This is a genomic window from Fructobacillus parabroussonetiae, from assembly GCF_018437265.1.
Taxonomy (GTDB): Bacteria; Bacillota; Bacilli; order Lactobacillales; family Lactobacillaceae; genus Fructobacillus; species Fructobacillus parabroussonetiae.
In genome coordinates this window covers 57,672-98,528 of sequence record NZ_JAAMFL010000010.1, presented here as the reverse complement: position 1 = coordinate 98,528, position 40,857 = coordinate 57,672, and the positions used below count along the sequence as shown (strand labels likewise).

The 40,857-nt window shown below is 47.0% G+C and carries 40 protein-coding genes, 6 tRNA genes and 1 pseudogene (1 of these 47 cut by a window edge); 38 read left to right on the top strand and 9 right to left on the bottom strand.

The window, feature by feature from the left end; translation table 11 throughout:
- Nucleotides 1–79 precede the first annotated feature (79 nt).
- From G6R30_RS05960 to G6R30_RS05890, 15 genes are all read left to right on the top strand, one after another.
- Nucleotides 80–170 (top strand) — tRNA-Ser (locus G6R30_RS05960).
- A 7-nt stretch (nt 171–177) separates the two neighbouring features.
- Nucleotides 178–250 (top strand) — tRNA-Val (locus G6R30_RS05955).
- A 102-nt stretch (nt 251–352) separates the two neighbouring features.
- Nucleotides 353–426 (top strand) — tRNA-Trp (locus G6R30_RS05950).
- Nucleotides 427–428: 2 nt separating this feature from the next.
- A tRNA-His gene (locus G6R30_RS05945) sits at nt 429–501 on the top strand.
- Nucleotides 502–527: 26 nt separating this feature from the next.
- Nucleotides 528–611: transfer RNA gene (locus G6R30_RS05940), tRNA-Leu, on the top strand.
- Between the two features lie 137 nt (nt 612–748).
- Nucleotides 749–1,465, top strand: a complete 717-nt coding sequence (gene rsmG / locus G6R30_RS05935) for a 16S rRNA (guanine(527)-N(7))-methyltransferase RsmG (protein ID WP_213822554.1) — start codon at nt 749–751, stop codon at nt 1,463–1,465.
- A 21-nt stretch (nt 1,466–1,486) separates the two neighbouring features.
- Nucleotides 1,487–2,251, top strand: coding sequence for a ParA family protein (locus tag G6R30_RS05930; protein ID WP_213822551.1), 765 nt, complete (start codon nt 1,487–1,489; stop codon nt 2,249–2,251).
- The gene (locus G6R30_RS05925) at nt 2,244–3,146 is read left to right on the top strand and encodes a ParB/RepB/Spo0J family partition protein (protein WP_213822548.1); all 903 of its coding nucleotides are present in this window, start codon (nt 2,244–2,246) and stop codon (nt 3,144–3,146) included. The genes G6R30_RS05930 and G6R30_RS05925 overlap by 8 nt, the downstream gene beginning before the upstream one ends.
- Nucleotides 3,146–3,355 (top strand): DUF951 domain-containing protein, encoded by a 210-nt coding sequence (locus G6R30_RS05920; RefSeq protein ID WP_213822546.1) that lies wholly within the window; start codon nt 3,146–3,148, stop codon nt 3,353–3,355. Before G6R30_RS05925 ends, G6R30_RS05920 begins: the two co-directional genes overlap by 1 nt.
- A 20-nt stretch (nt 3,356–3,375) precedes the next feature.
- Nucleotides 3,376–4,476, top strand: coding sequence for a redox-regulated ATPase YchF (gene ychF, locus G6R30_RS05915; protein ID WP_213822544.1), 1,101 nt, complete (start codon nt 3,376–3,378; stop codon nt 4,474–4,476).
- Between the two features lie 22 nt (nt 4,477–4,498).
- On the top strand, nt 4,499–5,212 hold the full coding sequence (locus G6R30_RS05910) for a DUF1129 domain-containing protein (protein WP_213822531.1): 714 nt from the start codon (nt 4,499–4,501) through the stop codon (nt 5,210–5,212).
- Nucleotide 5,213: 1 nt separating this feature from the next.
- Nucleotides 5,214–5,903 carry a response regulator transcription factor gene (locus G6R30_RS05905; protein ID WP_213822528.1) on the top strand — a complete coding sequence of 230 codons (690 nt, stop codon included), beginning with the start codon at nt 5,214–5,216 and terminating at the stop codon, nt 5,901–5,903.
- A 1-nt stretch (nt 5,904) separates the two neighbouring features.
- Nucleotides 5,905–6,999 (top strand): sensor histidine kinase, encoded by a 1,095-nt coding sequence (locus G6R30_RS05900; RefSeq protein ID WP_213822525.1) that lies wholly within the window; start codon nt 5,905–5,907, stop codon nt 6,997–6,999.
- Entirely contained in the window at nt 6,992–8,317 is a 1,326-nt protein-coding gene (locus tag G6R30_RS05895) for a D-alanyl-D-alanine carboxypeptidase family protein (protein ID WP_213822523.1), read from the top strand. The genes G6R30_RS05900 and G6R30_RS05895 overlap by 8 nt, the downstream gene beginning before the upstream one ends.
- Nucleotides 8,318–8,409: 92 nt before the next feature.
- On the top strand, nt 8,410–9,756 hold the full coding sequence (locus tag G6R30_RS05890) for a glucose-6-phosphate isomerase (RefSeq protein WP_213822519.1): 1,347 nt from the start codon (nt 8,410–8,412) through the stop codon (nt 9,754–9,756).
- 28 nt (nt 9,757–9,784) lie between these two features.
- Here the strand turns inward: G6R30_RS05890 and G6R30_RS05885 are convergent, their stop codons facing one another.
- A complete protein-coding gene (locus G6R30_RS05885; protein ID WP_213822516.1) occupies nt 9,785–10,414 on the bottom strand; it encodes a GntR family transcriptional regulator in 630 nt (209 codons plus the stop codon).
- A 168-nt stretch (nt 10,415–10,582) separates the two neighbouring features.
- On the opposite strand from G6R30_RS05885, the gene G6R30_RS05880 reads away from it, so the two are divergent.
- Together G6R30_RS05880 and G6R30_RS05875 are read left to right on the top strand one after the other, a co-directional pair.
- Nucleotides 10,583–11,779, top strand: coding sequence for a quaternary amine ABC transporter ATP-binding protein (locus tag G6R30_RS05880; protein WP_213822513.1), 1,197 nt, complete (start codon nt 10,583–10,585; stop codon nt 11,777–11,779).
- Nucleotides 11,772–13,487: pseudogene (locus G6R30_RS05875) on the top strand (ABC transporter permease/substrate binding protein). Before G6R30_RS05880 ends, G6R30_RS05875 begins: the two are co-directional and overlap by 8 nt.
- Before the next feature lie 68 nt (nt 13,488–13,555).
- Here G6R30_RS05875 and G6R30_RS05870 read toward each other — a convergent pair.
- The gene (locus G6R30_RS05870) at nt 13,556–14,797 is read right to left on the bottom strand and encodes an ABC transporter permease (RefSeq protein WP_213822510.1); all 1,242 of its coding nucleotides are present in this window, start codon (nt 14,795–14,797) and stop codon (nt 13,556–13,558) included.
- Complete coding sequence (locus tag G6R30_RS05865; RefSeq protein ID WP_213822507.1) at nt 14,790–15,686, bottom strand: ABC transporter ATP-binding protein; 897 nt, start codon at nt 15,684–15,686, stop codon at nt 14,790–14,792. The genes G6R30_RS05870 and G6R30_RS05865 overlap by 8 nt, the downstream gene beginning before the upstream one ends.
- 233 nt (nt 15,687–15,919) lie before the next feature.
- On the opposite strand from G6R30_RS05865, the gene G6R30_RS05860 reads away from it, so the two are divergent.
- The 3 genes from G6R30_RS05860 to G6R30_RS05850 all read left to right on the top strand — a co-directional run bounded on the left by G6R30_RS05860 (nt 15,920) and on the right by G6R30_RS05850 (nt 19,255).
- Nucleotides 15,920–15,991, top strand: a tRNA-Glu gene (locus G6R30_RS05860).
- A gap of 520 nt (nt 15,992–16,511) precedes the next feature.
- A complete protein-coding gene (locus tag G6R30_RS05855; RefSeq protein WP_213822504.1) occupies nt 16,512–17,339 on the top strand; it encodes a helix-turn-helix transcriptional regulator in 828 nt (275 codons plus the stop codon).
- Between the two features lie 428 nt (nt 17,340–17,767).
- Nucleotides 17,768–19,255: a mucin-binding protein gene (locus tag G6R30_RS05850; protein ID WP_213822501.1), complete on the top strand. Its 1,488-nt coding sequence runs from the start codon at nt 17,768–17,770 to the stop codon at nt 19,253–19,255.
- 74 nt (nt 19,256–19,329) lie between these two features.
- Here the strand turns inward: G6R30_RS05850 and G6R30_RS05845 are convergent, their stop codons facing one another.
- Nucleotides 19,330–20,292, bottom strand: a complete 963-nt coding sequence (locus G6R30_RS05845) for a thymidylate synthase (protein ID WP_213822499.1) — start codon at nt 20,290–20,292, stop codon at nt 19,330–19,332.
- Nucleotides 20,293–20,423: 131 nt separating this feature from the next.
- On the bottom strand, nt 20,424–20,900 hold the full coding sequence (locus G6R30_RS05840; protein ID WP_213822488.1) for a deoxycytidylate deaminase: 477 nt from the start codon (nt 20,898–20,900) through the stop codon (nt 20,424–20,426).
- Between the two features lie 105 nt (nt 20,901–21,005).
- On the opposite strand from G6R30_RS05840, the gene G6R30_RS05835 reads away from it, so the two are divergent.
- The 12 genes from G6R30_RS05835 (at nt 21,006) to G6R30_RS05780 (ending at nt 30,326) form a co-directional block, all read left to right on the top strand.
- A complete protein-coding gene (locus G6R30_RS05835; RefSeq protein ID WP_213822486.1) occupies nt 21,006–21,860 on the top strand; it encodes a bifunctional 5,10-methylenetetrahydrofolate dehydrogenase/5,10-methenyltetrahydrofolate cyclohydrolase in 855 nt (284 codons plus the stop codon).
- A gap of 96 nt (nt 21,861–21,956) precedes the next feature.
- Nucleotides 21,957–22,850: an ATPase, T2SS/T4P/T4SS family gene (locus tag G6R30_RS05830; RefSeq protein ID WP_213822484.1), complete on the top strand. Its 894-nt coding sequence runs from the start codon at nt 21,957–21,959 to the stop codon at nt 22,848–22,850.
- Between the two features lie 22 nt (nt 22,851–22,872).
- Nucleotides 22,873–23,904 carry a type II secretion system F family protein gene (locus G6R30_RS05825; RefSeq protein WP_213822482.1) on the top strand — a complete coding sequence of 344 codons (1,032 nt, stop codon included), beginning with the start codon at nt 22,873–22,875 and terminating at the stop codon, nt 23,902–23,904.
- Between the two features lie 26 nt (nt 23,905–23,930).
- Nucleotides 23,931–24,242, top strand: coding sequence for a prepilin-type N-terminal cleavage/methylation domain-containing protein (locus G6R30_RS05820; RefSeq protein ID WP_213822569.1), 312 nt, complete (start codon nt 23,931–23,933; stop codon nt 24,240–24,242).
- Nucleotides 24,226–24,633: a hypothetical protein gene (locus tag G6R30_RS05815; RefSeq protein WP_213822480.1), complete on the top strand. Its 408-nt coding sequence runs from the start codon at nt 24,226–24,228 to the stop codon at nt 24,631–24,633. Before G6R30_RS05820 ends, G6R30_RS05815 begins: the two co-directional genes overlap by 17 nt.
- Nucleotides 24,611–24,865, top strand: coding sequence for a hypothetical protein (locus tag G6R30_RS05810; protein ID WP_213822478.1), 255 nt, complete (start codon nt 24,611–24,613; stop codon nt 24,863–24,865). Before G6R30_RS05815 ends, G6R30_RS05810 begins: the two co-directional genes overlap by 23 nt.
- Nucleotides 24,858–25,313, top strand: coding sequence for a prepilin-type N-terminal cleavage/methylation domain-containing protein (locus tag G6R30_RS05805; RefSeq protein WP_213822476.1), 456 nt, complete (start codon nt 24,858–24,860; stop codon nt 25,311–25,313). Before G6R30_RS05810 ends, G6R30_RS05805 begins: the two co-directional genes overlap by 8 nt.
- Nucleotides 25,306–25,611, top strand: a complete 306-nt coding sequence (locus G6R30_RS05800) for a hypothetical protein (protein ID WP_213822473.1) — start codon at nt 25,306–25,308, stop codon at nt 25,609–25,611. Before G6R30_RS05805 ends, G6R30_RS05800 begins: the two co-directional genes overlap by 8 nt.
- A gap of 27 nt (nt 25,612–25,638) precedes the next feature.
- On the top strand, nt 25,639–26,667 hold the full coding sequence (locus G6R30_RS05795; protein WP_213822470.1) for a class I SAM-dependent methyltransferase: 1,029 nt from the start codon (nt 25,639–25,641) through the stop codon (nt 26,665–26,667).
- A 22-nt stretch (nt 26,668–26,689) separates the two neighbouring features.
- Nucleotides 26,690–27,922, top strand: a complete 1,233-nt coding sequence (locus G6R30_RS05790) for an acetate/propionate family kinase (RefSeq protein ID WP_213822468.1) — start codon at nt 26,690–26,692, stop codon at nt 27,920–27,922.
- A gap of 80 nt (nt 27,923–28,002) precedes the next feature.
- The gene (locus tag G6R30_RS05785) at nt 28,003–29,217 is read left to right on the top strand and encodes an endolytic transglycosylase MltG (RefSeq protein ID WP_213822465.1); all 1,215 of its coding nucleotides are present in this window, start codon (nt 28,003–28,005) and stop codon (nt 29,215–29,217) included.
- Nucleotides 29,218–29,381: 164 nt separating this feature from the next.
- Entirely contained in the window at nt 29,382–30,326 is a 945-nt protein-coding gene (locus G6R30_RS05780; RefSeq protein WP_213822462.1) for a GRP family sugar transporter, read from the top strand.
- A 97-nt stretch (nt 30,327–30,423) separates the two neighbouring features.
- On the opposite strand, the gene greA is transcribed toward G6R30_RS05780, so the two are convergent.
- Together greA and G6R30_RS05770 are read right to left on the bottom strand one after the other, a co-directional pair.
- Nucleotides 30,424–30,912, bottom strand: coding sequence for a transcription elongation factor GreA (gene greA, locus G6R30_RS05775; RefSeq protein WP_213822459.1), 489 nt, complete (start codon nt 30,910–30,912; stop codon nt 30,424–30,426).
- Nucleotides 30,913–30,964: 52 nt separating this feature from the next.
- Nucleotides 30,965–33,610, bottom strand: a complete 2,646-nt coding sequence (locus tag G6R30_RS05770) for a YfhO family protein (protein WP_213822456.1) — start codon at nt 33,608–33,610, stop codon at nt 30,965–30,967.
- A 119-nt stretch (nt 33,611–33,729) separates the two neighbouring features.
- Here G6R30_RS05770 and G6R30_RS05765 point away from each other — a divergent pair, with 119 nt between their 5' ends.
- Nucleotides 33,730–35,772, top strand: a complete 2,043-nt coding sequence (locus tag G6R30_RS05765; RefSeq protein WP_213822453.1) for a penicillin-binding transpeptidase domain-containing protein — start codon at nt 33,730–33,732, stop codon at nt 35,770–35,772.
- Nucleotides 35,773–35,836: 64 nt separating this feature from the next.
- Here G6R30_RS05765 and G6R30_RS05760 read toward each other — a convergent pair whose 3' ends face one another.
- Nucleotides 35,837–36,238, bottom strand: a complete 402-nt coding sequence (locus tag G6R30_RS05760; RefSeq protein ID WP_213822450.1) for a Fur family transcriptional regulator — start codon at nt 36,236–36,238, stop codon at nt 35,837–35,839.
- Between the two features lie 132 nt (nt 36,239–36,370).
- On the opposite strand from G6R30_RS05760, the gene G6R30_RS05755 reads away from it, so the two are divergent.
- The 5 genes from G6R30_RS05755 to G6R30_RS05735 all read left to right on the top strand — a co-directional run bounded on the left by G6R30_RS05755 (nt 36,371) and on the right by G6R30_RS05735 (nt 40,759).
- Nucleotides 36,371–37,045, top strand: coding sequence for a VIT1/CCC1 transporter family protein (locus tag G6R30_RS05755; RefSeq protein ID WP_213822446.1), 675 nt, complete (start codon nt 36,371–36,373; stop codon nt 37,043–37,045).
- Between the two features lie 11 nt (nt 37,046–37,056).
- Nucleotides 37,057–37,773: a VIT1/CCC1 transporter family protein gene (locus tag G6R30_RS05750; protein WP_213822443.1), complete on the top strand. Its 717-nt coding sequence runs from the start codon at nt 37,057–37,059 to the stop codon at nt 37,771–37,773.
- 107 nt (nt 37,774–37,880) lie between these two features.
- Nucleotides 37,881–39,242, top strand: a complete 1,362-nt coding sequence (locus tag G6R30_RS05745) for an FAD-dependent oxidoreductase (RefSeq protein ID WP_213822440.1) — start codon at nt 37,881–37,883, stop codon at nt 39,240–39,242.
- A 61-nt stretch (nt 39,243–39,303) separates the two neighbouring features.
- Entirely contained in the window at nt 39,304–40,161 is an 858-nt protein-coding gene (locus G6R30_RS05740) for a YihY/virulence factor BrkB family protein (protein ID WP_213822437.1), read from the top strand.
- Nucleotides 40,145–40,759, top strand: coding sequence for a DUF1054 family protein (locus tag G6R30_RS05735; protein WP_213822435.1), 615 nt, complete (start codon nt 40,145–40,147; stop codon nt 40,757–40,759). The genes G6R30_RS05740 and G6R30_RS05735 overlap by 17 nt, the downstream gene beginning before the upstream one ends.
- A 41-nt stretch (nt 40,760–40,800) precedes the next feature.
- On the opposite strand, the gene G6R30_RS05730 is transcribed toward G6R30_RS05735, so the two are convergent.
- A protein-coding gene (locus G6R30_RS05730) for a cation:proton antiporter (protein ID WP_213822432.1) crosses the window boundary here: on the bottom strand, nt 40,801–40,857 show its final stretch. It continues 2,016 nt past the right edge of the window; only the last 57 of its 2,073 coding nucleotides appear in the window; the start codon falls outside the window, past its right edge — the gene reads right to left on this strand; the stop codon is at nt 40,801–40,803.

Below are 40,857 nucleotides of genomic sequence, written 5' to 3'. Positions count from 1 at the left end.
CCAAAAGTAGTTGCCGGAACGCTGGCTGCGAGGATAGGACGACGCGATGCCTGTACATATAAAGATAAAAAAGAGTTTTGGAGAGGTGTCCGAGTCAGGCTTAAGGAGCACGGTTGGAAACCGTGTAAGCGGTTAACGCCGCTTCGAGGGTTCGAATCCCTTCTTCTCCATTTCTTCGGACGCTTAGCTCAGCTGGGAGAGCACCTGCCTTACAAGCAGGGGGTCACAGGTTCGATCCCTGTAGCGTCCATTTCTTTTCTCTTTTTTATTTTTACAGCATGGACAAGAGTGTCTTGTAGGGTGCGAGTCCCTAGCATGTTGTTCAGTTTCTGACTGATTATTATACTATCTTAGGGATATAGTTTAATGGTAGAATAGCGGTCTCCAAAACCGTTGATGGGGGTTCGATTCCCTCTATCCCTGCCATGGCGGTAGTGGTGAAGTGGTTAACACACTGGTTTGTGGATCCAGCATGCGAGGGTTCGATCCCCTTCTACCGCCCTAATAAAGTATTTATACTTTATATTGCCCTTGTGGCGGAATTGGCAGACGCGCTGGACTCAAAATCCAGTGGTGGCAACACCGTGTGGGTTCGACTCCCACCGAGGGCATACATAAGAAACCTGGACTTTTGTCCGGGTTTTTTTGTAAGCAAAATGAAAGCGGAAGAACCTTGATTATCAAGGCTTTTTTAGGTATTCTTGATATTAGTAGACTAGGCGTTTTAGGCCTGGTTTGGAGGATCGTTTTGGACCAAAAAACATTTGAAAAGACGTTGGTAGAAGCGGGGTTGCCCCTTTCAAAAACGCAATTAGCCCAGTTCGAGACTTATTTTAACGAATTGGTTCTTGCTAACCAATCGTTTAATTTAACTGCAATTACGGAAAAAGAAGAAGTTTATTTAAAGCATTTCTTTGATTCGTTGACTTTGGCAATGGAAGTACCGGCGCTTCGAGAAGGGGAACCAACGCTAATTGATGTCGGATCAGGTGCTGGCTTTCCAGCCCTTCCATTAAAGATCGCTCTGCCAAATTTGCAAGTGACCATGGTTGATTCATTGAATAAACGAGTTAACTTCTTAAAGAAGATGGTCGAACGATTGGGCCTAGAGGGCGTCACTGTTCGACACGGTCGTGCAGAAGACCTTGGCAAGGAGAGTGCTTTACGTGAGTCCTTTGACTTTGCAACGGCCCGTGCCGTTGCTCGTACGCAGGTTTTGGCTGAGTATACGCTACCCTTTGTTCGAATTGGCGGTCAGTTTCTCGTGATGAAGGGATCGGCTGGACAAGAAGAAATGGCGGCTGGACAGAAAGCTCTGGCGACTTTGGGCGGCAAGATGGTTGCCGAGCGTTCATTTACCTTACCAAATGGTGATCCGCGTGTGATTCAAATCGTTGATAAAGTGGCAAAAACGCCTAAAAAATATCCTAGACAAGCGGGAACACCTACGAAGAAACCGCTTTAGACAAGCATAAAGGAGCCTAACGTGGCAAAAATTATTGCATTGGCGAATCAAAAAGGTGGCGTCGGAAAGACGACAACGAGTATTAACCTTTCGGCGGCTTTAGCAAAGGCCGGTAAGAAGGTCCTTTTAGTGGACGCCGATCCACAGGGGAACGCTTCTTCCGGTGTTGGTGTGGACAAGTCAACGCTTGAGCATGATATTTACGATGTGTTGGTGCAGGACTTTCCAGTCGAGCAGGCCATCATGGCTTCATCAACAGAAGGCCTCGATATTTTGCCAACGACGATTCAGCTTTCGGAAGCAGAAGTCCAATTGGTCGATATGGCAGAACGTGAGTACCGTTTGTCACATGCTTTAAGCAAGGTCCAGGGGCAATATGATCATGTCATCATTGACAATCCGCCATCGCTTGGGCTTTTGACCATTAATTCTTTCACTGCAGCCGATGCCGTTTTGATTCCGGTACAAACGGAATTTTACGCCCTTGAAGGGCTGGGTCAATTAATCAACACGATTGAATTGGTTCGTCAGGGCTTGAACCCTGAACTTGAAATGGCGGGCATCCTGTTGACCATGTATGACAGCCGGACCAACCTGGCAAAGCAAGTATCCGAACAGGTTCGCTCATACTTCGAAGATCGCGTTTACCAAACGGTTATTCCACGTTCTGTCCGTTTGTCAGAAGCCCCATCATACGGCCAGGCGATCATCGACTTTGATCCGAAATCACCGGGTGCCCGTTTATACACCGACTTTGCAAAGGAGGTCATCGAACAATATGGTTAAGCAAAAAAGTGGCTTAGGAAAGAACATGGACTCGCTCTTTGGATCCAATGGCATTTCCAAGCAAGCGCTCGAACATTCGAAGGCAATTACACGAACGGCTGATGCCAGTGAAAAAGTCGTCGACCTCCCCTTGGCTAAGATTGTGGCCAACCCTTTCCAACCTCGTTTGCACTTCGATGAAGACTCAATCAAGGAATTGGCCCAGTCCATTAAGGAAAATGGTCTATTAACGCCAATTATCGTCCGTAAGGCCGGTGCTAAGTACCAAATTATTGCTGGGGAACGTCGTTTTCGTGCCACCAAAACACTTGGCGTGAACAACATCACGGCCATTGTGCGGGAGACCAACGATGAAACCATGGCGACTTTGGCATTGATTGAAAACCTGCAACGAGACAACCTGGATCCGATTGAAGAAGCGCGTGCTTACGCCAACTTAATGGCGCAGCTCGACCTCACGCAGTCGAAACTGGCTGATCGGGTCGGCAAGGAACGGACAACGGTTGCCAATGCCCTGCGACTCTTGAAATTGCCGGATAAGGTACAAGAATTGGTTCAAGCCGGCAAGCTCTCCATGGGCCAGGCCCGTGCCTTGCTCGGACTGGAAAAAGAAGGACAGTTGAACAGTGTACTGTCCACCGTTTTGAAGGAAGGCTTGAATGTTCGTCAGGTTGAGGCCCTTGTTAAAAAGGCCAACCAAGGCGACCAGCCGAAGAAAGCGGAGAAGAAGTCTTCGCCATTTGCTGATGACTTGGCCCTGCGCTTGGAAGAAAAGTTCGGTACCAAAGTCAAGGTGAACGCTGGTAAAAAGGGCTCTGGAAAGATTGAAATTAATTACGTTTCACCGCGTGATTTGGAACGAATCATGGAAATTCTCGCAATCGAGGTCGACTAATGGTTTTGAAAAAAGAGTACGATTTGGGTGATCTTGTGGAGATGAAAAAGCCCCACGCCTGTGGGACAAACGCCTGGATTATTAATCGAATGGGGGCCGACATCAAATTAACTTGCTCGGCTTGTCAACGAACCATCATGTTGACCCGCTTTAATTTCGATAAACGGTTAAAAAAGGTCTTGAAGAAGGCCGATGAGAATCAAGATTAGTCAAAAGAGGAGACAATCACATGGCTTTAACAGCTGGTATCGTAGGTTTGCCAAACGTTGGGAAATCAACATTATTTAACGCAATCACAAAGGCCGGGGCGGAAATGGCCAACTATCCTTTCGCCACCATCGAGCCAAACGTCGGCATTGTTGAAGTGCCGGATGATCGTTTGGCACGAATTCAAGAGCTGATTCCGGCTGACAAAGTCGTTCCAACGACTTTTGAATTTACGGACATCGCCGGTATCGTGAAGGGTGCCTCGAAGGGTGAAGGGCTTGGAAACAAGTTCTTGGAAAACATCCGTCAGGTAAACGCGATTGTTCAGGTTGTCCGTGCCTTCGACGACGATGAAATCATTCACGTTAACGGAAAGGTCGATCCACTCGATGATATCGATACCATTAACACGGAATTGATTTTGGCCGATTTGGAATCCGTTGAGAAACGCTATGCCAAAGTCGCTCGACAAGCCAAGGGAAACGACAAAGCAGCCAAGGCGGAAGCCGCTGTTTTGGAGAAAATTCAGCCTGTCTTGGAGGCTGGAAAAGCCGTTCGTTCGATTGACTTTTCAGATGAAGAAAAGGCGATTGTGAAGGGGCTCTTCTTGTTGACTTCAAAGCCAACGCTCTACGTGGCCAACATTGCAGAAGACGATATGGCGGATCCTGAAAATTCCCCATATTATCAGCAAATTAAGGACTTTGCGGATAGCGAAAACGCCGAAGTGATTGCTTTGTCAGCGAACGCAGAAGAAGAAATCGCACAGCTCGACGATGATGAAAAGGCTGATTACCTTGAATTGGCAGGTGTCAGCGAACCTGGTTTGAACAAGTTGATTCGCTCGGCTTACCACTTGTTGGACTTGCGGACCTTCTTTACGGCGGGTGAAAAAGAAACCCGCGCCTGGACCTTTAAGGCTGGTGCCAAGGCACCCCAGGCAGCCGGTGTGATTCACTCCGACTTTGAACGTGGTTTCATTCGTGCCGAAACCTTTGCTTTTGCTGATTTGGATCAGTACGGTTCCGAAAAAGCTGTCAAGGAAGCGGGTAAATTGCGTTCAGAAGGTAAGGAATACGTCGTTCAAGACGGCGACATCATTGAATTCCGCTTCAACGTTTAATAAATAGAGAAAAGGTGAGACGATGACACAAGTCGAACACAAATTAACAAAGAAGAACCAGGACTTTCTTTTCCGATTGAACAAAGGATTGGCTGATAGCGACAAAATCTCTGAAGAAGAGAAAGAAGCCATTCTGGGTGAAGTCGAAGAAAAGTTGGCCGATGGTCAAAAGCTTGGCCACACGGCTGCCCAACTTTTTGGCTCACCGGCCGAGGCACTGCAAAAGTATCTGAATCCCGTTCGCTTGGCGAAGGGCTTTCATGACTACTCCTTTGCCTTCTTGGCAACGGATACGGCCCTTGTTTTGATCATGTTCTTAACCGGCTTTTTCACGGTGACGATGGGCTTTTCTGGTTCAAAGGCTGGATCGGAAGGCATCGGGATTACCTCCGTTCTCTTCTTATCTATTTGGGGTGGCGTGATTTATACAAAGGCCATGCAGCGCTTGGTCCCTGGTAACCAGGCCGATGCAGCGGATAAAAAGCGGCTACCAAATTGGCTGTTGTTAATTATCGTGGCCATTCTTTGGATTGCCGGTTTCACTTTGATTCTCTACTTACCACGTATGATTAACCCGATTTTGCCCGTTGTTGGCAATGCCATCTTCTTCTTCATTGCCTTTGCCCTTTACTTGCTTAACCGCAAGCAGGCCGGCATGAAGCAGGGTGGCCTTTTAGCCATTTCAAAGCTGGCACAGCAAGAACGCCTGAAGCAAGAGGAAGAAAAGCGAGGCTAACATGAAAATTTTAGTTGTTGATGACGATCAAGAGATCGCTGAATTACTCGAGATTTATTTAAAAAACGAAGGCTACGAACCGTTGATTGCAAAAGACGGGAAAGAGTCGCTGTCGAAGTTTAATACCAACCCAGACATCGCACTGATGGTCTTGGATATCATGATGCCAAACATGACGGGCTTTGATGTTTTGAAAGAAGTCCGCAAGGACACGCACATGCCCATCCTGATGCTCTCAGCTAAGTCTTCGGACATGGACAAGATCCAAGGGTTGATTTCAGGTGCTGATGATTACGTGACCAAGCCTTTCAATCCATTGGAAGTCATGGCCCGTATTCGTTCCTTGATTCGCCGTTCACAAAACGCCGTTCAAGAGCAAAAGCCCGATGTTTTGACCATTGCTTCACTGGTTATTAACAAGGATTCACACGATGTGAAGACGGCCAGTGGCGAACTTGTCAACCTAACGGCCCTTGAATTCGGTATTCTTTATCTGTTGGCTTCGCACCCGAACCGGGTTTTCTCTGCCGACGATATTTTCGAACGTGTTTGGCAGCAGGAATCCGTTGTCTCAGCTAAAACGGTCATGGTTCACGTTTCCCACCTTCGTGACAAGTTGGAAGAAGCAACGGGTGGTGACCAAGTCATCCAAACCGTTTGGGGCGTTGGTTATAAAATCGAAGTGAACTAAGATGGGTAAAAAAGCAACAATTATTAGTCTGGCAATCTTTAAAGAAATCCTAGCCGCTGCCTTTAGTCTGGCTGCGGCCGGGGTTCTCTTTTTTGACTTTTTAAAAGTAAGGCCCAGCTGGTCGTTATGGACGAGTTGGCCTTCTTTTTGCCTTTTTGCTGCCTTCCTATTTCTCCTAGCCAGTTTGGCCATTGCCTTTCAAAGTCGTAAAAAAATTCGTTTGATTCACTTACGCGATGACTTAAGGCAAACGCTGATTGACAATGGTGATGATTCGGCAGCTTTGCCGAAGAAAAGCCAGCCTGCTGATCAGCAGTTGCGTGCACTCTTTGACATGTCGCAGGCCCGTTTTGAAGCAGATCATCAAGAACAGCTGAAAGAAGCTGCCTCGAAAGAGGAGATGATGACCAACATCTCCCATGATCTCCGGACGCCTTTGACCGCCATTATTGGGTATTTGGGCTTAGTGGTTGCCCCCAACCAGGTTCTCCAAGAAAAAGACCAGCAGAAGTATCTGGAAACGGCCTATCATAAGGCCAACCAGATGAAAATGTTGGTGGAGGACCTCTTTGAATTTGCTAAGTTGCAGTCATCGCAAATCTCATTGAATATTAATGACTTTTCACTGGGGGATCTTTTCGATCAGGTTTTGGCCAATTATGCGGTTGAGGCAGAAAAGAAGGGCATTCGCCTGACAACCCAACTGGCACCCGAATTAATCGTGATGGCAGGCGATTCCGAAAAGTTGGCCCGGGTGTTGATCAACCTTGTTGAAAACGCCTTAAAGTACGGTCAGGGTGCTTCCTTTATCAAACTGACCGCACAGGAAAAGTCATCTGACCAAATTGAAATTCGCGTCGTCAACGATGGCCCGGCCATTCCAAGTGCCTCACTTAATCAATTGTTTAATCGCTTTTATCGCGTGGAGTCTTCCCGAAACACCAAGACGGGGGGCACAGGCTTAGGCCTCTCCATCGTGAAGGGTGTGATTGATAAACACCATGGTCAAGTACGAGCGGAGTCAACCGATGAGTTGACCGCCTTCATTTTGACTTTGCCAAAAGAACAAGAAAAAGAAGAATCGTCTCATGCCTAAGAAAAGAAAAGCACCGCAATTTCAAGCGGTTAACCAAAAGAGCCACAAGCGCTCCCATATGATTTGGGCCGCGATTGCCTTGGTCGTTGCGGCCATTGCAGCCGCTACCATGGTTTTTTGGCCAAAGGTGCACCAAACGGTCGTCCAAACAACGGCCAAGACCGAACAGCCGGTTAAGCTCTCCGTTGATGCCAAGTCAGCACTCGTGGTCGACTTGACGACGGGGCAGATTCTGGGTGAAAAGAACGCCGACAAACAGGTGGCGATCGCCTCACAGTCCAAGATGTTAGTGGCCTATGGAGTGTTAAAGGCCATTGATGAAAAGAAGATCAAGTGGACCGATCAGGTGACGATTCCTTCTTCTGCGGACTTGTCCAGCCAGAATAATTCCCTTTATTCCCACCTTTCCATCAAGGCGGGGGATAAGGTATCGGTCAAGGATCTTTACTGGGCGATGTTTACCAATTCGGCAAACGATGCTGCCTTTGCTTTGGTGACCTATCTTTCAGGCGACCAGTCGAAGGATCAGGCGACCTTGCAAGCCCTTGCAAAAGATCTCAAGTTGACGGGGTCTGAATGGTACAACGGGGCCGGGCAAAAGAATGGCGATGCCTTTGCAAACGAGATTGATTCGGCTTCTTCTTCGGCCTATAACCATGCCTCTGCTAGTCAAGTGGCTATGATTGCTCGAAAGATTGTCGACATGGACCCTAGCCTGTTGACGTTAACGAACTCGGCCAACCTGACTTATACGAAGAACAATGCCAAAGTCACGCAGGCATCCGACTTTGGTAGCTCCTTTGCCAATATGCAGGCGAACTTGGATAATCCAAAGAACCTGCAGCTGATCGGATTGAAGACTGGATCAACACCTGAATCCGGCGCCTCCTACACAGGAATCGTCAAAGATCAGGACGGCCACTTGTTCTTAACGGTCATTAACGGGGCCGCTGATTACACGGATAAGACCGAACGCTTCCAGAAGACCGTTGACATGGTTGGTCAGGTCTTGGATGACTGGCAGGCCCATGACTACAAGGCGGGTACGACTTTGTCAGGGGTGTCAACATTGGCGATTAAGGATGAAAAAGTCCGAGCCAAGGTGCAGGTTGCCAAGTTAACGACCTTCTGGACCAAGTCGAAGAAGACGTTGAAGTTAATGGAATCACCAACGCTTCAACAAAGACCGGCTGGTACCGAAACGGATACCATTGCCCACATTGCGGTTAACTTTAAGGCTAAATACTTGTCTGGTACGAGTGAGAGTCAAAAGGAAATCCCCCTTGAATTAGCGGGTCAACCAACTGATAATGAATAAAAAAGAAGGATTTGTTTATTAATTTTAAACAAATCCTTTCTTTTTTGACTAATGCTATAATGAGGGTAAGAAAACACGCGAAAGGAAGCAAAATGACCGCTATTCAATTCGATTCATTCGGCCTCGCCCCCTTTATTAAGAAAGAGGAGTATGAGGAATTAAAGCCTCAATTGGCTTTCGCCCAGGAACTGCTTTTTGAAAAAAAAGGCGCTGGTTCGGCCTATACGGACTGGGTGGACTGGGCCTCGACCTTTGATCCAACCGAAGAAGAAAAGATTCAACGACGGGCCCAAAAAGTGCAGGGCCAGTCGAAGGTTTTGGTGGTGATTGGGATTGGTGGCTCCTATTTGGGTGGCAAAATGGCCCTCGATTTCCTGAAATCGCCTTGGTACAACGACCTTGCCAGTGATTCGGAGACGAAGGTTTACTTTGCTGGTAATCAACTATCTGCCATGGCCTTGCGCCAGTTACTTCGTGTTATTGGCGACCAGGACTTTTCCGTGAACGTTATTTCAAAGTCCGGTCAGACAACGGAGGCGGCCTTGGCCTTTCGCTTCTTCAAAGAAGCTTTGATTAAGCGCTATGGAAAAGAGAAAGCGTCCGAGCGAATCATTGCAACGACCGATGCCAAGCAGGGAACCTTGCGAGCAGAAACGACGGCGGCTGGCTATGATAATCTCGTTGTACCAAACGGGATTGGCGGTCGTTTCTCCGTGTTGACGGCAGTTGGCCTCTTACCACTAGCAGTCGCTGGAGTGGACATTCATGCTTTGCTAGCTGGTGCAGCCAAAGCTGAGCAGTATTATGCGTCAAAGGAGCTTAGTCAGAACCCAGCGCTTCTTTATGCGGCGAGTCGACGGATTCTCTATGATAAGGGCTATACGACCGAAATCTTGGCCAACTGGGAGCCTTCCTTACAGTACTTTGGTGAATGGTGGAAGCAACTGATGGGCGAGTCCGAGGGTAAGAATCAAAAGGGCATTTATCCTTCGTCTGCTAACTATTCGACGGATCTGCACTCCTTTGGTCAATACATTCAAGAAGGCCGCCGGAATCTCTTTGAGACGGTCGTTCGAATTAACCAAGTAGCAGAAGACCTGGCCGTGCCAAAAATGGCTGAGAACGGGGATGGCCTGGCTTATCTAGAAGGTAAGACCCTGGATGAAGTCAATCAAACAGCCGCCGATGGCGTGGTTCTCGCTCATATTGATGGTGGTGTGCCAAACATGGCGGTTCGTGTGGCCAAGCAAGACGAAGCCAGTCTGGGCGAATTGATTTATTTCTTCGAAATGGCCGTGGCAATTTCGGGCTATCTCTTTGCCATTAATCCCTTTAACCAACCTGGCGTGGAAGCTTATAAAACGGCCATGTTTGCCCTCTTAGGTAAGCCTGGCTACGAGAGCCAAAGCAAAGCCTACCGTGATCGTTTACAAAAGTAATAAAAAAGCAGGCCATTGGCCTGCTTTTTTAATCTGTGGTCGAACTATCAAAGAACTGCTGCATGGCTTCGACGGTCTTATCAGATCCGATAAAGTAAATGGTATCGCCGGGCAAAATGTTGGCGTAGGGACCAGGCGACAGAATCAAATCGTCCCCGTGTAAAATCGCCACGATGGTCGCGCCGGTGTTTTGCCAGACGTTTAGCGAGCCAATCGATTGATTGAGTTTGCTCGAGTCAGCCTTTGGGATGAACTCAAAGGGGGACATAGGATTTTGCTGACTGACCCGCTGGGTTTGGTCAAGTAGAAGGGAAAAGGATTGGTCGAGTGCCAGTAGGCCTTGTTTTTGCTCGGCAATCATCTTCTTGATTTCGCTGTTTGTTTCTTGTAGATTGCGTGATTCCTTAGCCTGGGCAAGAAATTCGACGGCTTTTTTACGGGAGAGCACTTCGACCCCTGATCCATGAACGGCTTTGACGATGTCTAAATCAGCTAAAACCGAGATGGCTTTTCGTGCCGTTTCAGCTGAAACCCCAAAGGTCGCTGCCAAAGTCGAGCGTGCGTGAAGTTTTTGGCCAACTTCGAATTTTTTATTAACGATTGCCTCGGCAATGTCTTGCGCAATCTTATGATAGCGGGGTTCTTTGATTTTAGGCATCTTGTGAAATCCTTTAACAAAGTCGTTTTCGTTTTAATCTTCATTTGACAAAAGTGCCAATCCCTGTAATATAGTAGGTGGTCACTATTGCCCATCTGTCGTTTTTAACAGGTGGTCACTTGTTAGTTTATTTTAAATTAATAAGATAGTCAACTTATAGGAGGATTTATGCCAAAAGTGCAAATCAAGCACTTAACCAAGATCTTTGGTAAGAAGCAAAAAGCTGCTTTGAAGATGGTTAAGGAAAATAAGTCTAAGAACGAGATCTTTGAAAAGACTGGCTCGACGGTTGGTGTTTATGACATTAACCTCGAAGTGAACGAAGGGGAAATCTTCGTGATCATGGGTCTCTCTGGTTCAGGTAAATCGACGTTGATTCGTCTGTTGAACCGGTTGATTGAACCGACTTCAGGTCAAATCATCTTAGACGGAAAAGACATCACCCACTATAACAAGAAGGAAATGTTAGACATTCGTCGTAAGAAAATGTCGATGGTCTTCCAGAACTTCGCCCTTTTCCCACACCGGACGATTCTGGAAAACACGGAATACGGTTTGGAAATTCAGGGTGTTCCAGCAGCAGAGCGGAAGGCTCGTGCTGAGAAGGCTTTGGAAAATTCAAAGTTGATTTCTTTCAAGGATCAATACCCATCCCAGCTTTCTGGTGGTATGCAACAACGTGTCGGACTTTCCCGTGCGTTGACCAATGATCCGGATATCTTGCTGATGGACGAGGCCTTTTCTGCCTTGGATCCCTTGGTTCGTCATGAAATGCAAGACGAACTGTTGGACCTTCAGCAAAATGTTCAAAAAACCATTATCTTCATTACCCACGATTTGAACGAAGCCCTTCGTTTGGGTGATCGCATTGCCATCATGAAGGATGGTCAATTGCAACAGATCGGAACGGGTGAAGAAATCTTAACGAACCCTGCAAACGATTACGTTGAAAACTTCGTGGAAGACGTGGACCGTTCAAAGGTTTTGAACGCCGAATCGATCATGTTCCCTGGTTTGACGGTTAACGTTGATTCTGACGGACCAAACGTCGCCTTGCACCGGATGCAAGAAGAAGAGGTTTCTGGTCTGGTTGCCGTCGATGCCAAGCGTCGCTTCGCTGGCTACATCACTTCTGATAACGCCGTTAAGGCTCGTCGCGAGAACTTGTCGCTTCGCGATGTGATGTCTGACATGCCAACGGTTAAGCCAGACACCCTCGTGGCTGATATCATGACCATCATTTACGATGCCCACACACCAGTGGCGGTTGTCGATGATGACATGAAGTTGCACGGTATTATTATTCGTGGTGCCGTGATTGAAGCCTTAGCACAAACGGAAGGAGACGGACAAGAAAATGCCTAGTTTATTTTCCATTGCTAAATTGCCATTGAGCCAATGGGTGTCAGATGGTGTTAATTGGTTGACTCAGAATTGGTCTGGCTTCTTTAATGCCATTCAAAGCGCGGGTCAAACCTTCATGGATACGATGACAAACTTTTTGTCAGCGATTCCACAACCCATTTTTATTATCGCCCTTGCCCTTATCGCTTGGCTGACAACGCCAAAGCGTTATGGTTTGCCAACCTTGATCGTTCTTGGTTTGGCCTTGATTGCCAACCAAGGTTTGTGGTCAGATTTGATGCAAACGATTACCCTGGTGTTGACTTCATCAATTGTTTCCTTGGTGATCGGAATTCCTTTGGGAATCTGGACGTCAAAGTCACAAAAGGCCTACGCCGTTGTGAAGCCAATCTTGGACTTCATGCAGACCATGCCAGCCTTCGTTTACTTGATTCCAGCCGTTGCCTTCTTTGGTATCGGAATGGTACCCGGAACCTTTTCCTCTGTCATCTTTGCTTTGCCTCCAGTTGTGAACTTCACCTACCTGGGCTTGAAGCAAGTGCCAGAATCATTGGTTGAAGCAGCCGATTCATTCGGTTCAACGACTTGGCAAAAGTTGGTGAAGTTGGAATTGCCTTCCGCTAAGCCTTCCATTATTGCCGGTTCAAAGCAAACAATCATGTTGGCCTTGTCAATGGTTGTGACGGCCTCAATGATTGGTGCACCAGGACTTGGTCGTGGTGTCCTCTCCGCCGTACAACACGCGGATGTTGGTGCTGGTTTCGTAAACGGAATCGCGCTGGTTATCCTGGCCATCATCATCGATCGTTTCGTTCAAAAGATGAACACGGACCCCGTGACAACGCCTAAGTTGCCAAAGTGGCGAAAGATTGCCGCTTAGGTAATGGTTGCCATCTTCGCCATCTCTGGTGTCGTTGGGACTTTTACAGCAGCGAAGGAATCGGGTAAAAAAGTCACCCTGGGATACGTTGAATGGGATTCCGAAGTTGCCTCGACCAATGTGTTGGCTGAAGCCATGCGTCAACACGGTTACAACGTGACGACGACACCTTTGGATAATGCGGTGAACTGGCAGTCTGTTGCCAACAAGCAAATTGATGGAACAGTTTCTGCTTGGTTGCCAAATACTCACAAGGCCATGTACCAAAAGTATAAGAACCAAGTCGATGTTCTTGGTAAGAACTTGACGGGTGTTCGTTTGGGACTAGTTGTGCCGGACTACATGGACGTTAACTCGATTGAGGACTTGAACAATCAAGCCAACAAGGAAATCGTCGGAATCGAAGCGGGTGCCGGTGTGATGACCGCCGCTCAGAAGACGATTGATACTTACTCCAACTTGAATGGTTGGAAGCTAACGGCTTCGTCATCTGGTGCCATGCCTGCTGCCTTGGATAAGGCCTATAAGGCAAAGCAACCAATCGTTGTGACTGGTTGGACGCCACACTGGATGTTTAACAAGTACCACTTGAAGTTCTTGGATGATCCAAAGAAGACGATGGGTGGAGAAGAATCGATTAATACGGTTGTTCGTAAGAACTTGAAGTCAACCAACCCAGACGTTTACAAAGTCATGAAGAACTTCCACTGGAGCCAAGATGACATGCAGTCCGTCATGTTGGAAATCCAAAATGGTAAGTCTGCTCAACAGGCTGCTGATGACTGGATTAGTTCACACAAGAGTCAAGTGAATGCTTGGTTTAAGTAATTGATTGAATAAAAAAAGAGGAGCAAACCGAAAGGTTTGCTCCTCTTTTTAATGTTTTTTGAGCGCCATTATTTCTTAGTACGGAAACGTTTTGGTGTGATGGACGCGATTAATTGCTTGGTGATGTTTTCATCTGAATAGGAGAGCACGTTCTTTTTGTAGAGGCGCAAACCGAAGTGGAGTAAGAAAATCAAACCAGCAATGGCAAGAATCAGCGAGAGGCTGGCCTGCCACCAGCTAGCATAATGGTTTGCTAGCTGACTTGGCATGATTGACTGGCCCATCAGGGGGATGTAGGACAAGACTTTGACAAAGGTGTTGCTACCAGATGTTGCGGAGCTTGAAAGGGCAACAACGTAAGGAATCAAGGACAGCATGGAAACGGGCGTCATGGCCTGTGCAATCTGGCTCTGATCGTTGACTAATGAAGCCGCGATGGCCGCAATAACCAAATAGGAAGCGGTGGCCACAATAATTAGGGCGAGCGTAAAGAACCAGAAGCCTGGTGTCAAAGCCGAAAGGTAAGGCGCGACGACTTTGGCCCAGGAGGCATTGGCCGATAGAAGTGCGGCGGCACCACCAGCAATCACGTAGATACTAATCTGTGTGAGCAAAAGGGCGGCGACCCCGATAATCTTACCGTAGTACTGTGCCTTAGCTGAGGATGCGGCTAAGAGCGTCTCCATGATACGAGAGGACTTCTCATTGGCGATTTCGTTTCCAATGATGGAGGCGTAAATCGAGACAATGATGAAGACCAGAACGCCGATGGCCATCGTCAGCATCTGCTTAACAGTATCAGCAGCCTCGGAATCCTTACTTTGATTCTTGTCTTGAACTTTTGAGGTTAACTGGAAGGGGCTCTTCAAGTCCGCGACTTCGGCCTGCGTTAGCTTGTACTTGGCTGCTTTTTCGGACAGGGCCAAGCTGCTCAAAAAGCTCTTTAACTTACTGGTATCAACCTCTTCGGACTTTGGTTGTGTCAGCAGTGTACCTTGATCGTTCTTGACAATCAAAACGGCGTCAATGTCTTCTTTTTCCAAGGATTTCTTGGCGGCTTTTTCATCGACTTGATCGTTGACTTGTAACTTGAGGTCTTTTTGTTCTTGCTTGATTGCCTGCCGGGTTTCGGCTGGGGCAATCACCGCGATATTGGCAGTTTTGTCAGAAGAAAAGTAAGAAACGGCAAGTCCCACCACGAGGCCAACAAGGACAGGGGCGAAGGGGGCGACGAGTAGCCACCAGAAGGACTTTTTCTTGATCCGACTCAAATAGGTGTGCTTAGCAACAAGTGGAATCTGTTTATTCATGGGCCATGACCTCCGTTTTGAAAATTTCAGCTAGAGTTGGTGGTTGTTGGGAGAAGGCTGGAATATAGCCATCTTTGGTCACTTCATCAAAAATGGCATGACCGGCTTCTTCGTCTTGCAAATAAAGTCGGAAGCCAGCACCCTGCTGCTCAACGCGCTCAACGCCCTTCATGCCGGCGTAATCGGCAGCTGAATAGTTCGGTGCCTCCACGTACAAGCGTGTGCGACCAAAGGACTCCCGGATGGCTTGGACTTCACCTTGAAGAACGGTCCGGCCCTTCTTCAACATCACGAGGTGATCCGAGATTTCGGTCACGTTATCCATGTTGTGAGAGGAGAAGATGATCATGGCACCTTGCTTCTTCAATTCTTTGATTGTGTCCATGAAGATACCGGCGTTGACTGGATCCAAGCCGGAAAAGGGCTCGTCTAAAATAATGAAGGTTGGCTTGAAAATGAGGGCTAAAATCATTTGGACTTTTTGGGCATTTCCCTTTGACAAAGTCTGAACCAGATCACTGGCTTGCCCCACGACTTGGAGCTTATTCATCCAATCGTTCAGTGCTTCCTTGGCCGCCTGCTTGTCCATGCCGTGAAGAGCGGCAAGATAGAGGACTTGTTCTTCAATCGACTCTTTTTGGTAAAGGCCACGTTCCTCTGGCAGAAAGCCAATTTGGCTTCGTTGTGCTTCTGAAATTGGTTGGCCATCCCAAGTTATGGCGCCGGAATCGGCTGCGATGAAGTCCAAGATCATGCGAAAAGTCGTGGTTTTACCCGCGCCGTTTTGTCCAATTAAACCGAGGACTTCGCCTTTTTCAATCGAAAAAGACAAATCATCAACAGCTTGATGGTCGCCAAATGTCTTGTTCAGGTGTGAAACTGTAATCATTGTGCTGCTCCTTTATTACAATTGAGGGGATGCATCTTATACCCATTTACCATCATTATACGTGAAGAGTGTAATTAAGAGGATGGCTGAGGGGATTTTTCCTTTTTCTTAGGATTTTGTTTTTCGAATGGCAAAGTCATATGGGAAGGCTTTGTAAAATATTTTCTCAATTCGTCCCTGCAATCTTGACCGACTCAATAGAATCTAGTAAACTAATGTAGTGCTAATTTGATGGCCCTATGGTCAAGTGGTTAAGACGTCGGCTTCTCAGGCCGAAGTCGAGGGTTCGACTCCCTCTGGGGCTATATGAAAAACCTTCTACTAGGGTAGAGGGTTTTTATTTTTAAAAGAAAGCCCCGCTGGGGAGGCGAGGCGTGTGTGGTTAGTCATCCTTATTGTTCGACAACCACTTCTCGACTTGAGCTAGTAGCAAGGCAACGAGTAGTTGGATTGCTAGGCTTTGGAGCAAATCGAGTACTATAGTAATGAATGCTGTCATGAATCCTCCTTTCCCGGCACCTAACTCCAGTGCCGTAAAAGGCGTTTTACTTCAAAATAGTTATACGTAGTGAGTCATTATTCTCCTTACAAATAAACTGAAATGATTTTGCTTATCTGAATTGATTTCGTGTTAAAATAACGTTGCTATAGTAATGAGTGAATGGATTCATCCTTTCCGAAAAGCCACCGTGGGGACGGTGGCTTTTTCTTTTTCACTTCCTTAAAAGAATAAAATCGGCGATGCTAGTCCTGCTTGCTTTTCAATGGCTAGTCTTTCTTGCTAGTATTAAGAGTGCAAAATGACTTTAATGGTAGGAGAAAGAGATGAGTTTCGAAGCAGATATTAAACGATTACGCGAAGAACATTCCTTAACCCAGCAAGAACTAGCGGACAAAGTCCATGTCAGCCGGCAGACGGTATCGACCTGGGAGCGTGGTAAGAATTATCCGAGTTTGGATGTCTTGCGTGAACTGAGTCAGCTTTTTGGCCTCTCTTTCGAAAAACTAGTGTTTGGAGAAGAGCAAATGACAAAAAAAGATGACACGATTGCTAATCGAGTGGATGGTGATCGTAAGAAGAAGAAGTGGTATAAGAAAACAACCGTTATTTTATCAACAATTATTTGTGCCTTTTTCTTGTGGGTTGCTCTGCTGACTTTTGGCTACACGAACGGAGTCGATACTATTGATAGAATGAATCCTTTTTTATCCTATCAAACAGCTTATACAAAGATGCCATCAGATGCTGTGATTGAAAAATCCATGCGGACCAGAAATGGTAAGTGGACCGCATGGTTTGCTGATAATTTAATGGGAACCGAGTGGTGGAAGCTGAGTTTAATGACAGGTGTGAACACTGGTTATCAAGATCCATACGTCATGGTTATTCATAAGGGATCTTATGTAAAAGTCGCGCGGATTGTTCCTGGCAATTCGGTTAATCAGTTAACGAAAAACGATCTTCAATCTTGGGATGACTACTTGAACGAAAAGGGGACATTTCAAGATCAAGTTCACGGCTTAGAAGTTAAAAAAATTAAGAAAAAGAAGCACGTTTCTGGTTTTCGTGTTAACAATGGCGGCTTGACGGAGGGAATTAAAGAACAGCTTGGAAAAAACGATTCAGATGATAATGAAGGTTCGGCAAATTAGTTTTTTAAAGTTGGGCTGATATGTTGAGTGTGTTTGAAAAAAGAATTCGTTTTGTGTTCTGATATATAAGTCACAGTGAGGACGGTGGCTTTTTTTGATAGGCAAGAAGGTGATGGCTGAAACACTAAGTTCTATTTTCTAAATAACGTAAGAAAGTAGGGTATCGAATGCCTATGAATATTACTCAAAATAATAGTAAATTGAAATTTTCCAAATCACGAATCGACTAGTAACGGAAACGTTGATACTGGGAATGCTTTAAATTTTAAACGATTTATGGAACTCTTTTTTATTTAAGTAAGAAATGTAATTGAAACACTTGAAAAACTTTCGAAAAGGTCTCATAATATAAATGTAGAGAAGTTAATTAGAAATGTTCTGATTATTTCGAAGTTTTTAAGTAAAAATTATTTAAGGAGGTTCACAACATGTCAACTCGTTTAGCACGTTATGAAGAAGTTCGTGAGCACCGTATTTTACACAAGGTTAAGAAGAATTGGGTGATTCTGTCAGTGGCCTCTTTCGCATTGATGGGCGCTGCTGCTAGTTTGCCACAGACTAGCCAACTATTTTCGAATAACACAATCGTTGCACACGCGGATGATACGTATAATTATTATATTAATGCGAATAGTTATCCTGCTGATGGCGTTTATGATGAAAATAACACGGGTGGTATTCCTTCTGTCCTTTTCACATTACACTTTCCTTTAGATGTGACGGTTAATGTGGATGGACAGCAATATCAACATATTAACAAGGATGCCATCTTACATCGCCAGGCTGTTGTGAAGACAGAAAATGGTGTTAAAAAGGTCTATTGGAGTGCTTATGCCCAAGATGATACGGATAGCAATGTGATTAATAACGTTGTGAATAATGATCCGTCAACGACCTGGGGTAATGAACAGGCAAAGGCACATCTTGGTGGTTATTCCTGGTTGAACGGAATTGTTTATCAATTAGGATTAACAAGTAGCCAGGTTTCCTTTGATTCGACAACTGCCCAGACAACGATGAATGGTCAACCGCTAACGACTGCTAATGGTCAAACATATAATAACGGTTCTGAGTTGGAGGGTGACCACTACTTCTTTAATAGCAATGTCATCTATGGTGATAATTTGTATACTGATACGCCTTTCTTAAACATTGATGGTAATCAGATTATTAATCATCTAGTTGATAACAGTTCAGTTAATGTTTATGGAAGCTCTTGGCTTGGTGTAGGTGCTACTGATCAGTTCACCATCAACTACAAGTCAAAGACCCAAACGACCACGCAGCACAAGACCGTTAAGCGGACAATTAACTATCAAGATGCCGATGGAAAGACGATTTCAGGACAGAATCCGACGGTGCAGACAGTTTCTTACCACCGTGATGTGACGACCAACGACTTTACTGGTCAAGTGACGAAGGGCGATTGGGTGGCAGATGATGCTTCTCAAAGCGAATTAGCTGCCGTTACGGTGCCAGAAAAGATTGATAACCGTTACACGAATCCAAAAGTTAATGGTCAAGCTGTTTCATCCATTGCGGCTAAAAAACAAACGCTGAATGATGATGAGAATGAGCAAGATGAAACGGTCAACGTTTTGTATACCGACAGTGGTTCGGATAGCTCAAACGGTGTTAACAACACACCATCAAACAACGGTGGCAATGACACGCCAGCCAACAATGGCAGCAACAACACGCCAGCAGCGTCTGCTTCAAATGCCGATAATCATTCGGCAACGAATCAGACGAAGCAGCAGTCAAGTTCGAATAGTCAGCCAGCTGCTAAGCAAGCATCCTCTGCTTTGGCACTACCAAACACCGGTCAACAAGCAGCCAAGACTTTTGGAATCGCACTAACGGTTTCTGCAGGTCTTGCAACGTTGGCATTCTTCGTAACGAAGAAGCATGACTAAATTTTGTTGAGCGCCTTGGGTTCTCGAGAAAAAAGAAAAAGTCGATCACAATTGTGATCGACTTTTTTAGTTGGTTAAACGGCAACGGGTGCCTTAATGGCTGGTTCGGATTCATAATCGACCAGCTTAATATCATCCATCGTGTAATCGAAAATGGACGTCACTTCCGGATTGAGCCAGAGTTTTGGCAGTGGGTGCATTGGTCGTGACAACTGTTCTTCGACCTGATCAACGTGGTTCTTGTAGATGTGTGTATCGCCAATCGTATGAACAAAGTCACCAACCTCTAGACCAGTTTGCGCGGCAATCATGTGAATCAAAAGAGAGTAGGAGGCGATGTTAAAGGGAACGCCAAGGAAAAAGTCGCCGGAACGCTGGTAGAGTTGTGCCGACAACTTGCCATCTGCTACATAAAACTGCGACAGGACGTGGCAGGAAGGAAGAGGAGCCTGTGGCGTTGTTTCCGCATTCCAAGCCGTTAAGATCAGTCGGCGAGAGTTCGGGTTTGTTTTGATTTGTTCAATCAGGTTCGTAATTTGGTCAACTTCTTGACCGCCTGGTTTAACCGAGGCCCACGAGCGCCAAAGCTTCCCGTAGACTTCGCCAATGTAACCAAACTTTTCCATGAAGTCATCGTCTTCCAAGATCAATTGAACAAAACGATCCTTTTGCTTCAGGTACTCTTCCTTGAATACGGGGTCTTTTTCGGAACGGAGGCCAAAGTCGGTCATGTCCGGACCATCATATTCGTCCGATTCAATCCACTGTTGAAAGGCCCATTCATCCCAAATGTGGTTGTTGTGTTGGAGCAAAAAGCGGATGTTGTTATCGCCACGTAGGAACCAGAGTAGTTCGGACTTGATCAGCTTGAAGAAGACCTTTTTAGTGGTCAGCATTGGGAAACCTTCCGAAAGATCAAAACGCATTTGCGTTCCAAAGATTGAGTAAGTCCCGGTGCCGGTACGGTCACCCTTTTCATGTCCCTCGTCTAAAATCCGACGGGCCAAGTCTAAATATTGTTCTTCGTTTTTGCTCATGTGGCAACCTCAATTTCTTGGAAATTCTTCTATTAAGTATGCAAAACTTTTACGACTTTTACAAGGCGAAAAAAGTGTCAGCCTTCAAAAAAACGGGCTGACCCAGTGTCAGACCCGTTGCATTCGTTTTCTTACTTGATAAACTGCGCCAAGTTGATTTGCTCGGCTGTTTCCGGCTCGAAAGGCACCTGAATCAGTGGCACTTCTTTTTCCTTTAAAAGCTTCTCGGCAAAGTCGTCGTTGCGGTAGTCGCGCATGAAATGAATCTTTTGAATTCCGGCTTGGAGCAGGAGCTTGGTGCAAAAGACGCAGGGGGCATCCGTGACGTAAAGTGAGGAACCTTCAACGGGGATCCCCATTGAAGCGGCTTGCATCAAGGCGTTTTGCTCGGCGTGAACGGCTCGAATGCAGTGACCGTCGACAATGTAGTCACCAACCTCGGTACAGTGTGGGGTCCCTGAAACGGCTCCGTTGTAACCAGAGGCAATAATGCGGTGGTCTTTTACCAAAATGGCGCCCACGTGCCGGCGGGTACAGGTGGAGCGAGTTGACAGGATGGCGGACTGTGCGATGAAGTACTGGTCCCATGAAATACGTTGATCGGCCATGGTTTCTCCTTAAGGTCTACTGCTTTGTTGACAGGCTTCTGCTAAAATAGATAATAAACTTATTTTACAACAGTTGCCTTCATTCGGCGAGATAGGGGAGCAGAAATGGCTAAAACATTAGACGGCAAAGCCGTGGCAAAAGAATTGCGGGAGGATTTAGCAAAAACGTTGCAAACGGCTTCTGTGAAGCCGACTTTGGCAGTGGTCTTCGATCCCGCAGACGATGGCTCCCGGTTATACGTTGGGATGAAGCAGCGAGCCGCCGCCAAGGTGGGCATCCAAACCCGAGATATTGCAGTGGCGGAAGATGCCAGCACAAGTGATCTGGCAGCAGTCGTGGCGGAATTGAACGAAGACCCCGCCGTTCATGGTATTTTGATTCAAGCACCACTGCCAAAAAACGTCGATGATGCGCAAGTCTTTGCCATGGTGGCACCGGAAAAGGATGTGGACGGCTTGGGCGTCACGAATCAGGGCCGGCTCTTTGCCAATGAAGCGGGAAACTACCCGGTGGCGGCGACTCCCAAGGGCGTCATGACCTTGCTCAACCATTACAATATCGATCCCCGTGGAAAACGAGCCGTGGTGGTTGGCCGTTCCCAACTGTTTGGTCGGCCAATGGCGGCACTGCTGTTGAATGCTGATGCCACTGTCACCATCGCGCACCGTTACACGTCCAAAGAAAGCTTAACGGCGCTGTTGTTAGCCGCCGATATTGTGGTGGTTGGCGTGGGGATTCCGAACTTTATTCAAGCCGATCAAATTAAAGCGGGCGCCGTCGTGATTGACGTGGGGATGAATTTGGTCGACGGTAAGGCCTGTGGCGATGTTGCTCCAGCGGTTGCTGAAAAAGCTGCCTGGCTAACCCCTGTGCCGGGCGGTGTTGGGCCAATGACCATCGCCATCTTGTTGGAATCAACCTTAGAAGCCGCTTTGGAACAAGAAAAAGCAGTCGAGTAATCGGCTTTATAAATGGCAAAAGTCGAAATGGTTTCGGCTTTTTTTTATGTCTTTTTTTATTCGAATGCGTGTTATTTGAGTGAAAGGGGGCTGGTGATGAGGAATCAACACGACGATTGGCCGATTTTAACCGAAAGCTCGCGGGCACCAGATTATTTAAAGGACCTGTTAACCGTTGCTTTAAAAAACGATGCCACCGATCTGTATCTTTTACCAAAAGAAGGAGCCTATCAACTGTCAGCACAGGGACCGGCTGGTCTGCAATCACTTGGTGGACTACCAGAAGACTTTGCCCGGTCGCTGATGGCCTTACTGAAGTACCGCGCACAGGTCGACTTGGCAGAATTTCGACGACCTCAATTAGGGCGTTTCGCCTTTGGGGATGCCTTTGTCCGGCTTTCTTCCGTTGGGGACTTTTTGGGTCGAGAAAGTATGGTGCTCCGGTTAATTGGTCATCAAGCCAGTGCTGCTCGCTTTGCGGATCTGGCAGCCTGGCAGGCACTGCTGGCAAGCAAGCCAAGGGCTGGGTTGTTTGTCATCGCGGGCCCAACGGGGTCGGGAAAAACAACGACCCTCTATGCGCTTTTGAATGAATGGGCAAAGGACCGGCTGGTGTTAACAGTGGAAGATCCAGTTGAGCTGGTTCAACCAGCCTTTCTTCAATTGCAGGTGAATGAGACAGCCAAAGTGGGCTATCAGGACTTAATCAAGGTCGCGTTAAGGCATCGTCCGGATATTTTGGTCATTGGCGAGATTCGGGATGCTCAAACGGCAGCTGCGACTTTGCAAGCGGCACTTTCTGGCCATCTGGTCTTAACGACCGTTCATGCCAATTCGGCCGAGCAGGTCTTACTCCGCCTCGTTGATTTGGGCCTGCCTGAAAAGTTGGTTCGGGCTGCCTTAATCACCAGCCTTTATCAGCGTTTGGAGCGAGATGCAAACGGGCGGCTGCAGGCGACTTTTGACCAAAAAGACTGGTCAGTTCATTAATGCGAGAAGAAAGGAGGCGGGCATGTTTTTAAAGAAGAAGGGACTGGGCTTAAGAAGAAACGAGCAGGCTTTGTTTTTATCCGAGTTGGCCGAGTTGATACAGGCTGGTTATCCGCTTGCGCAGGCCCTTGATGTTTTGGCAGCTGGACAAAGGCAGTGGAAAGAGGCGATTGGCCGGGTTCAGGCAGTTCTTTCGATGGGTGGCGATTTAAGACAGGCCTTTCCCGAAATTTTATCGGATGGCTTGAACGGTTATCTGTCGTTGGCAGAAGCACATGGTCGCTTTGACCAGGCGTTGATTCAACTCGCTACAAAGGTCCAGCAAATCAATCGATACCAAAGAGAACTCAAGCAGGCAATGACCTATCCTTTTGCTTTAGTGGCGCTGCTCTTTTTGATGAGCTTTGGACTTGAAAAGCTTCTCTACCCGGTTTTTCAGCAATTGATTGCGGAATCGGACAGCAACAGCCCGGATAATTGGAGCCTGATTGCCCTACACAGCCTATTTGGTTGCTTGCTATTGCTGGCTCTGGTCATTTTGCTTGGCTACTGGCAACTAAAAAGAAAGCGGCCCATGAAACGCTTGCTTTTATTGACTAAAATGCCTTTCCTAGCCCCTGCAACGAAGTATCTCACGACAGCCATCTTAGCAGAACAACTTAGCGTCTTCTTAGCCGCCGGCCTTCGTTTACCGACCATTATTGCGTATTATTCAGAAGAGCAAGCGGACAAGGAAGGCTTTGGCTATGAATTGGCGCAATTGACAAAGAACCATCTCGAAGCAGGCGGTGACCTCGCGACTTTTTTGAAAGGGCTCGTTTTCTTGCAGCCAAGTCTGGCGGCTTATTTGACCCGGGGTTTTGACGAGGTCACATTGTCTAAATACCTGGCCTACTATGCCAAAGTCGAATTCAGCCGCTTTGATCGCCTGGTGAAACGTTTTTTTGCCCTTTTACAGCCGGTGTTGTTTACCTTAATTGGTCTCATCATTCTCTTGATTTACTTGGCGATGCTGTTGCCGCTTTATCAAAACCTAGGAGGTTATCAAGTATGAAAGAATTTCTGCCGAAGATTCGTAAAATGCGTTACCTGACCAGACCCAAGCCGGCTTTTACTCTGATTGAGGCGACCGTCGTCTTATTCATTATTGCCCTCTTAATGCTCTTGATTTTGCCCAATTTGAATAAGCAACGGGACCGGGCCGAGGCGACCCATAAAAAAGCCATGGTTGGAACGGTGCAAACGCAGGTTGACCTTTATTTAAATGAACACCCGGAACAGGGTAGTGTCTCCTATGCCGACTTACAAAGGGAGCAGTTTTTAACAAAGGAGCAGTTGAAAAAGGCCAAGGAACTAAAGATTCGGATTCAAGGTCATGAAGCAAAGGCTTAGGAAGCGTTCGGCCTTTGCTTTGGTTGAGACGACGATGGTTTTAGGTTTGGTGTCCTTGTTAATGTTGCTTGGTGTGGCCTTTCCAAAGAATCAGGAAGGTCAAGAATGGCGAACTTTTGAAAAACAAGTCATGACGGCTATTGAGCTGGGGCGCCACCAGGCCCAGGCCGCTAATGAACCGGTCTTTTTGGATTTCACGGCGGATGCGCTTCGGCTGGCAAAGCGAACTTATCCTTATCCAAGGCGGTTTGTGATTGAGAAACCAATTCGTCTTTCAATCGCCAAAAGCGGCTTTATCAGTCCCCAATCCGTGTATTGGTCCAATGGGCAAAAACGAATTCGTTTAGTCATTCAATTTGGAGGTGGTCATGTCGATTTTAAAGCAGACTAATCGCTCAGCCTTTGTGTTGGTGGAAGCGCTACTGGCTTTGACGATTGTCACATTGGCAATTTTGATGGAAGAAGAAACCTTACGTGCGCACCGCTTTAGCATTGAACGGGAGCAGCGCGCCTTTGACAAGCAGATGCAAGAAAAAGAGCAGGCCTTAGCCGAATGGCAGCGGGTATTTCAACAAGCGGAAAGTTCGAGTAGCCATGATTCAGTGGGGCTGCCCCATGAGTAAGCGTTTTTCCTTACCGGGGCTGCGACCAGCTTTTACACTCGTTGAGGTGCTTTTGGCATTGGTTGTGAGCAGCTTGGTTTTACTTGGTTTGGCTTATTTAGGCCGAGTGAATCATGGCCGTGTTGGATCCTTGCAAAGTAGCCATTTTCAAATGGCCTTTCAGCAACTGCAAGACCAGCACTATGAGCTGTCGGCCTGTCACCATGACCGGCTGGAATTAAAAAAGCCGGGTAAGAGCGGCCAACGAATCCTAAAAGAATATCACCAGCAGTTGGTTCTAGAGGGTCAGCAGCACGGTCGAATGATCTTGCTCGAGGGTCTTCATGATCTAAGCTTTTTTAATCATGGTCATTATCAAGAGGTACAGGCCAAAAATGCTCAGCAAGAAAGAATCAAAGCGGTGTTGTTTCTCTTTCCAAAAGTCAATCAAGGAGAAGAAAATGAATAAGCGGTGGCCGGCCTATGTTTTATTACCCACCTTACTCGTGTTGTTTGCCTTTTCGGCCTTGTATTTCCTGCAATTGGAAATTTTGAGCCATGATGTGGAAAATCGACGTGCTGTCCGCATTCGTCAGGCAGTGGAAACAGTTCAAATCAAGGCATCAACGAATTTTTTACTGACGGGAAAGGAGAAGGGACGAATCGAAGGCTTTGATTATCAAATCAATCAAGAAAAACAGCGAATTCAAATTGAGCGAGACCGGGTCAAAAAGGAGCTGACTCTTTTGATAAACACGCTTGTTTAGCGTGGTGAAAGAGGCTAAAATAAAGGCATGACAAAAGTAAATATTCCAGAACAATTTTCAACAATCGACCAGGTGGTCGCCAAGGTCAAAGCCAGCGAAAACGTTAGTTATCGCCAGGCCTTAGTTCAGACCTTGTCGACACTGCAAGAGAAGCAATTAACCAAAAAGGATAAAGAGGTCCTTTCTGCTGACAGTCAGTTGGCGTTGAAGGAGCTTTTTTCACTTGATTTTGCCAGCTATTCTTTTCAGGATAAACGACACATTTTACAGCTCTTAATTTTAAAAGCTGATCGAGAGAATAAAGTGCCGGCCAATGACCAGTTAACGCCAGACGGTATTGGCTATTTGCTTGGTGATTTAGTGGCTAAAACCGCTAATCTGAAAAAAGAAGACGGACAGGTCGCGACGGTCCTTGACTTAGCGGTTGGCTCGGCTAACCTGTTGTGGACAGTACAAGAAGTTGTCCAAGCCAAACAAGAGGCCATTAAAACCGCTGGTATCGATCTTTCAGAAAACCAGTTGGCCCTCGCGTCCGTTAGTGCTGATTTGCTAGCGGATAACCAGGCGGACTTTTTCTTGGGGGATGTCATTGGCCTGCCAGATGATGAACTGCTGCCAGCCGATGTGGTGATTGGTGATTTGCCAATTGGCTATTACTCAAATGAGGCACCAAAAGAAATGGTGACCGCCTTTTCAGAGGGTCAGTCCTACGCACACTTTTTGATGATTGAAAAGGCTGTTGACTTACTAAAGGCAGATGGTTGGGCTTATCTGGTTGTACCGGCCGATATTTTGTCAGGTAAGCATCACGAGAGTGTACTAAAGTTATTTGCGCAAAAGGCCCAGTTAAAGGCTTTCTTGACATTGCCCGAGGCCTTTTTCCAGCAAAAGAACCAGCAAAAAGCCCTCCTTGTCCTCCGTAAAAACGGGGCACAACCAAAGACCGAGGTGATGCTTGGCCAGTACCCTTCTGTAAAGGATAGTCAGGCACTTGAAGAATTTTTGCAAGATTTGGGTGACTGGGGTAAACTGAATAAAGAAAAAAGCGCTGATTAGACGAAGGATAGGTGGAAAATTCATGGCAAAGATTATGGCCGTTAACGCGGGTTCATCTTCATTAAAGTTTCAATTGTTGGAGATGCCTGCTGAAGAAGTGATTGCCCAGGGGCTAATCGAACGAATTGGAATGGAAGATGCAATCTTCACGATTAAGTTTGCTGCCAATGACAAGGCAGAAGCCAGTGACCAAGTAACGGTTAAGGGGCAAAAGGCAAAGTTCCAAACGACAACCGCCATTAAGGATCACGGTGTTGCCATTAACATGATGCTCGAACAGCTCTCAGCTTTGGACATTATTGAAGACTTTAACGAAATTGTTGGTGTGGGTCACCGTGTTGTTGCCGGTGGTGAATACTTCGATCGTTCCGTTTTGATCACGGATGATGTTTTGGCAAAGATTGATGAATTAGCTGATTATGCGCCATTGCACAATCCAGCGAACGCAATGGGAATCCGTGTTTTCCAGAAGCTTTTGCCTGAAGCCACTGAAGTGGCGGTCTTTGATACGTCATTCCACCAAAGCATGCCAAAGGTTAACTACCTTTACTCATTGCCATACAAGTACTATGAAAAGTACGGTGCACGTAAATACGGTGCCCACGGTACGTCACACCGCTACGTAGCGGGTAAGGCAGCGGAACTTTTGGGTAAGCCGCTTGAAAGCTTGAAGTTGATTACACTTCACTTGGGTGCCGGTGCTTCCATTACCGCTGTGAAAAACGGTCAATCCTTTGACACGTCAATGGGCTTCACGCCACTTGCTGGTGTCACGATGGCCACGCGTTCAGGTGACGTTGATGCCTCCCTTGTTTCCTTTATCCAAGGCAAGGAAAACTTGTCAAACGATGAGATGTTGACGGTCTTGAATAAGCAATCTGGCTTGCAAGGTATTTCAGAACTTTCTTCTGACATGCGTGACTTGCGTGCTGCTCGTAAAGAAAACGACAAGGCTGAGTTGGCCATCAACATCTTTGTTGATCGTGTTGTTTCTTATATTGGACAATACATTGCCAAGATGGACGGCGCAGATGCCATTGTCTTTACTGCCGGAATTGGTGAAAACGCCGATTGGGTCCGTGAAGAAGTGGTCGACCGCCTGGGTTACTTCGGTATCAAGATTGACGCTGAAAAGAACGAGGGTTGCCGTGTCGAGGCTGATATCTCAGCTGCCGATGCTAAGATTAAGACATTGGTCGTACCAACGGATGAAGAATTGATGATTGCTCGTGATGTGCAGTCGTTGATGAAGTAAAAAAAGACGAATTGAAAAGTTGATGAGACACCGCCTTTTGATTGGGGGTGTCTTTTCCATGATTTGTAGGAAAGCCAGATATGATGGAAACGGAATTTACAAAACGACGTCGAACGAAGCAAAAGCACCCGATTCGCAATACGATTCTCGCTGTGATCGGGCTGGTGGTGATTGCTACTGCCGCCTTTTTATACATTAATCACGAGGGTTATGCAGCGAAGAACCCAAACGATATGTCACTGACAGAGGTGATGGTTTCTTCTTCTGATTCGGTAGCACAAGTTGGTAAAAAATTGCAGTCAAAGGGCTTGATCCGAAACGGTCGCTACTTGAGCCGCTATGCCAAGCGTTATGGTGCAAAATCCATTACGGCGGGAACCTATTTGTTCTCACCCGTGCAAAGCATTGATAATGTTTACCAGGAATTAGCCCAGGGTCCAAGTGAAGAACCCGTTCTTGATTCGGCTTATACCTACATTGATGGAAACAAGACCGATGAGCAAACGGCTCAGACTTTGGCTGACGCTGCCAATGTTTCAAAATCAGGATTACTGTCTGCCTATACGGACAAGGACCTGATGAAGGAAATGAAGCAAAAGTATCCAAAGCTGTTCTTGAATGCCAAATCAGGCTTGACCCTTTATGATCTGGTGATGCCAGGAATCTATAAGATCAAGGATGAAAAGTCTGCCAAGGACCTTGTCCGCGATTTGATTAAGCGCACGGATAAGGAAATGCAGGGCTATTACAGCGAGCTGAAAGAAAACGGTCTGCCCGTTTCAACGGCTGTTTTGCTGGCAGAAAACGGTGGTAAGAAGGAATTCAACCGTCGTTTGGCATTCATTAAAAAGATTGCTTCTTATGCACAAGATTTAAAGAGTCAGTATGGCATTTTGCCATCGATCTCGATTGCGCAAGCCATTCATGAATCCAACTGGGATGATTCCGATTTGTCATCGAAGTATAATAACTTTTACGGTGTGAAGACGGACGATACGACGGCTGGTAAGTCTGTGGTTCTTCAGACACAAGAAGTGGAAAACGGCCAAACGGTCACAAAGAACGCCCGCTTTGCGGTTTATGATTCCTATAAGGATTCCATGAAAGCCCATGCTAAGACGTTGGTTCAGGGAAACACTTGGAACAGTAACCAATTTAAGGATGTGCTCGCAGCAACGAATTATAAGGATGCCGCTCAGGCCCTTTATGATGATTCTTATGCAACGGATCCTAATTATCCAGCAGCCATTATCCGGATCATTGAAAACTGGAACTTAGCAAAATATGATAAGTAAATCAAAGTCGGCCGAAAGGTCGACTTTTTTGATTGTTATTGGCAGGAAGGGCCTGGATTTGAGCTTTTTGAAACAAAAGTAAAATAAATTTTTGAAAAGGGTTGTGTAAGCGTTTACATTAAGTTACAATAAAACATGTAAACAAGTGAAAGGAGTCCACGAAAATGGATTTTGCAATTATTATGGCGTTACTCCCCGCCTTGTTCTGGGGGTCAGTTGGTCTTGTATCAACGAAGATGGGTGGCTCGGCCGCACAACAAACCTTTGGTATGTCAGTCGGAGCATTAATCTTTGGATTAATCACGATGTTTGGCTACGTGATGCCAAATGGTTTCTACATGGGAACTGAAGTTTGGGTTGTCGGCCTGTTGTCTGGTTTGGTTTGGGCGATGGGAATGGCCTTCCAGTTCATGCTCTTCAAGCAAATGGGTGTTTCGCTCGGTGTACCATTGTCAACGGCCGGTCAGATTATTATGAACGCGCTCTTGGCTGCTACGCTCTTGGGTGAATGGACGTCTGCTGCTATGTGGATCGTTGGCATTATCTCAATTGCCTTGGTCGTAACCGGTGCTGTCTTCATTTCAAAGCCTGATAAGTCCGATGCATCGGCTGCCAAAATTGACTCCAAGTCAATCTTTTATCTGGTCATGTCGACGGTTGGCTTCATGTTGTACTTCATCTTCCCAAACTTCTTAGCCAAGATTGGTTATGTGTCAGAAGAAGTTCGTTCAGCAGGTAATGGCTTGAACTACATGACCGCCATCGTTGGCCCACAAGCCATTGGACAAGTGATCGGTGCGGTCATTATCGTGCTCTTCGTCTTCCGTGAAGGAAAGACGATGTTTGATAAGCCATCATCAAAGAACATCGTGACTGGATTGGTTTGGGCTCTTGGAAACATCTTCATGTTCGCCTCAGCTGCTAACCCACACGTTGGTCAGACGATTGCGACGACTTTGTCACAGTTAAACATTATCGTTGGAACATTTGGTGGTATTTACCTCTTGCACGAAAAGAAGTCTTCGCCACAGATGAAGGCCATCGTAATCGGTACGATCCTGGTTGTGATTGGTGCGATGATTATTGGAAATATCCACTCCTTCGCCTAAAGACTTAATTGAAAAATAAAGAAAAAGCTGAGTCATCGACTCAGCTTTTTTATTGGCATGAATGCATGTAAAAAGGACTGCCTAAGCAGTCCTTTTTTTAGTCGGCCGTTTCAACCGTTAAAATCTTTACTTCGATATCAACGCCGTTTGGAAGGGGAACCTTCACCGTTTCGCCCTGGCGCTTACCTAACAAGGCGTTTGCCATTGGGGATTCGTTTGAAATCTTTCCTGACAAAGGATCGGCTTCAACAGAACCAACGATCGTGTAAGTTTCGGGTTCTTCATCAGGTAATTCCTTGAAGGTAACCGTCTTACCCATCGCCACTTCATCGTCGGCTGAATCATCAGCTGAAATGATTTCAGCGTTTTCAATCATCTTACGCAAAGTCACGATACGTCCTTCGACGAAGGCTTGTTCGTCCTTTGCTGATTGGTATTCAGAGTTTTCTGAAAGGTCACCGTATGAACGAGCAATTTGAATTCGCTTCGTGATTTCGGGACGTTGCCGGGTGATTAAGTCCTCCACCTCGGCTTCTAATTTGTCACGGCCTTCGGCCGTCATTGGGAATGTTTTTTCTTCCGCCATGATTTCATCCTTTCAATGCCTTTGGCATAAAAAATACAGCAAACTGACTATATCACGGGCGCAACTTGGGCGCAAGTGAGAAAATTCTTTTGATGATCAAATACAAAAGAAATCCGATAAGAACGGCTAGGGTCATCCAGAGACCAAGAATCAGACGTGGTGGTGTATAGGTGAGGACGAGATGATGCTGACCAGTCGTTGTCTTAACAGCCAATAGGCCGCCGGCAATGGTCGTTGTTTTGGCTGGGTGGCCATCGACTGATGCTGACCAGCCAGGAGCGGCCGGAATGGCAGTCATAATGAGTGGCTGGTCCTTTGTAGTGGTGATCTGACCTTCAATGCGGCGAGCGTTGCGTTTGCTGATCTTGAGTGAATGCTGCTTTAATTGATTCAAGTCATCTTGCACTTGCTTTTGGTCAAAGGAGTACAGCGCCAGGTCGTCGAGGTAGCGACTTTTCACCCCAGGGGCGAGTGTCAGAATCACTTGTTGCTCTTCGCCTTCTTGACCGTTTGCTACGTTGAGCGCCACGCTGTGACTATAGCCGCTTTCTTGCTTTAGCTTGTGACCGTTTTGCTGAATGGTGACGTCGGAAAGATCCAGGGCCGCACCAAGATTCAAGTAATAACTTTGGTTAGCCTGCGCCTTGTAGGTCAGTACGAGCGATGCCCCATCTTTTCGATTGACAGGGGTCATGCCCCCGCCGGTAATGCGGGTCATTGGTTCCAGATTATGGGTGGCGGCCAGTGTTAAGGGAACTTGTGTGAGTAAAATCTGGTCGGGCTTTCCAACCAGATAAGTGAGCAACCGCTCTTGGTTCGCCAGTGGGTAGCGTGGGCCAATCGGCGTTTTTTCAGCTAGATCAGACGCTGCATAGGCGAGCGGAAGGGCTTGTTGATTTTCTTTTATCACCCAACCATTCCCCGATGCAAAAGTCTTGGCGCTTGCATAATCGGGGCGGTTGCTCTTTTTTAAGTTAGTCGTTTGCTTAGCCGATTGGTCCTGACTTTGACTAAGGTAGTACTTATATGAAAGAAGGCTATCCAAGACGATGCTACCATCGCTGTAGGAGATTTTCGAATCGCCAGCGATTTGTCCCATGCTTTGATAGAAACTGGCGGATTGTGCGGGCAACAGTGACGAAAAGTGCGAACCGCTCTTGAAATGACCGAGGAAACCATCGTTATAGGTTCTTCCCAGTCCCTCTGCTAGGCGGTACCAGGACTGGTCTTTTTTAAGGGCCTTGCCGGCTTGCACGACGCGACGAGCACCGCTTTGATATTCCTGTTGGCTAAGATACGAAAGGTTATTGAGGGATAAGGCTAGGTTGCAAAAGAGGAAGAATCCGGTGAGGGCAAAGAGAAGCGGCTGGCGGAGACGTCCCTGAACGAGCAACAAAACCAAGAGGATGAACAAGGAATCAAAGAGGAAGATCAAAAGACCGGGTTTGTCGAGATAGGAGATGTGATTAATGGCCATGGAGCCCAGGACGGTAATGGTAACAGTGGCAATTAAGAAAAAAGTCCGGGCGGGAATGCTTGGTAGCCAGTTTTCTTCCGCCTCGCTTTTTTGATAGGCCCTTGCGGCCATTAAAATGAGCAAAAAGGAAAGCAAGAAGGAGAAGCGAGCAGGGTACCAAACGGGGTATTGGCCACCGTGGAACAGTAGAATCAAGGGCGTCCAGGTCGTCGCCAAGAACAAAATCATTAGGGCAAAGGTGGCCAAGGACTTTTCCAGCCAGTGGATTTTTTTAGATGAGAAAAAGGCCCAGAGGAAGAAAAGGATGAGTGGGGCCACTAAAAAGTTCGCCTGGCCCTTTTGCATTTGATCGAAGTCAAAGGAGCCGGGGATGAGCTTGAAAAAGAGTAAGGCCGGATTATTCTCAAAGCCAAAAGTCCAATTGGCACCGTGCGTTGTCTTACCCTGCTGTAATTGCACCAGGGTGGGCAGCCAAAGCCAAGCGGTTAACAAAATGGCCAAGAAAGTGGCGGGCAATAATTTGGCAGCCAAAGACCAGCAGGTTGACCAGGTTTTTTCCATGGAAATAGCCAGGGGTAAATAGAGCAGGAGAAAGAGGGCAATCATCCAGGCAATGTAGTAGTTTGACAGAATCGTGAGCGACAACAGTAAAAGGAAGGGCCAGCTCTTGTGCTGTCGAATGAGATGGTGGAGCGACCATAGGAGCAGCGGCAGTAAAATGGCACTGTCTAGCCATAGCAGGTTGAGCGCGTTGTCAATAAACCAAGCAGATAGTGGATAGTTAATGGCGAAGAGCGTGATGGCATAGCCGCGGAAGTGTAGGACCTTCTTTAAGAAGAGGGCCATGGTCAGTCCGGCCGTTGCGACTTTGGCCAGGGTGACGAAGAGAATCCAAGCAGGCAGTGATGAGGCGTTTGCGAGCAAAAAAAACAGGTTAAAGGGCGACATTAAATAGTAGGACCATTCGCCCAGCATGTCACCGCCTAACCCAGAGGAAAAGGAATAGAAGAAGGCGCTTGGGTCCTTTAGGATTGTTTTCTTAAATTGGGCAAAATAATCCAAATATTGCTGGCCTAAATCAACGGTTAAAATGGTCGAAGAACCGAAGGGGGCCATGTGACGATAAATAAAATAAGTCAGTAAAAAGAAAAAAGGTAGCCAGAAAGAAAGGGCGACCGGTGAGTAGGTGAAATTTTTGAAGTGTTTTTTCGGATTCATCATGCTTTAAGAATACCAAAAAATCATCGATTTTTAGCGAAAAATTCGGTCAATATGGTAAAGTAGAAGAGATTGAGAAGGAGTGTTTCACTCGAATTTTCTTGGAAAGATGAACTATTATTATGAATCGTAATCGTTATTTAGAGGATGGAAATAAAAACGACGCCCAGGCCAACTTGCCCGGACGTTTAAAATTGCTGCTGGGACTGGTGATTGCCATCATCGCTGCTCTTTTGATTCAGCTTGCCTTCCTGACTTTGAAACAGGGGGCGGGCTATGAGTCCGAAGTCGATCGTTCTGATCAAACCGTTGAAAAGGGGAACGCGCCCCGTGGCTTGATTTACGATTCGACTGGTAAGGTGATTACGGGCAATCAATCTTCTTTGGCCATCACCTACACTCGTGGTGCGACGACGACAACGACGACGATTGCGAAAGTTGCCCAAAAGTTGGCCAAGTACATCACGATTGACACGAGCCGCTTGAATCCCCGTTCCAAGGCTGACTATTACCTGGTGACCGATGAAAAAGCGGCGACCAAAGTACAGGCAGCCGTTAAGAAGGAAAACGCCGGCGCGGTGGCTTCCTGGTCAACGACTCAGTTAAACACGGCGATGGCCCAGTATGTCATCAAGCACGACCTGGCCAAAAACGTGGATGACAACGTCGCCATGATTTTCCAAAAAATGTCGGGGGCTTCCGCTCTTTCGACAACCTATATTAAGGAATCGGATATTTCCGATGATGCTGAGGCAAAGATTGCCGAACGCCTGTCTTCTATGCCAGGGGTTAAGATTGGCGAGTCCTGGTCACGAAACTATCCAGAAGGAACGGATTTCCAATCCTTGACTGGAACGGTCAGTGATGAATCCGCCGGGTTGCCATCCGATCGTCTGCACCGGTTGCTTGCCCAAGGATACTCACAAAACGAACCAGTCGGAACGTCAGCCTTGGAAAAGCAGTACGAATCCTTGCTAAAGGGCTCACCATCACAGACAATGGTGACGACTTTGGGAAACCTGAAGACGTCGTCAATTAAGTATGAGGGCCAGTCCGGTGATTCGTTGAAGTTAACCATTAATGCCGAGTACCAAAAGAAAGTCCAACAAATACTGGAAGACAACCTACCTGGCGGTAATGTGCAGGGTGCTTACTCGACAGTGATTAACCCTTATACCGGTGGTATTTATGCCATGGCCGGTGTGAGCCGTGATTCCTCAACGGGAAAGAAAACAGCCAACCAACTGGGTAATATTAACCAGGCCATTGTCATGGGGTCGGTTGTCAAGCCAGCCATTCTGGCTACCGGATTCCAACGAGGGGTTGTGACGCCGACGTCAAACACGATGAACGATCAGGCGATTAAGATTCAGGGAACGCCTGAAATCACTTCTTACTGGAACAAGAATGGTACGCCAACGCCAATTGACGCCCGGACCGCTTTGGAAACGTCTTCCAACACCTACTTTGTTCAATTGGGTATGAAGATTGGTGGACAAACCTATTCATCTGGCTCGTCCCTTCACCTTCGCTCCGACGCCTTCCAGACGCTTCGTAATGGATTGGGACAGTTCGGTCTTGGTACGAAGACCGGTATTGATGTTGAAGGCGAAACAGCCGGATACAAGGGGCTGACGACCGGATCGAACATTGGTAAGTATTTGTACGAGTCCTTTGGACAGTATGATTCCTATACGACTTTGCAATTGGCTCGCTATGTTTCAGCGATTGCCAACGGTGGCTACCTTGTTCAGCCACACTTGGTTGGATCCGTTTTGCAGACGGATAAGGATGCTAAGTATCAAAAGACCGTCTGGACGGCGGAGCCAACTCTGCAGTCGCAAGTTTCGTTGACGGATGACGAGTGGAAAGTCATTAAGGACGGAATGTACCAAGTCGCCAACGGTTCTTCTTCCCATAACACGGGTACGGCTTTGCACAACATGACGCCAAAAGTCTATGCGAAGACGGGAACGGCGGAAACGACGACCAATGGTAACACGACCTTTACGGAGTCCATGGTGGTTTATGTACCTGGAACACCCTTTGCCATGTCTTTGGCCATTCCTGGTATGGATTCTTACCTGGATGGAACCAACGGCCGAATCGCTAAGCAAATCATTGAAGCCTTCTGGCAAATGGTTGTTGCCAATAACCAATCATAAAATTGAAAAAGACCAATCGGATAATCATTATCCGATTGGTCTTTTTTTAATGGTTTGATTATGATTACTTTTCATCCGCTTCAACTCCGTAGAGATCGATGCGGTATTCGGTGATTTTGAGGCCGGTCGCAGCTTGAGCAGCTTTGATTAATGGCGCTGGGTCAAAGTTGGCAGCGTCGATGATTTCGTTTGTCTTGGTGTTGATGACGTGGTAGTGGGGGTGGTCGGCCGCGTCATAGTGACGCTTGCCGTCCGAAATCCCGTCGATAATCACGACTAACTTTTTCTCAACAAACTTTTCCAAGGTGTTGTAAACCGTGGCTAAGGAAATGTGGGGCAAATCATTGTGGATCATTTCGGCTGTTGGGTGGTTGTCATGGGTCATCATGTATTCAAGCAAAGTCAAACGCTGACTCGTCGCTTTTAGCTGATGTTCTTGTAGAACGTTTTTTAATGGATTCAGCATGTTAACCTCCTAGTTAATATTAACTTCATGTCAATTATAACATTAGAATGAAACAATACAAATGATTGACATTTAGAAATTTTCTTAGTATAATAACTTAGAACCATTCTTAATTAGACAGGAGAGAGTTTTATGGAAAAGCAATCCTTAATGGCGCATAACAACCTGGTGCGTGCCGGTGTCATGGGCGGAAACGACGGGATTTTATCAGTTGCCGGAATTATTGTTGGTGTTGCCGGAGCCGGGCAAAGCTTATCAGCGATTATGCTGTCAGGTTTTGCCGGGACGCTGGCTGGTATGGTCTCGATGGCCATGGGGGAGTTTGTGTCCGTGCAATCCTCACACGATGCACAAGAAAAAGCCCGTCAGAGCCAAGAGCTCGCTTTGAAAAATGATTATCAGAACGAATTTAACTTTGTTAAAGAAAAGTATCAGGCCGATGGTATTTCAGAAGAATTAGCCAATCAGGCCACGGAAGAAATGATGGCAAAGGACCCCTTGGAAACAACAGTCCGAGAACGGCATGGTTTCTCCCTTAAATCGCAGGTGTCTGCTGGTGGAGCGGCCTTGGTGTCCTTTGTGACTTTTCCAACCGGGGCTGCTTTGCCAATGGTCTTTATGGCCGTGGCTTCGCCTAGCCTGCGGATCATGGCAACCTTCCTTGCTGTGCTGATTGCCCTGTTAATTACGGGGTATCTAGCAGCGGTTGTCAACGGTGCCAACCGAACGAAGGGGGCAATTCGAAACCTTCTTTCCGGTATTTTGACCATGGTCGTGACCTTCTTAATCGGGTCACTCTTTAAGTAAGGAGAAAAAGCATGACAGCAATCTTTAAAAAATGGCAGACGAAGCGTGCCAATAAGCAGTCTGGCCAAACGATGGAAGAACGGCTGAACACGATTCGTGCCGGTATCTTGGGCTCAAACGATGGTATTTTGACCGTTGTTGGGGTGGTCTTCTCCGTTGCCGCAGCGACTTCAAACCGCCTAGTGATTGTCTTGGCCGGCCTTTCCGACTTGTTTGCCTGTGCGCTTTCAATGGGTTCAGGTGAATTTGCGGCTGTGTCTTCTCAGTCAGACTCTGAAAAAGTCGCCGTCGTCCGCGAAAAGGCGCGGCTAAAAACGGATTTTGACGAACAGGTGGCAGACGTGGCGGCTTTCTACACGGATCGAGGGGTCAGCCCTGAAACGGCCAAGGCGATTGCCTGTGAACTCTTAGCCGAAAAACCGTTGGAAACGGTTCTTTCAGTCAAGTATGACATGACACTTGGTCACTACGTTTCACCAGTTGCAGCAGCCATCTCATCGACTTTTTCAGCGGCTCTAGGTGGGGTTTTCCCATTGGTTGCCCTGTTGATTTTCCCGGTGGAATACCAGTACTTAGCGGCCATTCTCGCGACGGTTGTCGCCTCGGCGCTCACCGGCCTGTTATCGGCCCTATTTTCACAGGGAATGGTTAAGCGTGCGGTCTGGCGAAATATTTGGGTTGGACTCGTTACCATCGCCATTCACTACGGCATTGGACTGCTGTTCTAAGCAAAAGGTCTAGTTTGTATTTTACGAAATTGACTCTTTTATTCTGTGATAAAACAAACTATAATGTGTTTATCGCAACAAGTTGAAAAACATGGAGGCTTTATATCATGAAAGTTGTTATTATTGGTGCGTCCCACGGTGGACACGAATCAGCACACGAGTTGTTGACACGCTATGACGACGTTGACGTAACCGTTTACGAAGCCGGAAATTTCATTTCCTTTATGTCCTGTGGAATGGAACTTTTCTTGGAAGGAAAAGTGACGGAACGTGATGCCGTTCGCAATTTCAAGCCTGCTGACATTGAGCAGTACGGTGGCAAAGTCTTGGCCAACCACTTAGTGGAAGCCATCGACACGGACAAGCAAGAAGTGACGGTCTTGGATCAAAACACTGGAAAGAAGTTGACGGACTCATACGATAAGTTGATCATCTCTTCTGGTGTGACGCCAATGACTTTGCCAGTACCAGGAGCCGACTTGGACAACGTCTTCTTGATGCGCGGTCGCGACTGGGCCACAAAGATTGACGAAAAGTTGCACGATGCATCCGTTCAAAACGTTGTGGTTGTTGGAACGGGTTACATCGGAATCGAAGCTGCCCAAGTCTTCGCCGAAGCCGGTAAGAAGGTCACGGTGATCGACATGATTAACCGACCACTGGGTAACTACTTGGATGAAGAATTGGCTGGCCCAATTGCCGATGAATTGACATCACACAACGTGAACTTGCATCTTGGTCACGGCGTGGCTTCCTTTGAAGGGAAAGGTGCCGTCTCAGCCGTCAAGGATGACGAAGGACAAAGCTTTGATGCTGACTTGGTCATTGTGGCTGCTGGTGTTAAGCCTAATACGCAGTATTTGGAAAGCGCGGTTGACTTGGATGCCCGTGGCTTTATTAAGACGAACGCCTACTTGCAAACCTCTGCAAAGAACGTCTTTGCCATTGGCGACGCCATCAAGCCACTCTTTGCACCAGCCCGTCAGGCAGCACCCATTGCCTTGGCTTCAACGGCTCGTCGCGAAGCCCGCTACGTTGTTGAAAACATTGGTATTGAAAAGCCTGCCCGTGCCTTTGCTGGTGTGAATGGTTCCTCTGCCTTGTCTGTCTTTGGTTATAAGTTGGCTACCACTGGTGTCAACGCCAATAACGCCGCAAAGATGAACTTGAACGTTGCGTCATCGCTTTACAAGGCAACGGTTCGTCCAACCTTCGTAACGGATGGTAACCCTGAAATTTTGGTTAAGTTGACTTTCAACCCTGAAAATCACGAAATCTTGGGTGGCCAAATCTTGTCAAAGCAAGACGTGACGGCTCACGCCAACACGATTGCCTTGGCAATCAAGGGTAAGATGACATTGGAAGACTTGGCAGAAGCCGACTTCTTCTTCCAACCTGGCTTTGATCGCCAGTGGTCCGTGCTCAACTTGGCCGCACAAACGGCTTTGGGCCAGACACCATCTGTCTAAAGTGAATCAAATGTAAAATAAGACGCCGAAAGGCGTCTTTTTCTTATATAATAGGGATACTATGACGAAATCAATTAAAAAATCCTGGGCTTTCCTGGATAAAAAGCTCCATATTAATGAATTGATCACTTACTTTTCACGTTCGCAGGTGGGAATGGTGGGGCCGACTTTTGCCTATTATTTCCTATTGACGCTCTTTCCCTTGCTGATTGCGGTGGTCTTGCTAATTTCCAAGCTGCATGTTTCAACGGAACATCTTGCGGCGATGATGGGGGACTTTTTGCCTAGTTCCGTCAACGATTTCTTGAATCCCGTTTTGACGAGCGTTGCCAAAACGAATACCCAGTCCTACTGGTCGCTGTCGATTTTCTTTATTTTCTGGTCGCTCTCGCGCGTCATTACCGTGCTACGGGAAGCCTTTAATCGGATCGCCAACGTGGAAGAGCCCGGCCTGCCTATTTTGGCCCGCTTCTGGTCCTTCCTATGGTTGGTCTTGATGTTGGTCATCTTTACCGTCTTGGTCTTTTCGGGTAACATTCTGGGCATTTACCTCCATGAAATTACAGGCCTGGCCTTCTGGGTGACGCCGACTCGATGGTTACTGTTGATTGGCCTTTGGCTGGTGCTGCTTTGGATGAATTATCAGCTGCCGGCCAAGGCAGCGCGGCCACCATTCTTGGCTTCCTTGATTGGCTCTTTATTAGACTTAGGCTTGCTAAACGGTCTGAACAAGGTCTTTGCTCTCTTGGCTAATTTCCAATTTGGTAAGTACGGCTTTTATCAATCGCTGACCTCGATCATTGTTTTTTTGCTTTGGCTAAACCTTGTGGCGGCCATTTTGGTCATTGGTTTTGTGGTGATGAACTGGTTATCAGGATTCCGAGGAATGAGAGGGGAACAAGATGTTTCAGAAGTCTGATTTTGAAGTTTTTGATGATCCGACTTTGGATGGGCGAATGGCAAAAATCCGGTCGATCATTGATCCAAAATTCGAGGCCTTTGCTGACAAAGCCCTGCCGATTTTACTGGCAGACGGTCGGCCCTGGGTTGCCCATGTGGCCAAACACAAGATGCGCAAGGTGAATCCGCCTGAAAATACCTGGGTGGCCTTTGCGCCAAATAAACGGGGCTATAAGATGGAAGCCCATTTCGAATTCGGCCTCTGGGACGACCATCTTTATCTGTATTTGGCAGTCGAAGAAAACATGAAAAAGACGAAGGCCGACGGTCCTCGCATTGCCCAGGAGTTAGACAGCCTTGCAACGCTTGTTGCGGGACTCCCAACGGATTTTGTCCTTTCCAATAACCATATGGAAAACAATCAGGCGCCGTTGGCGACATACGGCGAACTGGTGCAACGCTATGGCCGAGTTAAGTCCGCCGAAGTGTTAATTGGCCGACAAATTCCCGTTGATTCTCCTCTGCTCGATAACCAACCGGAGCAACTGGCCGATTTCTTGCTGGAAACGTTAACAACCTTAGTGCCTTTATACGAAACGTTAAAAAAAGTCCAATAAAAAAAGCGTGATGAGTCAAATATGACTATCACGCTTTTTTGTTATTCGTTTTCACCTTCGCCTTGTTCCATCAGTAGAAGGGTTTGTGCTTGGTTGAT

Bases quoted from the DNA above. Each gene is read 5' to 3' on its own strand.
- G6R30_RS05925 (WP_213822548.1), top strand. From the start codon at position 2,244: ATGGTTAAGCAAAAAAGTGGCTTAGGAAAGAACATGGACTCGCTCTTT.
- G6R30_RS05920 (WP_213822546.1), top strand. From the start codon at position 3,146: ATGGTTTTGAAAAAAGAGTACGATTTGGGTGATCTTGTGGAGATGAAA.
- ychF (WP_213822544.1), top strand. From the start codon at position 3,376: ATGGCTTTAACAGCTGGTATCGTAGGTTTGCCAAACGTTGGGAAATCA.
- G6R30_RS05910 (WP_213822531.1), top strand. From the start codon at position 4,499: ATGACACAAGTCGAACACAAATTAACAAAGAAGAACCAGGACTTTCTT.
- G6R30_RS05905 (WP_213822528.1), top strand. From the start codon at position 5,214: ATGAAAATTTTAGTTGTTGATGACGATCAAGAGATCGCTGAATTACTC.
- G6R30_RS05900 (WP_213822525.1), top strand. From the start codon at position 5,905: ATGGGTAAAAAAGCAACAATTATTAGTCTGGCAATCTTTAAAGAAATC.
- G6R30_RS05895 (WP_213822523.1), top strand. From the start codon at position 6,992: ATGCCTAAGAAAAGAAAAGCACCGCAATTTCAAGCGGTTAACCAAAAG.
- G6R30_RS05890 (WP_213822519.1), top strand. From the start codon at position 8,410: ATGACCGCTATTCAATTCGATTCATTCGGCCTCGCCCCCTTTATTAAG.
- G6R30_RS05885 (WP_213822516.1), bottom strand. From the start codon at position 10,414: ATGCCTAAAATCAAAGAACCCCGCTATCATAAGATTGCGCAAGACATT.
- G6R30_RS05880 (WP_213822513.1), top strand. From the start codon at position 10,583: ATGCCAAAAGTGCAAATCAAGCACTTAACCAAGATCTTTGGTAAGAAG.
- G6R30_RS05870 (WP_213822510.1), bottom strand. From the start codon at position 14,797: ATGAATAAACAGATTCCACTTGTTGCTAAGCACACCTATTTGAGTCGG.
- G6R30_RS05865 (WP_213822507.1), bottom strand. From the start codon at position 15,686: ATGATTACAGTTTCACACCTGAACAAGACATTTGGCGACCATCAAGCT.
- G6R30_RS05855 (WP_213822504.1), top strand. From the start codon at position 16,512: ATGAGTTTCGAAGCAGATATTAAACGATTACGCGAAGAACATTCCTTA.
- G6R30_RS05850 (WP_213822501.1), top strand. From the start codon at position 17,768: ATGTCAACTCGTTTAGCACGTTATGAAGAAGTTCGTGAGCACCGTATT.
- G6R30_RS05845 (WP_213822499.1), bottom strand. From the start codon at position 20,292: ATGAGCAAAAACGAAGAACAATATTTAGACTTGGCCCGTCGGATTTTA.
- G6R30_RS05840 (WP_213822488.1), bottom strand. From the start codon at position 20,900: ATGGCCGATCAACGTATTTCATGGGACCAGTACTTCATCGCACAGTCC.
- G6R30_RS05835 (WP_213822486.1), top strand. From the start codon at position 21,006: ATGGCTAAAACATTAGACGGCAAAGCCGTGGCAAAAGAATTGCGGGAG.
- G6R30_RS05830 (WP_213822484.1), top strand. From the start codon at position 21,957: ATGAGGAATCAACACGACGATTGGCCGATTTTAACCGAAAGCTCGCGG.
- G6R30_RS05825 (WP_213822482.1), top strand. From the start codon at position 22,873: ATGTTTTTAAAGAAGAAGGGACTGGGCTTAAGAAGAAACGAGCAGGCT.
- G6R30_RS05820 (WP_213822569.1), top strand. From the start codon at position 23,931: ATGCGTTACCTGACCAGACCCAAGCCGGCTTTTACTCTGATTGAGGCG.
- G6R30_RS05815 (WP_213822480.1), top strand. From the start codon at position 24,226: ATGAAGCAAAGGCTTAGGAAGCGTTCGGCCTTTGCTTTGGTTGAGACG.
- G6R30_RS05810 (WP_213822478.1), top strand. From the start codon at position 24,611: ATGTCGATTTTAAAGCAGACTAATCGCTCAGCCTTTGTGTTGGTGGAA.
- G6R30_RS05805 (WP_213822476.1), top strand. From the start codon at position 24,858: ATGAGTAAGCGTTTTTCCTTACCGGGGCTGCGACCAGCTTTTACACTC.
- G6R30_RS05800 (WP_213822473.1), top strand. From the start codon at position 25,306: ATGAATAAGCGGTGGCCGGCCTATGTTTTATTACCCACCTTACTCGTG.
- G6R30_RS05795 (WP_213822470.1), top strand. From the start codon at position 25,639: ATGACAAAAGTAAATATTCCAGAACAATTTTCAACAATCGACCAGGTG.
- G6R30_RS05790 (WP_213822468.1), top strand. From the start codon at position 26,690: ATGGCAAAGATTATGGCCGTTAACGCGGGTTCATCTTCATTAAAGTTT.
- G6R30_RS05785 (WP_213822465.1), top strand. From the start codon at position 28,003: ATGATGGAAACGGAATTTACAAAACGACGTCGAACGAAGCAAAAGCAC.
- G6R30_RS05780 (WP_213822462.1), top strand. From the start codon at position 29,382: ATGGATTTTGCAATTATTATGGCGTTACTCCCCGCCTTGTTCTGGGGG.
- greA (WP_213822459.1), bottom strand. From the start codon at position 30,912: ATGGCGGAAGAAAAAACATTCCCAATGACGGCCGAAGGCCGTGACAAA.
- G6R30_RS05770 (WP_213822456.1), bottom strand. From the start codon at position 33,610: ATGATGAATCCGAAAAAACACTTCAAAAATTTCACCTACTCACCGGTC.
- G6R30_RS05765 (WP_213822453.1), top strand. From the start codon at position 33,730: ATGAATCGTAATCGTTATTTAGAGGATGGAAATAAAAACGACGCCCAG.
- G6R30_RS05760 (WP_213822450.1), bottom strand. From the start codon at position 36,238: ATGCTGAATCCATTAAAAAACGTTCTACAAGAACATCAGCTAAAAGCG.
- G6R30_RS05755 (WP_213822446.1), top strand. From the start codon at position 36,371: ATGGAAAAGCAATCCTTAATGGCGCATAACAACCTGGTGCGTGCCGGT.
- G6R30_RS05750 (WP_213822443.1), top strand. From the start codon at position 37,057: ATGACAGCAATCTTTAAAAAATGGCAGACGAAGCGTGCCAATAAGCAG.
- G6R30_RS05745 (WP_213822440.1), top strand. From the start codon at position 37,881: ATGAAAGTTGTTATTATTGGTGCGTCCCACGGTGGACACGAATCAGCA.
- G6R30_RS05740 (WP_213822437.1), top strand. From the start codon at position 39,304: ATGACGAAATCAATTAAAAAATCCTGGGCTTTCCTGGATAAAAAGCTC.
- G6R30_RS05735 (WP_213822435.1), top strand. From the start codon at position 40,145: ATGTTTCAGAAGTCTGATTTTGAAGTTTTTGATGATCCGACTTTGGAT.